The sequence below is a fragment of the Leptolyngbya iicbica LK genome, assembly GCF_004212215.1.
Taxonomy (GTDB): Bacteria; Cyanobacteriota; Cyanobacteriia; order Phormidesmidales; family Phormidesmidaceae; genus Halomicronema; species Halomicronema iicbica.
The window spans coordinates 775,087-831,707 of sequence record NZ_QVFV01000002.1; the positions used below are offsets into that span (position 1 = coordinate 775,087).

Annotated in this window: 53 protein-coding genes and 1 tRNA gene (1 of these 54 running past the window's edge); 33 read left to right on the forward strand and 21 right to left on the reverse strand. The window is 54.5% G+C overall.

Annotation, left to right across the window (positions count from 1 at the left end; all coding sequences use genetic code 11):
- Positions 1-453 carry the beginning of a serine/threonine-protein kinase gene (locus tag DYY88_RS10445; protein ID WP_130199393.1) on the reverse strand. Its footprint begins 1,428 nt before the window's first position, so 453 of the gene's 1,881 nt are visible here — the first part of the coding sequence; its start codon is at positions 451-453; the stop codon falls past the left edge of the window.
- Positions 450-1,460 (reverse strand): endonuclease/exonuclease/phosphatase family protein, encoded by a 1,011-nt coding sequence (locus DYY88_RS10450; RefSeq protein ID WP_039728087.1) that lies wholly within the window; start codon positions 1,458-1,460, stop codon positions 450-452. Before DYY88_RS10450 ends, DYY88_RS10445 begins: the two co-directional genes overlap by 4 nt.
- Before the next feature lie 104 nt (positions 1,461-1,564).
- On the opposite strand from DYY88_RS10450, the gene cax reads away from it, so the two are divergent.
- Positions 1,565-2,686 (forward strand): calcium/proton exchanger, encoded by a 1,122-nt coding sequence (cax, locus tag DYY88_RS10455; protein ID WP_039728085.1) that lies wholly within the window; start codon positions 1,565-1,567, stop codon positions 2,684-2,686.
- A gap of 60 nt (positions 2,687-2,746) precedes the next feature.
- On the opposite strand, the gene DYY88_RS10460 is transcribed toward cax, so the two are convergent.
- Positions 2,747-4,411 carry a hypothetical protein gene (locus DYY88_RS10460; RefSeq protein WP_052288532.1) on the reverse strand — a complete coding sequence of 555 codons (1,665 nt, stop codon included), beginning with the start codon at positions 4,409-4,411 and terminating at the stop codon, positions 2,747-2,749.
- Between the two features lie 112 nt (positions 4,412-4,523).
- Between DYY88_RS10460 and moaD the strand changes: the two genes are divergently transcribed.
- The gene (moaD, locus tag DYY88_RS10465) at positions 4,524-4,775 is read left to right on the forward strand and encodes a molybdopterin converting factor subunit 1 (protein WP_039728084.1); all 252 of its coding nucleotides are present in this window, start codon (positions 4,524-4,526) and stop codon (positions 4,773-4,775) included.
- Between the two features lie 153 nt (positions 4,776-4,928).
- Here the strand turns inward: moaD and rbp are convergent, their stop codons facing one another.
- Entirely contained in the window at positions 4,929-5,204 is a 276-nt protein-coding gene (rbp, locus tag DYY88_RS10470) for an RNA-binding regulator (protein ID WP_039728083.1), read from the reverse strand.
- Positions 5,205-5,569: 365 nt separating this feature from the next.
- Between rbp and DYY88_RS10475 the strand changes: the two genes are divergently transcribed.
- A complete protein-coding gene (locus tag DYY88_RS10475; RefSeq protein WP_039728082.1) occupies positions 5,570-6,214 on the forward strand; it encodes a TVP38/TMEM64 family protein in 645 nt (214 codons plus the stop codon).
- 151 nt (positions 6,215-6,365) lie between these two features.
- On the opposite strand, the gene DYY88_RS10480 is transcribed toward DYY88_RS10475, so the two are convergent.
- From DYY88_RS10480 to DYY88_RS10490, 3 genes are all read right to left on the reverse strand, one after another.
- Positions 6,366-7,124, reverse strand: a complete 759-nt coding sequence (locus DYY88_RS10480; RefSeq protein ID WP_039728081.1) for an ABC transporter ATP-binding protein — start codon at positions 7,122-7,124, stop codon at positions 6,366-6,368.
- Positions 7,125-7,127: 3 nt separating this feature from the next.
- Positions 7,128-7,721, reverse strand: coding sequence for a hypothetical protein (locus tag DYY88_RS10485; protein WP_044151325.1), 594 nt, complete (start codon positions 7,719-7,721; stop codon positions 7,128-7,130).
- 140 nt (positions 7,722-7,861) lie between these two features.
- The gene (locus DYY88_RS10490; RefSeq protein WP_052288531.1) at positions 7,862-8,875 is read right to left on the reverse strand and encodes an MBL fold metallo-hydrolase; all 1,014 of its coding nucleotides are present in this window, start codon (positions 8,873-8,875) and stop codon (positions 7,862-7,864) included.
- Positions 8,876-9,312: 437 nt separating this feature from the next.
- Here DYY88_RS10490 and DYY88_RS10495 point away from each other — a divergent pair, with 437 nt between their 5' ends.
- The 6 genes from DYY88_RS10495 to DYY88_RS10520 all read left to right on the forward strand — a co-directional run bounded on the left by DYY88_RS10495 (position 9,313) and on the right by DYY88_RS10520 (position 13,708).
- Positions 9,313-9,639, forward strand: coding sequence for a hypothetical protein (locus DYY88_RS10495; RefSeq protein WP_130199394.1), 327 nt, complete (start codon positions 9,313-9,315; stop codon positions 9,637-9,639).
- A 74-nt stretch (positions 9,640-9,713) separates the two neighbouring features.
- Positions 9,714-10,046 carry a YtxH domain-containing protein gene (locus tag DYY88_RS10500; protein ID WP_039728079.1) on the forward strand — a complete coding sequence of 111 codons (333 nt, stop codon included), beginning with the start codon at positions 9,714-9,716 and terminating at the stop codon, positions 10,044-10,046.
- Between the two features lie 25 nt (positions 10,047-10,071).
- On the forward strand, positions 10,072-10,683 hold the full coding sequence (locus DYY88_RS10505; protein ID WP_130199395.1) for a hypothetical protein: 612 nt from the start codon (positions 10,072-10,074) through the stop codon (positions 10,681-10,683).
- A 252-nt stretch (positions 10,684-10,935) separates the two neighbouring features.
- Positions 10,936-11,760 carry a TPM domain-containing protein gene (locus DYY88_RS10510; protein ID WP_039728078.1) on the forward strand — a complete coding sequence of 275 codons (825 nt, stop codon included), beginning with the start codon at positions 10,936-10,938 and terminating at the stop codon, positions 11,758-11,760.
- 73 nt (positions 11,761-11,833) lie between these two features.
- On the forward strand, positions 11,834-12,877 hold the full coding sequence (locus tag DYY88_RS10515) for a glutathione S-transferase family protein (protein ID WP_044151324.1): 1,044 nt from the start codon (positions 11,834-11,836) through the stop codon (positions 12,875-12,877).
- A 228-nt stretch (positions 12,878-13,105) separates the two neighbouring features.
- Positions 13,106-13,708: a hypothetical protein gene (locus DYY88_RS10520; RefSeq protein ID WP_130199396.1), complete on the forward strand. Its 603-nt coding sequence runs from the start codon at positions 13,106-13,108 to the stop codon at positions 13,706-13,708.
- Positions 13,709-13,834: 126 nt separating this feature from the next.
- Here the strand turns inward: DYY88_RS10520 and DYY88_RS10525 are convergent, their stop codons facing one another.
- Positions 13,835-14,626: an NYN domain-containing protein gene (locus DYY88_RS10525; RefSeq protein WP_039730154.1), complete on the reverse strand. Its 792-nt coding sequence runs from the start codon at positions 14,624-14,626 to the stop codon at positions 13,835-13,837.
- A 180-nt stretch (positions 14,627-14,806) separates the two neighbouring features.
- On the opposite strand from DYY88_RS10525, the gene DYY88_RS10530 reads away from it, so the two are divergent.
- Positions 14,807-17,794: a glycerol-3-phosphate acyltransferase gene (locus DYY88_RS10530; protein WP_039728077.1), complete on the forward strand. Its 2,988-nt coding sequence runs from the start codon at positions 14,807-14,809 to the stop codon at positions 17,792-17,794.
- Positions 17,795-17,862: 68 nt separating this feature from the next.
- Here the strand turns inward: DYY88_RS10530 and DYY88_RS10535 are convergent, their stop codons facing one another.
- Positions 17,863-18,588 (reverse strand): aspartate/glutamate racemase family protein, encoded by a 726-nt coding sequence (locus DYY88_RS10535; RefSeq protein WP_039730153.1) that lies wholly within the window; start codon positions 18,586-18,588, stop codon positions 17,863-17,865.
- 314 nt (positions 18,589-18,902) lie between these two features.
- On the opposite strand from DYY88_RS10535, the gene DYY88_RS10540 reads away from it, so the two are divergent.
- The 3 genes from DYY88_RS10540 (at position 18,903) to DYY88_RS10550 (ending at position 22,177) form a co-directional block, all read left to right on the forward strand.
- Complete coding sequence (locus DYY88_RS10540; protein WP_039728076.1) at positions 18,903-20,471, forward strand: adenylate/guanylate cyclase domain-containing protein; 1,569 nt, start codon at positions 18,903-18,905, stop codon at positions 20,469-20,471.
- Between the two features lie 55 nt (positions 20,472-20,526).
- Complete coding sequence (gene hisIE / locus DYY88_RS10545; RefSeq protein WP_039728075.1) at positions 20,527-21,162, forward strand: bifunctional phosphoribosyl-AMP cyclohydrolase/phosphoribosyl-ATP diphosphatase HisIE; 636 nt, start codon at positions 20,527-20,529, stop codon at positions 21,160-21,162.
- 226 nt (positions 21,163-21,388) lie between these two features.
- Complete coding sequence (locus DYY88_RS10550; protein ID WP_039728074.1) at positions 21,389-22,177, forward strand: MinD/ParA family ATP-binding protein; 789 nt, start codon at positions 21,389-21,391, stop codon at positions 22,175-22,177.
- Positions 22,178-22,627: 450 nt separating this feature from the next.
- On the opposite strand, the gene DYY88_RS10555 is transcribed toward DYY88_RS10550, so the two are convergent.
- The 3 genes from DYY88_RS10555 to DYY88_RS10565 form a co-directional block, all read right to left on the reverse strand.
- Entirely contained in the window at positions 22,628-23,308 is a 681-nt protein-coding gene (locus tag DYY88_RS10555) for a DUF2189 domain-containing protein (RefSeq protein WP_039728073.1), read from the reverse strand.
- 540 nt (positions 23,309-23,848) lie between these two features.
- Positions 23,849-24,268: a plastocyanin gene (gene petE, locus DYY88_RS10560; protein WP_039728071.1), complete on the reverse strand. Its 420-nt coding sequence runs from the start codon at positions 24,266-24,268 to the stop codon at positions 23,849-23,851.
- Positions 24,269-24,423: 155 nt separating this feature from the next.
- The gene (locus DYY88_RS10565) at positions 24,424-25,086 is read right to left on the reverse strand and encodes a hypothetical protein (protein WP_063776190.1); all 663 of its coding nucleotides are present in this window, start codon (positions 25,084-25,086) and stop codon (positions 24,424-24,426) included.
- Positions 25,087-25,306: 220 nt separating this feature from the next.
- Here DYY88_RS10565 and DYY88_RS10570 point away from each other — a divergent pair, with 220 nt between their 5' ends.
- Positions 25,307-25,666: a DUF6464 family protein gene (locus DYY88_RS10570; RefSeq protein WP_039728070.1), complete on the forward strand. Its 360-nt coding sequence runs from the start codon at positions 25,307-25,309 to the stop codon at positions 25,664-25,666.
- Between the two features lie 255 nt (positions 25,667-25,921).
- On the opposite strand, the gene DYY88_RS10575 is transcribed toward DYY88_RS10570, so the two are convergent.
- Positions 25,922-28,078 (reverse strand): pentapeptide repeat-containing protein, encoded by a 2,157-nt coding sequence (locus DYY88_RS10575; RefSeq protein ID WP_039728069.1) that lies wholly within the window; start codon positions 28,076-28,078, stop codon positions 25,922-25,924.
- Between the two features lie 222 nt (positions 28,079-28,300).
- Here DYY88_RS10575 and DYY88_RS10580 point away from each other — a divergent pair, with 222 nt between their 5' ends.
- Together DYY88_RS10580 and DYY88_RS10585 are read left to right on the forward strand one after the other, a co-directional pair.
- The gene (locus DYY88_RS10580) at positions 28,301-29,452 is read left to right on the forward strand and encodes a pyridoxal-phosphate-dependent aminotransferase family protein (RefSeq protein ID WP_039728067.1); all 1,152 of its coding nucleotides are present in this window, start codon (positions 28,301-28,303) and stop codon (positions 29,450-29,452) included.
- Between the two features lie 161 nt (positions 29,453-29,613).
- Positions 29,614-30,300: a PspA/IM30 family protein gene (locus DYY88_RS10585; protein WP_039728065.1), complete on the forward strand. Its 687-nt coding sequence runs from the start codon at positions 29,614-29,616 to the stop codon at positions 30,298-30,300.
- Between the two features lie 88 nt (positions 30,301-30,388).
- Here the strand turns inward: DYY88_RS10585 and DYY88_RS10590 are convergent, their stop codons facing one another.
- On the reverse strand, positions 30,389-31,297 hold the full coding sequence (locus tag DYY88_RS10590) for a M23 family metallopeptidase (protein ID WP_052288528.1): 909 nt from the start codon (positions 31,295-31,297) through the stop codon (positions 30,389-30,391).
- Between the two features lie 251 nt (positions 31,298-31,548).
- Here DYY88_RS10590 and DYY88_RS10595 point away from each other — a divergent pair, with 251 nt between their 5' ends.
- Together DYY88_RS10595 and DYY88_RS10600 are read left to right on the forward strand one after the other, a co-directional pair.
- A complete protein-coding gene (locus DYY88_RS10595; protein WP_039728064.1) occupies positions 31,549-32,757 on the forward strand; it encodes an HhoA/HhoB/HtrA family serine endopeptidase in 1,209 nt (402 codons plus the stop codon).
- Between the two features lie 21 nt (positions 32,758-32,778).
- Entirely contained in the window at positions 32,779-33,270 is a 492-nt protein-coding gene (locus tag DYY88_RS10600) for a GNAT family N-acetyltransferase (RefSeq protein WP_039728063.1), read from the forward strand.
- Between the two features lie 91 nt (positions 33,271-33,361).
- Here the strand turns inward: DYY88_RS10600 and DYY88_RS10605 are convergent, their stop codons facing one another.
- The 3 genes from DYY88_RS10605 to DYY88_RS10615 all read right to left on the reverse strand — a co-directional run bounded on the left by DYY88_RS10605 (position 33,362) and on the right by DYY88_RS10615 (position 37,038).
- Complete coding sequence (locus DYY88_RS10605) at positions 33,362-33,985, reverse strand: late competence development ComFB family protein (protein WP_084607120.1); 624 nt, start codon at positions 33,983-33,985, stop codon at positions 33,362-33,364.
- A 976-nt stretch (positions 33,986-34,961) separates the two neighbouring features.
- A complete protein-coding gene (locus tag DYY88_RS10610) occupies positions 34,962-35,651 on the reverse strand; it encodes a CPBP family intramembrane glutamic endopeptidase (protein WP_039730148.1) in 690 nt (229 codons plus the stop codon).
- Positions 35,652-35,715: 64 nt separating this feature from the next.
- Positions 35,716-37,038: an MFS transporter gene (locus tag DYY88_RS10615; RefSeq protein WP_130199397.1), complete on the reverse strand. Its 1,323-nt coding sequence runs from the start codon at positions 37,036-37,038 to the stop codon at positions 35,716-35,718.
- 612 nt (positions 37,039-37,650) lie between these two features.
- On the opposite strand from DYY88_RS10615, the gene DYY88_RS10620 reads away from it, so the two are divergent.
- The 5 genes from DYY88_RS10620 (at position 37,651) to DYY88_RS10640 (ending at position 40,783) form a co-directional block, all read left to right on the forward strand.
- Positions 37,651-37,723, forward strand: a tRNA-Ile gene (locus DYY88_RS10620).
- Between the two features lie 170 nt (positions 37,724-37,893).
- Positions 37,894-38,286 carry an SRPBCC family protein gene (locus tag DYY88_RS10625; protein WP_039728061.1) on the forward strand — a complete coding sequence of 131 codons (393 nt, stop codon included), beginning with the start codon at positions 37,894-37,896 and terminating at the stop codon, positions 38,284-38,286.
- A gap of 318 nt (positions 38,287-38,604) precedes the next feature.
- Positions 38,605-39,297, forward strand: a complete 693-nt coding sequence (locus DYY88_RS10630; RefSeq protein ID WP_039728060.1) for a cupin domain-containing protein — start codon at positions 38,605-38,607, stop codon at positions 39,295-39,297.
- A complete protein-coding gene (locus tag DYY88_RS10635) occupies positions 39,294-39,695 on the forward strand; it encodes an OsmC family protein (RefSeq protein WP_039728059.1) in 402 nt (133 codons plus the stop codon). Before DYY88_RS10630 ends, DYY88_RS10635 begins: the two co-directional genes overlap by 4 nt.
- Before the next feature lie 713 nt (positions 39,696-40,408).
- Positions 40,409-40,783 carry a DUF1823 family protein gene (locus tag DYY88_RS10640; protein ID WP_039730147.1) on the forward strand — a complete coding sequence of 125 codons (375 nt, stop codon included), beginning with the start codon at positions 40,409-40,411 and terminating at the stop codon, positions 40,781-40,783.
- Between the two features lie 125 nt (positions 40,784-40,908).
- Here DYY88_RS10640 and DYY88_RS10645 read toward each other — a convergent pair whose 3' ends face one another.
- Positions 40,909-42,168, reverse strand: a complete 1,260-nt coding sequence (locus DYY88_RS10645) for an FIST signal transduction protein (protein WP_302849236.1) — start codon at positions 42,166-42,168, stop codon at positions 40,909-40,911.
- A 25-nt stretch (positions 42,169-42,193) separates the two neighbouring features.
- On the opposite strand from DYY88_RS10645, the gene DYY88_RS24125 reads away from it, so the two are divergent.
- Positions 42,194-42,331 (forward strand): hypothetical protein, encoded by a 138-nt coding sequence (locus DYY88_RS24125; protein ID WP_163685968.1) that lies wholly within the window; start codon positions 42,194-42,196, stop codon positions 42,329-42,331.
- Between the two features lie 404 nt (positions 42,332-42,735).
- Complete coding sequence (locus DYY88_RS10650) at positions 42,736-42,963, forward strand: Calvin cycle protein CP12 (RefSeq protein ID WP_039728056.1); 228 nt, start codon at positions 42,736-42,738, stop codon at positions 42,961-42,963.
- Between the two features lie 90 nt (positions 42,964-43,053).
- On the opposite strand, the gene DYY88_RS10655 is transcribed toward DYY88_RS10650, so the two are convergent.
- The gene (locus tag DYY88_RS10655; protein ID WP_039728055.1) at positions 43,054-44,778 is read right to left on the reverse strand and encodes a diflavin flavoprotein; all 1,725 of its coding nucleotides are present in this window, start codon (positions 44,776-44,778) and stop codon (positions 43,054-43,056) included.
- A 128-nt stretch (positions 44,779-44,906) separates the two neighbouring features.
- Between DYY88_RS10655 and DYY88_RS10660 the strand changes: the two genes are divergently transcribed.
- Positions 44,907-45,809: a tRNA (5-methylaminomethyl-2-thiouridine)(34)-methyltransferase MnmD gene (locus tag DYY88_RS10660; protein ID WP_039728054.1), complete on the forward strand. Its 903-nt coding sequence runs from the start codon at positions 44,907-44,909 to the stop codon at positions 45,807-45,809.
- A 270-nt stretch (positions 45,810-46,079) separates the two neighbouring features.
- On the opposite strand, the gene DYY88_RS10665 is transcribed toward DYY88_RS10660, so the two are convergent.
- The gene (locus DYY88_RS10665; protein ID WP_130199398.1) at positions 46,080-46,610 is read right to left on the reverse strand and encodes a hypothetical protein; all 531 of its coding nucleotides are present in this window, start codon (positions 46,608-46,610) and stop codon (positions 46,080-46,082) included.
- 350 nt (positions 46,611-46,960) lie between these two features.
- Between DYY88_RS10665 and DYY88_RS10670 the strand changes: the two genes are divergently transcribed.
- The 5 genes from DYY88_RS10670 (at position 46,961) to pyrC (ending at position 52,533) form a co-directional block, all read left to right on the forward strand.
- Positions 46,961-49,072 carry a hydantoinase/oxoprolinase family protein gene (locus DYY88_RS10670; RefSeq protein ID WP_039728052.1) on the forward strand — a complete coding sequence of 704 codons (2,112 nt, stop codon included), beginning with the start codon at positions 46,961-46,963 and terminating at the stop codon, positions 49,070-49,072.
- 197 nt (positions 49,073-49,269) lie between these two features.
- On the forward strand, positions 49,270-49,464 hold the full coding sequence (locus DYY88_RS10675; RefSeq protein WP_039728051.1) for a DUF2949 domain-containing protein: 195 nt from the start codon (positions 49,270-49,272) through the stop codon (positions 49,462-49,464).
- 496 nt (positions 49,465-49,960) lie between these two features.
- Entirely contained in the window at positions 49,961-50,815 is an 855-nt protein-coding gene (gene fghA, locus DYY88_RS10680; RefSeq protein WP_044151323.1) for an S-formylglutathione hydrolase, read from the forward strand.
- Positions 50,816-51,112: 297 nt separating this feature from the next.
- Positions 51,113-51,313: a DUF2949 domain-containing protein gene (locus DYY88_RS10685; protein ID WP_039728050.1), complete on the forward strand. Its 201-nt coding sequence runs from the start codon at positions 51,113-51,115 to the stop codon at positions 51,311-51,313.
- Between the two features lie 191 nt (positions 51,314-51,504).
- On the forward strand, positions 51,505-52,533 hold the full coding sequence (pyrC, locus tag DYY88_RS10690; RefSeq protein WP_039728049.1) for a dihydroorotase: 1,029 nt from the start codon (positions 51,505-51,507) through the stop codon (positions 52,531-52,533).
- Positions 52,534-52,619: 86 nt separating this feature from the next.
- On the opposite strand, the gene DYY88_RS10695 is transcribed toward pyrC, so the two are convergent.
- Positions 52,620-54,119, reverse strand: coding sequence for an ArnT family glycosyltransferase (locus tag DYY88_RS10695; RefSeq protein WP_242517611.1), 1,500 nt, complete (start codon positions 54,117-54,119; stop codon positions 52,620-52,622).
- 13 nt (positions 54,120-54,132) lie between these two features.
- Here DYY88_RS10695 and DYY88_RS24875 point away from each other — a divergent pair, with 13 nt between their 5' ends.
- Both DYY88_RS24875 and DYY88_RS10700 read left to right on the forward strand, forming a co-directional pair.
- Positions 54,133-54,258 (forward strand): hypothetical protein, encoded by a 126-nt coding sequence (locus DYY88_RS24875; RefSeq protein WP_302849237.1) that lies wholly within the window; start codon positions 54,133-54,135, stop codon positions 54,256-54,258.
- Between the two features lie 591 nt (positions 54,259-54,849).
- Positions 54,850-55,635 (forward strand): RNA polymerase sigma factor SigF, encoded by a 786-nt coding sequence (locus DYY88_RS10700; RefSeq protein WP_039728046.1) that lies wholly within the window; start codon positions 54,850-54,852, stop codon positions 55,633-55,635.
- Positions 55,636-56,621: the final 986 nt, after the last annotated feature.

The following is a 56,621-nucleotide window of genomic DNA, read 5'->3' on the forward strand; positions in this document are numbered from 1 at the left end:
AATCGGCAGCACATTCCGCAAAAAAGCCCGCACTTCATCGCTATCGAATGGCCCCATTTTTGCCCGTAGCCGCTGCTCCAGGTGAGGGCCGACGAGGAACTGCTGCACGAGGAACTGCTGCTCGCCCCGTTCAAAATAGGCAAATAGAGCGGGAATTTGGGGATGATGGCTAGCGATCGCCAAATGCTCCACTTCACGACGAAACCGTTCCGCTGCCTTCGCTTTGGCCAACACAGTTTCGCCCTCGGGAGTGAACTGTTTGATTAAACACTGCGCCCCGACCAACGTGGCGAGATCGCGCCCCACAAACGTGTGACTATTGCGCCCCACCCCCAAACTAGAAACCGCCTCGTAGCGATCGCCCAACCGTAACCGCCAACCACAGCTCTGACAAAATCGATGACGATCCGGATTTTTCGGCGCGGCACATTGGGGATTCAAACAATGCATCATTTCAACCGCCAGCGCATCCACAGAGGCAAATGATCCGACGCTTGCCCCGCTGCGGTGATCACCCGGGCCTCCAGCAATTCCAAGCTGGCTGGCGTGTAAAAAATATAGTCCAGCTTAAATTCGGGACGATCTGAAGGATAGGTGGCCTGGGCGGCGTCACTGAGTTGGGCTAGGGGCACCGCTGGCTCAAACACAGTCGAGTCCAGCACCGTCTGAATGGATCGCGGCGAGCCCTCCGCATCCCGATTTAAGGCACTGTTAAAGTCTCCCAGCAAGATCACCGGATGTCGTGTGGCATAGTCTTCGGCCAGGGCTAATACGACCTCGGTCTGCGTCTGTCGCGTGGGGCGATCAAACGCCTCCAAATGAACATTAATCACTACTACGGCTTGCCCGTTTAGCTCGATTTGGGCCACTTGCGCCAGTCGATCTAAATACAGCGCGTTGTAATAAAACGGTTTGCTCGCGACCTTTGACAGCACGATACGCTCTTGCTCGACAATGGGCCAGCGGCTCAGAATGGCCTGCCCTGAGAGCATTTGTCCAAAGTGGACGGCGGGCGGCCAATAGGGAAACGGGACGTAGCGCTTGTCCCAGTTGATGGCGATCGCCCGTTGGGGATACGCCAACGCATCGCCCAACGCGGCCACCTGATCCACCTGATAAGAGCGGCGAGACTCCAGGTCGATTTCTTGCAGCGCCACAATGTCGGGATTCAAAGGAGCAAGGGCGGCGATCGCGGCTGCCAAATTCGTTTCATATAAGCTGGCCGCTGGCCGCACCGCCTGGTTATTGGTCAACCCCGACAGATAGCCAATGTTATAGGACACCACTGAAAACTCATCCGTCTCAGCACTGAGCGGATAGGCATCATTCACCACAATCTGGGCATACTCGGACTCCGACAAACGTCCCGCACTGGCCCAGGCAAAGAAGAGCGCCAAGCCCGCCAGGCTCCCACCCAAGACAATCAGTAGCCCCAATCCCAATCCGGTTAGCCGATTCATGCTGTGCCTTACTCACCTTGCCGAGAAACCGTTAGACGCTCACAATAAGCGGCAGCCAGCCAACGAACTTTGGTATTCTGACACCTTCATTCCCTTGACTCGCCATGTCGATCAAAAACCTTATCTTTTACGGCTTCCTCGTTTTCGTGCCCATTTCCTTCGCGGCCCGCTTTTTAGGCTGGGGCGAGCTCGTGGTCTTCATTACTGCCGGCTTGGCAATCATTCCCCTGGCGGGTTGGATGGGCACCTCAACCGAAGAGATTGCCGTAGTTTTAGGACCATCGTGGGGTGGCTTGCTAAACGCGACCTTTGGCAATGCGACTGAATTGATCATTGCCCTCATAGCCCTGAATGAAGGGCTGGTCAGCGTCGTGAAATCCAGCATTGTCGGCTCGATTATCAGTAACCTGCTGCTCGTGCTGGGTCTCTCCATGCTGTTGGGGGGCATCAAATATAAAGAGCAAGACTTTCAGCCCGTAATGGCCCGAGTCAACGCCTCGGCGATGAACTTGGCCGTGATTGCTATTCTGTTGCCGACTGCCGTGGGCTTTACCTCTGCCACCGTGCCAGAAATCACGCTACAAAAATTGTCAGACTCAGTGGCGGTCATTCTGATTGCGGTCTACGGGCTCACGCTGCTGTTTTCTATGAAGACCCATACCTATTTATACGATGTGGGCACGGCTGAATATGAGTCAGAGGCAGATGCACCCAACACCTTGGCCGAAGCGGACGAGTCTGACCATGCAGACCATGCCCCCAACCTCAAAATCTGGATTCCGGTGTTGGTTGGGGCCACTCTGATCGTGGCAGTGGAGTCGGAACTGTTGGTGAATGCCCTCGAACCCGCGACGGAGCAACTGGGCTTGTCACCCCTGTTTACCGGGGTGATTTTGTTGCCCATTATCGGCAATGCGGCGGAACATGCCACTGCCGTCACCGTGGCAATGAAAAACAAAATGGAACTCTCGGTGTCGGTGGCAGTCGGTTCTAGTATGCAAATTGCGCTGTTTGTTGCGCCGATTTTGGTGCTCGCAGGCTGGGTGCTCGGCGAACCGATGGATCTCAGTTTCGATGCGTTGGAATTAGTGGCGGTAGCGGTGGCGGTGTTAATTACCAACTCCATCAGCTCCGATGGCCGTTCAAACTGGCTCGAAGGGATTTTGCTCTTAGCGACCTACGCCATTCTCGGCTTTGCTTTTTACTTCCGCCCCATCGTGAGTTAACGCCAAGTTGGGGACTGCGGCAGTCACTCCAGTCCCCAGAAGATGCCTCATTGCGGCAGTTTAGCGTTGTGCCAACCAGCGCTGCGTCAGGGCAAAGATCGCGTGGCGGTTTTGCCGAACCGCAAAGTACAGATAGACCCCGAGCAAGACCCACAGACAGAGGTGACTCAGAGTGCTGTAAGTGTTGATGATTTGCTGATCGCTCCATCCCGCCGCGCTCAAGTTATTCATGTCGCCGCTGGATTCACCGCCCCAGAGCGAGCCCCAGGGAATCGATGCCTGGCCCCGATTAATCTGTTGCCAGAGACCAAATTGTCCCCAAAAGGTGAAGGCGGCACCCACCACGACGGGATAGCGGTAAAAGTCCCACCGAAAGTACTCTGGCAGCGGAAAGAAAAAACTGACCATAAGCAAGGTGCAGAGATAGAGTTCGCCGCCAATGCCGCCAAAGGACAGCAGCGTTTCGAATCGATAGGCCGGCAGGAGCCAGGTAAACCAAAACTGAATCACAGCCAATACGACCGCCAAGACCATCGGCCAGCGTTTGCCCTCGCGTCGCCCCACCCAAAAGAGTAGCCCTAGCAGAATCAGAATGCCGAAATAGACAAACAGCGATCGCTCCAAATCCACATTGGTCCAGCCGATGGGGAGGGGAATCGCTCGTCGCCCGGCCAACCAAGCAATGATGGCGTGCCCAAATTCGTGGAACCAAATTTTCACCCCAAACAGCATGGCATTCACCAGGGGCAGAGCATTCATGAAGATACCCAGCAGCATCAATGTGGGAAAAACGATGGCGCTGACGTGGCGATTGTTGAAGGACAACACATCGGTGTCGTCTTTGCTCGCGGGGGGCGGTAGGGGGACTTGGCGTTTCCAGCCGACTTTTTGCGCGCTGACCAAACCGTAAACTTCAACTTGGGTAATCTGCGTCAACCCCAGAGCTTTGAGATCCTGCTGGGCCAGCAGCGTATAAACGCTGGCAGCAGCTCGGTTCGGATTTTTGGCAGCTGCGGGTTTGAGCTGAATCTGCAAACGGTCGTCTTTAACGCGGGCGGTGCCATCTAGGCCGTGAGATCGCAGCAGTTGAACGAAAGCCCCCAGGTCAACGGCAGTCGATTCCGAAGCCGCTTCCTCAGAGGCCGCAGTGGGCGATGGCTGGAGGTGTCGTTTGAGCAGGGCATGGGCCGTTTTGAGTTGGGCGATCGTTCCGCGATCTCCCTGGCTCAGTAATTCGGCGCGGCGGTGAAAGTACGCCTCATCCACCTCTTGCGCGGTCGCGTCAGAAGTGATCCCCAAGGTCGCGAAAGCCTCGTCCACAAAAGTCGCCGGGATAGCAGTAGCGGCAGCCGGAGAATGTCGTGAAGGCTTAGCGGCAGATGGCTGCGGTGGCGAGTCAGCGGCGGTCACAGGCGGTTCATCCGACTCCGTGCCCAAGAGGGCGATCGTGTCTTGCCAGCCGATGCCAGGCTGATCGGTCAAGGTACAGTGAATTTGCACCACACCAATGGTGTCGATCTGCAAGCGCTGAATGCCGCGACGAATGGTGGCGACAACGCGAGATTGATCCGGCAAGGGCTTACCGACCAGGTGCAGCACCAGACGATAGCTTTGGCGTTCGGCAGTAACGGTGATGCCCTGTTTGGCAAAAGCCTGGGTCAAAAGTTGGGCGATCGCGTCTGCATCCCCAGCCTTAGCTTGTTCAATCAGTGCCGCTGTTGACATAAATCACCTTCCAACGCCTGGTTTTAGGGTGCCCAGATGGGTGTCAGGTGGTAGCGTACAACAAGCGTCTGACGCTTGGCCTGTCCTCATCCCGCTTCCTGTTTTACTTGCGATGTCTATCTCGATTACGGTCAAATTGTTTGCAGCATACCAAGATGCCTATGGTCAGCCTGAAGTCAGGCTGGAACTCCCGGCAGGAGCAACGGCAGCTGAGGTGCGCGATCGCCTGATCGCCGAACACCCGGAACTTGCACAGTGGCGCGACTTGACCCGCTTTGGGGTCAACCTGCAGTTTGTGGAGCCTGATACGCCCTTGCAATCAGGGGATGAAGTGGTCTTGATTCCCCCAGTAAGCGGCGGTTGATGGTTCGGCCAGCAGGGCTACCGTGTCCCGCGCTGGCAAAAAAGCTCATATACAAAAAGTACAAAAAGGTTCAACCCCAATGGAGCTGAACCTTTCAAAATCGAATTAGGCTGACCACGACCTTAGGCGCAGTCAACCAATGAGTGCAATCGCTTACCGACTAGCAAAGCTGCGGTTGTTATTACGCTCACGAGGACGGGCTTTGTTAACCCGCATGTCGCGCCCCATCCACTCAGCACCGTCCAGAGCCTCAATGGCTGCATCCTCTTCGGACTCAGCACCGAGCTCAACAAAACCAAAGCCACGCTTGCGACCGGTTTCGCGATCGGTAGGTAGCTGCACGCGCTTAACTGCACCGTATTCAGCGAAGACTGTGGTCAAGTCTTCTTCGGTGACGTCGTAAGACAAATTGCCTACATAAAGAGACATAGGTTTTCTCCAAAATTTAAGGAATATCGAGAGTGAAATTTCGGAGAGAACTTTGCCAACGGAAAACGTGAAAAAATCGTTCGTACCTGAAACAAAAACTGCAACCGAATCTACTAATCTCACCCAGAATACTAACACCTTCTTCCCGGAGGTCAGCAACCCCTTCCTGGTGTCGCGCCCCGAAAAGTGTGCAAAGCTTAATATTTTCCAACTTCCACGTCTTAGCATTTGGCACACTTGACGCGATCATCCTGATGCGGATGCCCCTGAGCGTACGCTGCCCAAGGAGACAGTATTACCCAATTGTCACCAGCTCATCCCTCACGATCGCGACGTTTAACAACGCGGTCTCAATATTTGAAGTCATGAAAACGCAACGTTTACTCAAGGTTCTACAGTTTGTCGCCGTTGTGGTGTTGATCGCTGCCGCCGTTATCCTGATTCAGCGGTTTGGGGTCGCCCAGTTGCGATCGCAGGTCGAGCAGTGGGGCGTCTGGGCACCGGTGGGCATCTTTCTGCTGCGCTTTACGAGTGTGGTGATTCCGGCTCTGCCCGGCACCGCCTATGCCATTTTGGCTGGGGGACTGTTGGGCTTTAGCAAAGGCATTGCGGTCATTTGCGTGGCGGATCTCTGCTCCTGTTCCCTCAGCTTTTGGCTGTCGCGCCGATACGGCCGCAATTTGGTCAAACGGCTGGTGGGGGACGGGTTTATGTATCGCATCGACAACTTTAGCCAGCGCCATCTGGAACGCAACTTTTTTCTGCTGACCGGATGCCTCATGACCGGCTTCTTTGACTTTGTTTGTTACGGAGTGGGGCTGACCAAGGCTCCCTGGGGGCGTTTTGTACCGGCTTTGGTGATCAGCATTGCGTTGTCTAACCCGCCATTTGTGGCACTGGGGGCGGGCATTTTAGAGGGCGGCGCTCGGTTGCTCGTCTTTGCGCTGCTCGGCGTATTTGGCTTAGCCGTCGTGACCTATCTTGTGCAACGGGGCGACGCGAAAGCTTGACCAAGCAGGGGTGAGGGGCCTCGAAAGCGTTTGTTCGCAGGATTATTAGTACTGCTCAGCGGAGGTTTGCATACTATTCGTGACGAGCAGAGGGGCTGGGGGGCAAGGGAGAACGCAACCGGAAGGACATCGTTATTGCGGCCATACAGAACTAGAAAGCTTCATCGGCGTCGCCCCATTCGTCTCGGGCTTGAGCATCGGCCTGGATAAAGGTTTGCTTGAGGGTGGCCCAGTTGATTTGTGGTGCCGGTTGATCGAGCTTGAGGCGACCCTGTTCAAGATAAAGGACGCGATCGCCAAAATCTTGGACTAAATCAAGCTGATGGTTGCTCATCATCACGGTCAGCGACTGCTCTCGGATCAAGGTCTGAATGACTTGTAAAATCCGGCTGGCGGCCCCGACATCCAGGGCTGAGGTGGGTTCATCTAATAACAGGAGTTGGGGTTGGGCGACCAAAGCGCGGGCGATCGCGACCTGCTGCTGCTGCCCCCCAGACAGCTGCAACTCGGTTTTCTCTAACCAGGCTTGGGGAATTTGCAGCCGTTCCATCACTTCGCCGACCCGGCGATCGCGATCGCGCGGTGCGATTTGCTGCAACTCTAACGGGTAATGCAGCGCTTCTTTGACCGTCATCCCCAACAATTGGCTGTGCTGCCCCACCAAAATGACCCGCTGCCGCAGTTGTCGTACGGCGATCGCCGTTAGCGGCTGCCCCGCCAAATACAGCACTCCGCTGGTGGGACTGACCAAACGATTCATCAGCTTAAACAGCGTCGTTTTTCCCGCACCCGCTGGCCCCACTAACGCCACAAAAGTTTGAGATTCAACACCGAATGAGACTGAGTCGATCAAGGGACTGCCATCACGACTCTGCAAGGTGACTTGGTCTAATTGGTAGAAAGAGGGCAAAGGTTAAATCCCCCCGGCCCAGTGGGCCGCCGTCCAGATCGTCCAGCTATCGATCAGCAGCAACAGCAAGCTAAAGACCAGCAAAATCAGATACATCCAAGGCTGCGCCAGCGATTTCACATCCCTGGTATCGATTGGGGTATGGGCTTCGACATAGCGCAGCAGTTCGGCAAAGCCCGCCACCCGCATGGGCAGCAAAAATGCCTGCTGCTGGCGATCGCTGGTGAAGTAATAAACCAGCCCTCCCTGCCCCGTCGACCGGGGTTTGAGGGCTGTGATTTCCTCCCAGGTCAGGTGCCACTGGCGGCGCAACAGCCAGCGAATCCAGCGGGGATAACGCACGGTGATCCCGTTCGCATCGACCTCTACTTGCTCGCTCAATCCGCCGTACAGCAAGATGCCACCGATGACGATACCCAGGCTCAGCACAGTAGAGGGCACCGGTGCCTGAGTGACATCGGCCAAAATCGGTAGCGGGATCGTTAACCCGACATAGAGCAACAGCAACGTAATGCGGATTAAAGGCGACACCCGAAACCGCCGCAAATCATTACTCGGCAAGGTGTCACTAACAGATATCGTCAGAGGTTCTGGCATAGACCAATGGGCAAAAGTAAGACTGCGTTTAACGTATTTTGACACTCATTACGAGGTAAAGGCTGCCTCCAATGCAGCTAGACGAGGCCACGGCTGAACGCAGCGTTTTTGACGGCATGACGCATCCATTGCCTAGAGCATCAATAGGCCCGGCAGCCAGCGGTGCAATGTCCGTCACCATCAAAGGCGATCGCCTCGCCGCTCAGAGGTATATAGACTGGAGTGTCTGTCGCCTCAATGAATTGCGCCGTTTTGGTCTCTGGTAATAGTTCGCCATTCCCAGTGGCGGCCTCGTTGGCATGAGAAGCAATGACTGCAGTAGGGTGAATCAGCTCGTCAATTACGTAGGCGGCTTCGCGGGGACCCGTGGTAAAGGTGTCGCCAATATTCATCACCACGAGTTCAGCACCGTACTGATTCTTCACAACGGTTTCTTGCTCCGCCGTGACGCCGGTATCGCCCGAGAGATAGACCACCAAGCCATTGGTAAAGGTAATGACGTAGCCTGTCGGCGGCCCCACATAGGCATTTAACCCGGCGGCGCTGAGCTGTTCTCCCAGTTCGCCCTCAATAAAGGCACCGCTCAGACCGTTGGAATGTACCGCTGGCACGGTGGTGATGCTGACGCCGTCGACCTGGCGCGAGGCACCAAAGCGCACCAATTGCACTGAGTCTGGATCGCCACCCAACTTGCCAATCTTATTCGCCAAAAATCCGGCGATTTCGCTACCAACAACGATGCGGGCGTCTTTGCCCATGGCAATGTCCACGCTGTTGGAGTTCGGGATGCTGGGAACATCCGTCTGCGGACTAGCACAAGTCCCGGCGTTGACCGTGGGAATGCGTTGATCGCCCAAATGATCACCATGCACGTGGCTGATCAACACCACATCAATGTCGCCCAGCCGGGGATCGTCGGCCCCAGCTACAGTTCTGCCAGCGTCATAGAGCAGGCGAACGCCAGTGGGATCTTCGAGCATGAGGGCGCGATCGCGGGCGCAAAACTCGCCATCATGACTGCCCAGCGGCGTAATCGTCACGGCCTCAGCGGCAACGGCGGGCCGAGTGCCGGGGCTGCTGACAGAAACCCCAAGCACTAGCGCCAGCACCAGCGCCACACCCACCACAAAGCTGGGCCAACGGAAAACTGACATAGCAAGAAACTCGTTAATTGATACGTTCCTTAAAGTACCGGATCTGATTAACCTCGCCAGCATCCCTCACTACCGCAGCACCGGGCCATCGCTGAAGTTTGACGCTGTATCTGTAGGACCCGCGTGGCCGCAAGCATTGACAATCGAACTGAACTGCCACCGGCTATGGACGATTTTGCTCTACATCGCCCTGGCAGCAGGGCAAGAGTATGACCTGATCACCGTCGAAGTTCGCGAACTGGCGGGGACAATCCCGAATGGGGTTTCGCTCAAACCAATCACAGACGGATCGACCAAAAAACTCAGACTCAGCGAAAAGCGATCGCCCTCGTCTTCAGCGCGATCGCGGCGACGTGAATTCAGCTCAACGCATCAGAAAATTCTCGGTAGGGGTTACACTGCAAACGACAGGCAAGCCCGTCTTTGAGGAAGTGACCATGATCCAACTGGTGATTGGACTAAATGTAGCGATCGCCCTCATGGGTTTTGTGCTCGCATGGCGATTGTGGCGACTCAAACAAACCCTAACCTCAGCCACAGTAGCGCTCGACAGTTTAGAGCAAGAGGCGCGGGGGGCGCTGAGTCCAGATCAGGCCCCGGCCCAACTAGCCGAAGGTCGAGACGCGATCGTATTGGCCCGCACTCGCTACCGTCGATTGCGGCAACAGCTACAGCAGCTACAGCAAATCTTTGGCACGGTTGTCGTGGTTCTACGATGGGTGCGACGCGTTCGTTTCCAACCTCGTCAGATTGAAAATCAGTGATTAAATAAAGGGCATTGCGCCATGATTTGACCGTCATCGTGCGAGCCAGCCATGGGTGAAAAGGAGGAAGTCGAGTGTCAGAGAATAAATCTGGAGCGTTTCTGGGAGGAGTCGTCATCGGGACGGCCATTGGTGCCGTTACCGGGCTGTTAGTGGCACCTCGCCCCGGCAAAGAAACCCGGCAATTTTTGCGAAAGTCTGCCGATGCCTTGCCCGAAATTGTGGAAGATTTAGCGACTTCTCTGCAACTACAAACTGGCCGCCTTTCCGAAGCGTCGCAGCGCCGCTGGGAAGATACACTCGGACGCTTGCGGGAAGCGATCGCCGCCGGGCAAGAAGCCTCACAACGCCAATATGATGACTTGGTGGCCCAGGAAGAAGCACCCACCAGCGATTACGACAACTAGCTGTGATGGCCGTTGATGGTGCGTTGTGAATAATCCGGTTCTGTGGTTGTGCCTCTCATTTTTGCTGCTGTCGGTCAGTTTGACGGCAGTCTTTGTGGTATTGGTACCCGCCGTTGTGGAGCTCAGCCGTGCCGCCCGCAGCTTTGAACGACTCTGCAATACCCTCGATCGCGATCTGCCGCCCACCCTGGAATCTTTGCGCCAAACCACCGATGAAATCGCTCGCCTCACTGACGATGTCAACAGTGGGGTAAAAAACGCGGGTCGCGTGGTGCAACAAGTTGATCAGAGCGTCACGACGGCGCGAATTCAGGCCAAACGCGCCCAGATCAATACCCGCAGCCTCATGGCCGGGTTGGGAGCCGCGTGGACCACATTTAATCAATCAACTGAATCGCGGAGCGATCACCCCCACCCGCCTCGAACTCCGAGGCCCCAATCGGCCTCAACTCACTCTTCAAAGGACACCACCCGAGCTTCGACAACTGCTGGAGATCGCATTCCCCCTGTCGATGACACAGTAGTCTCTGAATCCTCCCTCAGAGCTGAACGGGCCACTTCCGCAGTGGATGAAAAGACTCAGCATGAGCGCGATCGCCCCAACTCTGTAGCATCTGGTGACGATCCGACGGCCTAGGATGCTCCCTCTTCTGCCAACTGAGCTTGACCGCCGCCAAGGGCCGCAACTGTAGGATTTTGGCAGCGAATCAGAGATTCACAGATCAGCAATTGAGCCGCCGGCATCGACGAGATCTGGCGGCTTACCGTTTATGCCAGGTTTTCTGAGAATCAGGTGATTCATCCCTTAGAATAAGGTAAACATCTGTAAACAGATGAGGACTCGTGCTAAAAGAGTTCTCATGAAATTAAGGATTCGCGCATGAGAGTTATGGTCACGTCCACGGCTGCTTGGGTCAAGCAACATTCGCTCCGGTGGGTCTTGGCAATTTGGGTCGGGTTGATGGGCTGGAGTCTCGCGACACCAACAGCTTTGGCTTATGACAACCCTGACCTATTGCCCGAAGAGCCCACCTTCATTATTGACTTGGCCAACTCTCTCAGCTCGTTTGAAGAAGAACGCCTGAACGATCGCATACAGACCTTTGAAGATGAAAGCGGCTGGAAGCTGCGGGTGCTCACTCAGTACGATCGCACCCCTGGGCGTGCCGTCAAAGAATATTGGGGTTTAGACGATCACAGCGTTTTGCTCATCGCGGATCCTCGGGGCGGCAATTTGTTGAACTTCAGCGTGGGTGATGCGCTGTTTGACCTGCTACCGCGCACCTTTTGGATTGAACTGCAGACCCGCTACGGCAACCAGTTCTTTGTGCGTGACAACGGCGAAAACGGGGCCATTCTTGAAGCGCTCGGTTCCATCGAAACCTGCTTAAGACAAAACGGTTGTGCCGTCGTTCCCGGTTTGCCCCAAGAGCAATGGATTCTGACGCTAGTGACTTCGATTGTGGGGGGCGTGATTGGCGGATTTGCTGCCCATCCTCGCAAACCCGGCCAAGTCATCGCCTGGCAGTGGGTGCTGATTTTTTCGCCGCTGTGGGGCATCTTGTTCTTTGCGTTTGGGGTGGGCCCGGTCGTCACGCGCACCAGCGACTGGATTCCGCTTACGCGCAACGTGGCCGGCTTTGCCATTGGCTTTTTGGTGGCATACTTGACCTCCACCTTACGAGACGATTCTTCCTCGCCTTCCGAAACCTAGACTGTTAAGGCTTACAACAGGGCGGCAGCGTAGCAAAGTCAGCGCAGTAGATTGTGGAAAAAGGCTGCGTTCTATGGCTCGTCCCAAAATCAAAGCAAGTCTGCCGCCAGGGTTGATTGTGCAACTCGGCAAAACCGTCTGGCAGACGATGTGGCAAGTGATGATGTCGCGGCTGGCTCCCAGTGATGATCAGGGCGCATACACGCGGCCGTCCAGTGAGTTTCGCCACGTTGTCAGTGCAGACGGGGACTATCCACCCGAGTCGGGTCGCTATCGACTGATTGTGGGTATGGGCTGTCCCTGGGCGCATCGTACCCTGGTGACTCGCGCCTTGAAAGGGTTGGAAAATGTTATTCCCCTCTGGCGGGTGTCGCCATCTCCCAACGAGGGATTCTGGCTATTTGACAACCCGGGATCGGAGTGGCGATCGCTGCCAGAACTGTACCAAACTGCACAGGCAGGCTATTCGGGACGCAGCACCGTTCCCGTCCTGTGGGACACGCAAACCCGCACAGTAGTGAACAACGAAAGCGCAGAAATTATCAAGCTGCTCAACACGGCGTTTAATGAGTTCGCGACAAATCCGGACTTAGATCTCTATCCAGTCGATTTGCGAGAGGCCATCGATCGCTGGAACGATCGCATTTACCACGCGGTGAATAATGGCGTTTATCGCTGCGGCTTTGCCCGATCTCAGACAGCCTACGAGTCGGCCTGCCAGGAATTGTTTGACACCTTGGATGTGATCGACCAGCAGTTAGCCACGCAACGTTATCTCTGTGGCGATCGCCTGACCCTGGCCGATGTACGGTTATTCCCGACGCTGTTTCGGTTTGATGCGGTATATCACGGGCTGTTTAAGTGCGATCGGCAGCGACTGCGCGACTATGCCCACCTCTGGCCCTATGCCCGTGACCTTTATCAACAGCCCGGAGTCGCCGCCACCTGCGATCTCGATACCGTCCGCCGTGACTATTACGGCAACCTGTTTCCCCTCAATCCGGGGGGCATCATTCCGGTGGGGCCAAATCCTAAAGCGTGGAAAGCTCATCATCAGCGACACCTCATTTGGAACTCTAATTCCCAGGTTGATTCTTTCAGAAAACAAAATTCTTGAGAACTAGCCACACCTTCGAGATTGATTATTGGCCGGTAATCATAACGTTCAATTCCAGTAAAAAAGCTCGTGCGAATCAGAGGATCTCTACTCAAAAGGGACACAATCTATTTCCTTATCAATAAAAATAAAAAGTTTAATTTTGTTAACTTTTCGGTTTCAGCAGTCAGGATATTTGCTCTTTGATTAAAATTGCTGAAAATTCAGCTGTTAGTGTGGTGCTGTAGAATGATTCCACCTGGACATCATTTAAAGACGCGATTAGAAAAAGATGCCCCTTCAAAACCTAAGCCAGATTTAACTTTTATTACTGTCAGAACAACAATTATTAGTATCTCCATAGCGTTAACAATTTCCATTCCCATAACGATCAAGTTATTTGAAAGCCTTCTTGAAAACCTGGTCATTAATCTCGGGGAACAGTCATCTGATGAAATTCCAGACCCATTGCCTGAGGCAACTCCAGATACGCCACCTAAAGTAACTTTGGATTCATCGCCTAAAGTAACTTTAGACCCACTGCCTGAGGTGCCTCCAGAATCCTCTGAACGCTTCAGTCAGAATCGAGTTTGTATTCCAAACTCCTGCAATGGAAAATATGCAGGAAGCGCCAACTTTCGTGAAGCGCCTAGTTTATCGACTTTAGTTATAAAAGGAGTGATTCCAGTGGGCGAGTGCGTATTTTTGACCGGGAATACTGCTCATGGTGATAACGTAATTTGGCATGAAGCTATTAACGAAACTTTCTTGAGGCGCTCCCTGGAAACTGCAGCCAAAAATCAGTTAAGTGCAAACCAGCTAGGGTGGATTGCCGATTGTTTTATCGAGTAACACAGAGATAGCATTGGCTTACAGTTTTACTGCTGAGTCTATAAAGGTTCCATTTGTGTCATGAGTTCTTTTTTGCTCCTATCTAGTGGCAAATGTGGTTCTCGATTAGTCGAATAAAGATGTCCTCTATCCGTACTGTTCTGGCAGCAGACGCACCATAGTTTTGCCGTCCAGCTCTTGCACTTCAAACAGGGCGGGATATTTTTTGTAAAAGCTGGCCCAACGATTCACGTTGTAGGCGGCTTTCACGATTTTGCGCTGGCTCAGATAGGCCCCAATCGATTTCACATCGGCCCAGCCTGAAGCTTGCTGATTTTGCTTGATGGCATCGGAAAACACCTTGAGTGGCAACTCATCGATCGCCGGAGCTGACTCTACCACCGTCAAAGAAACTGGCGCACTCGTGCCCCCATTCGTCCCCATCGCGGGGGCAATGCGTTTGCCACCATTGCTAGTCAAGGGGCTGAGCACTGCCGCTTTGGGCGCATCATCTAGGGGAATAAATTCCGTGCAGGCTTCTTGAAAGGCGATGGAGGCAGTTTTGACGCGGCCAAAGCCAAACACTTTAGCCCCTGAGGCTATGAGTCGCACCACCAGCGGCGTGTAGTCACTATCCCCAGCCACGATGCCATAAATCTCTGGCCGCATGGTTTGCAGCAAATCCATCGCATCGATCGCGAGGGCAATATCCGTCGCGTTTTTGCCCGTCACATAGTCAAACTGCTGAATGGGGACGATCGCATGTTTATGCAAAATTTTGGCCCAGCCTTGCAGGTGATCCTTTTTCCAATTGCCGTAGGCGCGGCGCACTCGAATCGTCCCCAACCGACCGATGCGTTCAAACACCAGTTCAATCTTGGAAGCCGGAGCATTGTCCGCGTCGATCAATAGCGCAATTCGCGGGGTCGAAGAGTCCATCGCAGTCGCATCGCCAATCAGCACTCTCAATGTACCCGGGCATTCAGATTGTGAGTCATTAAAAAATGTTGTTATCGCCGTTATTGCCAGCGCGATCGCCCTTTTTGACCGATGGGCAGAGGCACCACCTGAAGATCGCGTTACTGTATCGGTGATGATCGACGCTCAAGCATTGGGAAAATGACATTGCCGACACCTGTAGCCGCTGGGGGACTATGTGCGATCGCCTTTGCGATTGGCGGGTTGCCGATCATCGCTTGGCTGGTGCAGGGCCTAACGAAGCAAAACTTGGCGACCCTCGGCACGGGCAACATCAGCGTCTCGGCGGCGTTTTACCACGGGGGCACGCGGATCGGCCTGTTGGCCGTGTTGTCGGAAGCGCTGAAAGGCATTGCTGTGGTGCTGCTGGCGCGATCGCTGTTCCCTGGGGTCGAGGCGTGGGAAATCATGGCGCTGATTGCGTTAGTGTTAGGTCGCTTTATCGTGGGGCGCGGGGCAGGCACCACTAATGTGGTGTGGGGCTATGTGGCCCATGACTGGGTAATTGCGGCCACCGTCTTCGTCTTGTCGGGCATTCTATTTTCCGTCGTGCGCCAGCGCCAGTTCGCGCGGCTAGGGGTGTTGGCCATGCTCCCCATTTTGGAGGCGGTGCGGCGACCCGAGCAGCCGGGAGCGATCGCGGCCGCGACCGTCCTGAGTCTGTTGATTGCGGGCATTTATCAGCTACTGCCCGACGACTTAGCCCTGGCTGCCCCCGCCCCTACTGACAACTCTCGTAAGATGTTCCAATACCTGAGAGGACGGGATGTGATTGGGTCACTCAACGACAAACCCCAGGTCGCGCAAATGGGCCACAAGGCCGCGACGCTGGCGCAGCTCAAACAGGCGGGCTACGCCGTGCCCAGGGGCTGGGTGTTGCCCATGGGGGCTGCCGCGCGATCGCTGATTCAGCATTTGGAAAAAGTCGAGCCGGAGCCCTGGCAGCAGCGGTGGATTGTGCGGTCGTCAGCGGTGGATGAAGACAGCTTGGAAGCCTCGGGGGCGGGGCAGTACGAGTCAATTGCGCAGATCACCGATGCGACTGGACTAGAAGCAGCGATCGAGCAATGCCGAGCCGCCTACCATCGGGAAGGAGCTGTGCAATATCGCCGCGATCGCGGCCTCGCCGATCAAGCAGGGCTGGCGCTGTTAGTGCAGCCGCAAATTCAAGGTCAATATTCTGGTGTGGCGTTTAGTCGCGACCCAGTAGAGCCCGGTGCTGCCGTTGTGGTCGAAGCCCTGGCGGGCGGAGCCGACCAAGTCGTGTCGGGGCAGGTCACCCCAGAGCAGTATCAAGTGACGGTGTCGGAGACCGAGGTAGAGGCGATCGCTCCCGGTGACCTCGCCACCCTGCCGACTCCCCCTGCTAACGATGCCGCCATCCCGTCGGCGCTCATTCAACAAGTCGCGTTGTTGGCTCGCCACCTAGAGCGGCACTATCACGGCATTCCCCAAGATATTGAATGGAGCTTTGACGGCGAGATGCTGTGGCTGCTGCAAGCCCGCCCCATCACGACCCTGCCCCCGATTTGGACGCGCAAAATCGCCGCCGAAGTGATTCCCGGCGTCATTCGGCCCCTGACGTGGTCGATCAATCGCCCGCTCACCTGTGGCGTCTGGGGAGAAATTTTCACTATCGTGTTGGGGTCACGGGCCACCGGGCTCAATTTTGAAGACACGGCAACGCTGCACTATTCCCGCGCCTACTTCAACGCCACGCTGCTGGGCGACATCTTTCGCCGCATGGGCTTGCCCCCCGAGAGTTTGGAATTTCTCACCATGGGGGCCAAATTCAGCAAACCGCCGATCGCCAGCACCCTGAAAAATGTGCCCGGTCTCCTGCGGCTGATCAAGCGAGAATGGACCTTACTGCAAGACTTCCAGCAGGACGATCGCATCAACTTTATCCCCACCCTGACCCAACTTGCAAAACAGCCCGCTTCGAGCCTCAGCGTTGAGGAATGCTTGAGCCGCATTGAGCTGATTTTGACCCAGTTGAATCGCGCGACCTATTACAACATTCTGGCTCCGTTAGGCTTTGCCCTGCGCCGCAGCCTGTTCAAAATTCCGGAAACGGCGCTGGATCAAAGTCAGCAGCCCGAAGTTGCCTCCATCCAAGCGGTGAAGGGATTGGCAAAGACCACCCGATCGCAGTCCCCAAAATTGGTGGAACAAATATCCGCGATCGCTGCTGATCAGTCCCCCGATCAAGTGTGGACGGCATTAACCCAACTACCCGACGGTGAAGCGGTGAGCCAGCAACTTGACGCGATCGCCCACCGCTACGGCTACCTGAGCGAAGTGGGTACCGACATTGCCGTGCCCACCTGGTACGAAGATCCGCAGCCGGTGCGCGACTTGTTTTTGCAATTCTTACTGTCGCCACCGACCACCAACAGAGAGCGCGACCCCGAGACTAGCGAGTCTTCTACCAACCAGACCGGGTGGCGATATCGCCAGGTGCAGCCGCGCCTTAATCTCAAAGGCAGGGTCGCGGAAGTCTATCTGCGATTGCTGGCCGAACTGCGATGGAGCCTGTTGGCCCTGGAACAAGCCGCGATCGCTCGTACCCTAATCGACCAGCCAGGGGATACCTTCTTCCTCACCTACCGCGACCTCAAAACCGGGTTAGAAACCCAGCAATCAATGCAGGCATTAGTCGCCGAGCGGCGATCGCAATTTGCCCAACACGAAGCATTTTCCTCGGTGCCGTTTGTGGTGTACGGCGACGACCCACCGCCCGATCCGTCCAACAGCGCGACGACTCAGCCGCTACAAGAAGGCGTCTTGCAGGGAATTGGGGCCAGTGCCGGACAGGTGCAAGGCCCCGTCAAAGTGCTGACCTCCCTCAAGCTGACCGAAAAGCTCGCACCGCAGACGATTCTCGTGGTGCCCTACACTGATGCGGGGTGGGCTCCGGTGCTGGCCCAGGCAGCAGGCTTGGTCGCCGAAGTGGGGGGGCGCTTATCTCACGGGGCGATCGTCGCGCGGGAATACGGCATCCCTGCCGTGATGAATATCGAGCAGGCCACCCAGCAGTTTCACGACGGGCAACTCATCCGTTTAGACGGTCGTACAGGAACGGTTGAAATCTTATCGCCCCCACCCCAAACCGATAACGGTGGTTGAATTTCCCCAGTTGACGGGCTCTGATTGATGCTCGCCAAACCGCTGGCGCTGGCGGGAGCCCAATATTCTCATAAGCCTGACGAGTCTGAAGTTAGGGGCGCATCCGCCAAGGCATATTCCACCGCCGCTGCTGCGTGGAGCGCGGTCGTGTCAAAGAGAGGGATACTCAGGTCGGCGGCGTTAATCAGCAAAGTGATTTCGGTGCAGCCCGCAATGATGGCTTGTGCCCCCTGCTGTTGCAGTTTATCGATGAAGGCGAGATAGGCATCACGAGAGGTCCGTTCGATCATGCCCTGGCAAAGTTCGTCGTAGATGATGCGGTGAATGACGGCGCGATCGCTCGCCTCAGGCACGAGCACGGTTAACCCATGTCGCTCAATCAGGCGATGTTTGTAAAAGGTCTGCTCCATGGTGAACTGGGTACCGAGCAAACCGACAGTCTGAATGCCCTGAGCCGTGATGGCAGCGGCAGTGGCATCAGCAATGTGCAAAATCGGGATGTCAATGGCGGCCGCGATCGCGGGCACGACCTTGTGCATAGTGTTGGTGCAAATGACGAGAAATTCCGCGCCCGCTAATTGGAGCGATCGCCCCGCCTGCGCCAGCACAGCCCCAGCCGCTTCCCAGTCGCCCTGACGTTGCAGCCCCTCAATCTCGTGAAAGTCCACGCTGTGCAGCACAATCTTGGCGGAATGCAGCCCCCCCAGTCGCGCTTTCACCCCTTCATTGATGAGTTGATAATACGTCACCGTACTTTCCCAACTCATGCCGCCCAGTAGCCCAATCGTTTTCAACTTGCTGCCTCCGCAAATCTTTTTACCTTTGCCCAATCTGACATACGCATCAGGTTTCTAAACTTACTGAATCAAGCAATGCCAGCCTCTAACACGCTGAACAGGCATTAATGTTTCCTGAGTAGTGGATTGGATCCGCTGACAAGGACGCGATCGCCTTCCCCATCGGCGCAATGTGACATTCTGTAGGCAATTTGTAAAATCTCGCGACTTTCTTGGGTACACAGGAAATTAACCAGGCTCGATCCTGCGGAAATCGCCGGATTAACCACGATTGGACTTGTAGAGTCTGTTAACTTTGAGGGAATCTCCGGATGAATGCTCAGGGGCCTTGTGCGGTGGCCGATACCCAGACTCACCCTTTGTCGACGTTAGAACGGCAGCTCCGATGGCTGTTGCCGACCGATTTATACGCTGCGGCCTGGGTCGATCCGTCGCCCGCCATGCTGACCAAAGTATTCGAACATTTGCGGACCCTACAGCACGTCTTAATCGACTACGTGCCCCGTGATGTGTGGGATACCCCCCCCGAGCCGGGGCAGCAGCGCTATGGCTGGCAAGAAGGCACCCTCCTCTTTACTGATCTCGCTGGCTTTACCCCCCTCCTCGAAGCCTGCTCGGCAGAGGGTATGGATGGTGCAGAGCTGTTGCTGCGGGTCTTGAATAATTATTTCTCCAGCATGATTGAGATCATCAGCAAGTCGAGCGGCAACTTGCTGGAATTTACAGGTGATGCCCTGCTGGTGCAGTTTAATACCGGCGATCCGCAGCGCGATATTGTCCAGGCGATCAACACGGGCTTGCGGATGCAGCGAGCCATGGATAGTTTTCAACAAATTGCCACCTTTCGGGGGGAGCTGTCGCTATACATGCGCGTGGGGATTCACTCGGGCCGATATATTACCGCTGATATTGGCACCCCCCAGCGGATGGCCCATGTCTTGTTAGGACAAGCGGTCACACTCGCCAAACAGGCCGAAGGCGCCGGCAGCATTCAGCAGGTGTCGCTGACTTCAGCGGTCAAAGCACAGTTAGGCGATCGCGTAGCCCTGCTCCCCAATGGGGATGATCTCCATTGGCTGGTGTTGGATGATCTCAGCGATGAAGAACTGGGTGAATACGAAATCACGGTGGCTCGCCGTCGCAGCACGTCCATGTTTTTTGACCGCACCGTTTCCGGCCTGCTGGAAGAAATTGACACGGTGCTGCACCGGGTGGAACCGCTGGCCAGCTACATGCCGCGATCGGTGTTGCAGCTCATTGTGGATACCGCGTCAGAGCGCCGCATTCCTCCGGCATTTCCCACCATTGCGGTAGCTTTCGTCAACTTGATGGGGTTGCCCGAGTCGGTCGATAAAGCGTTGCCCGAAGAAACGGCGGCGATCGTTGATTGCTTTTCCCAGGCGTTTTCCCTCATCAACGGCATTGTTGAACTGAAGGGCGGAATTTTGCAAAAGGTCACTTACCACTCGATTGGGTCAGAAATGTTGATCCATTTTGGGGTGCTAAATCCTGACGAGAGTGATCCTCATCGAGCGGCGGCTGCGATGCTGATGATTCGCGATGTGGTGAGCTCGATCAAGCCGCCCATCGTCCAAGGCCAACCCATTCAGCTGACCTGTCGCATTGGCCTTACATACGGCTCTGTATTTGCGGCCGAGATTGGCGAGCGGCGCGGTCGGCGAGAGTTCAACGTGCTAGGCGATACGGTGAATACAGCATCCCGGATTATGAGCCGCGCCGGAGAAAACGAAATTTGGATGAATCAGGTGATGGCAGAGCAGATTCAAGCCGATTTCACCACAGTGCCGCTGGGGGTGATGAGCCTCAAGGGCAAAACGCAAGCCCAACCCATTTTTGCCTTGGCCGCCAAGGGGAGTTAACGGCGGGGGGCGCAAAAGAGGATAATAGGGACGCTAATGTGTATTGCGATCGCCCATGTCTTTATCTGCCACGGCTATTCCCATCGACGCCATCCGTTACAACGACCAGGGGTTAGTGCCCGCCATCGTGCAAGACTATCTCGACGGCACCGTGCTAATGATGGCCTGGATGAATGCCACCTCACTACAGAAGACCTTGGAGACCGGCGAAACCTGGTTTTGGAGCCGCTCACGTCAAGAGCTGTGGCATAAAGGGGCGACTTCGGGCCATTTACAAAAAGTGCAGACGGTACGGTATGACTGCGACAGTGATGCGCTGCTCATAACGGTGGAACAGGAAGGCGATATTGCCTGCCACACGGGCGAGCGCAGTTGCTTTCACCAAATTGCGGGCACAGTGACGGCGCCCCCGGCTGACACGCTGTCTCAAGTCTTTGCAGTGATTTGCGATCGCCAGCAGCATCCCCAAGCCGAGTCTTACACCAATAAGCTGTTGCAGGGCGGCGATAACAAAATCCTCAAAAAGATCGGCGAAGAAGGGGCCGAAGTGGTCATGGCCTGCAAAGATGATGACCCCGAGGCGATCGCCGGAGAAGTCGCCGACCTGTTTTATCACACCCTCGTCGCGCTCGCTCATCACCAAGTCGATCTCAAGGCGGTTTACCAAAAGCTACAGGCTCGCCGCAGATAAGTTCCAAACAATGACTTAAGTGGAGAAATGATGATATGAAGCTACACTTGAGCCATTATCCAAGCTGTCCCGTAATATGTGCTGAGGATGATGCTGGTGGCCGATGATAAGCTTCACAAAGGGAGGCTCAATCGTCTGTTCTCAGGTTGCTCCCACATCCTCCATATTGATTTCCCCAGGTTCAGGGTTGTAACTGCCGTTGCGATGGGAACGGCAACTTAAGCTAATGGCCAGACTGATCGCCCTTCAAGCTTGCCGTCACGGTATTGGTTGCTCTCATTTAGTTGCCAATTTAGCCGTCATTCTGATGCATTGCGGCTATCGGGTCGGGCTGCTGGATACCGACCTGCAAGTAGGGGGCATGCGATCGCTATTTGGCTTAGAGACCGATACCTCGACCGATGCCGTCGCTTATTGGTGGCTACAGTCCGATGAGCGATCGCCAGAACGCCTCAAAGCAGAGCGCTACCTCCACGGCGATGCGCCCCCAGATACGACCGCCGGGATTTATATCAGCTCGCTCGCCCGCTACCTAGCTCAAGGCCACACCGCACAGCGAGCCATGCCGCAGCAGTATGACTTAGAAAAACCCTATGAACTGCTGCAACAACTGGGCGAGGAACTCGCCTTAGACTTTTGGCTGGTGGATAATCAACCGGAATTGAGCGACAAAAATTTAATGGGGCTTTCATTAGCAGACAGCGCCCTGATTTTGATGCAGCTTGATCCCTATGATTTACAACGGACCGCCGTCCTGATCGAAATCATCGAGCAATTGGAAATCTCGAAAACGTGGCTGGTGCCCTCACTGGTTTTACCCACCATTGAGACCAAAGTGGTGAAGCAAATGCTGGAAAATACTTACGATTATCCCGTTGCGGGGATTCTCTATCTCACCGAAGAATTAGCCGGACTCGCCAGCCGGGGCATTTTTTGTCTACATCATCCCAAGCATCCGCTGACCCAAACGATGATTGCGATCGCCCGCCAGCTAGAACAGGATGCTTTAACCTGATTTACTTCGCCACGAACGGGGGCGACTATAGCGTTGTGCAGATCGCGTCGAACATCTCTTGGGCAGAAAAACGAGGAGCTGAGGAAGCAGGATTTTATAAAATCCCAGTTTTATCGCGCAGGTAAGACGCCTGCGCCGGGACAGCCGAGGTATCTGATTAGCGTCAATCCACTCATTCAGTACTGAATCCCCTCTTGGGTGGGGCGAAGGGGGGGGTCGGCCCTGTAACTCAAAGGGGTAAACCCACCCCGCCCTGCGGACACCCCTCCAGTGGAGGGGATTCTGCGGAACGCTAAACAGATACGAGCCGAGACGGCTATCCACACTTAAGTTTCAATGCCCATGCCTTAAACTTTTGGGCTCTCGGCACCTGACTGCGGATTGCTATGCATGAAAAAGAGCAGAGACGTTAGTCCCTGCCCTGTATCCAATGGGTGATGGGTCGCGAAACTAAATCGTATCGGTAGGCTCGCTGTCAGCCACAGAGTTGAGCCCCACGATATCTTCGTAAGCAGCAATCTGAGCGCAAATGGTGAGCGGAAAAGTCACCAGTAAACCAACGCCAAGGCACAGTGCGCCGGCAATATTAATCAAGCCCAGCACCAGCGAAAACGCAAAAAATGAGAACCATTTTTTAGTAATGAGTTTGCGGCTAGTTTCCATTGCGGGCCAAAAGTCCAACTGTTTGTCCAACAGCAGGGGCAAAGCAAACATGTAAGCAACTGCCAAATAAATACCCGGCAGAATGAGACAAAGGAAAGCGACACCAATCAACAGGCCACTTAAGATCGCCAGCACTAAAATTGGCAAGGCGCGATTAAACCCTTTGAAGAAATCAGCGAATGCGGTGGGGCGATTGCGCGCAATTTGAAACGCCACAATATAGATTCCAGGGATCAGCAAATTCATCAGAATGCTGCTGACAATACCGATGCCTCCCTGGCCATCTTCGAAATCACCACTTCCGAGCGGGAAGGGAAGAATGGCTGAAAGCAGCCCCAACCCCACGAAAGTCAGTAACGTAAAGCCTACAAAAGGTAAGGCATTTGACTTGAAAATTTCCCAGCCGCGACTAACGTAATCACCGAGTTTGAAGGTGTAGTCGCGATCGCTAATATCAAATGAACTCATTTGTCTTATGGTTGATAAATTGTAGTTGATTTAACCATATCCAAAGTTTGTTAAGACGCGAACAAGCTTTAGAAAAGTTTTGGCAAGTGACTCTTCTTCGTATCTTTGTGTTGCTTTTCTTAGCAAATCTGTGAGGCGATCGCGGCGTTGACCGCGGAGCATAACCGATTAACTGGGGAGAGACTGTCGGATCCGAACGACAGCTGGGTTGATTACTTAAAGTCTCTCAAGTTGGCAAGTTTAGAACCGAACTTCTTCATTCTTGGCGAGATGTCCTGAAAATATTCCTAAAGCCATATTTTGAACGAGGCAACCCGTGTGGGATCTCCCCCCAGTAATCTGCAATTTTGGGGTGGCAACGGGCGATTTCAAACAGCAGGCTAAAACCAGACTGAGCGTCGCGATCGCGGCTCATTGGCAGCAAATACTAATGATAAAAAGCGTTTTGAGCGCAGCAAAAAGCCCCTCCTAAAAGGAGGGGCTCGCAATGAGTCTCAAGATTCAACAGACTCGATTAAAAAGGAAAAAAATTGCCAGAAGTTAGCCTTCGACAGTGATGGTACCGACCATTCCAGCACCCCGGTGAGGCGCACAGAAATAGCCATAGTCACCGGCGGGCATATCAGCAGTGAAAGTGGTGGAGTAGTTTTCACCGGGGGCAAAGGTCAATTGAGAGTGAGAAATCTTATCAGCTAAGTCTTTATCGCCACCGGGCACTTGGTTGCCATCAAAAATCACATTATGAGGCGCCATTTTATTGTTAACCCAAGTCACGGTGTCGCCGGGTTTAACGGTAAGCTTAGCGGGCTCAAACACCAACAAGCCAGAATCGGAACCCATTTTGACTTCGTAGTCAGTGGCCATTGCCGGAGATGCAGCAATCGCAAAAGTGGTGAATACCACCATCAAAGCCAAGCAGGCCAAGCCAAAACGGCGCATGGAGTGTGCAATCTGTTTCATATGAACCTCTAAACAGCTAACTTATCTCGACTGTTAGTAGAAGTTTACCGTGAAGCGTCACAAACTACACCTCCTGTAAGCGGGAGATTTAGAAGTTGCAAAAATTCTTGCAGCACCATCAAGACGTGGCCTTGCGGGCACTCACTCGATAGTTTTTACTCGGAAGTCATTTCTGAGTTGCCGATGTCGTCCAAGTCAGCAAAGTCGAAGGTTTGGGCTGCTTCAACATCGAGTTCTTCTTCATTTAGCGGGGTCGCAGGGGTTGTCTCCAGCGGCTCGTCAGTCACCGTATTCACATAAGTAATGGCTGGCAGGCCCGCGCCTTTCAGCCCCCTGGAAATGCGCTCGGGACTGTGGGGAAACACGATAAAAAGGGGACGAATGGTGTTGGCCTCGTCGCTGACCAGGTGCTGATAGCGGGCAGGCAATAACCACTCATAGCCGCGATCGAGCAATATCTGGGTCTGCCGCCAGCGCATTAATAAATCGGAAAAATCTTCGTTGGGGCGATGAATGAACAGCAGAATCTCGACCCCGGTTTTGATTTTCCATTCGGGGTCGCACATCAGCAGGGCGACGTCGCAGGGCAACAGCACCGACTCTCCCGCGTTCAGGTGCATGCCTGCGTGGCCGGTCGGCTCGACTGAGCTACGGACCTTGATCACGGGCAGCGGCATCGTGACCACACTTTCTTTGGGGCGGCGCATGCTGGGAATGACTTCCAAATACGGTCGGTGCTGCTTGAGCAGCGCGATCGCGCCATCATAGGCACTACTTGCCGCAAGAAGGTTCTCATAGTGAACCTGCTGGATAGTCATAGAAACTCCGGTCATTCGCCTTCGGTGCCATCTTAGCCAACCCCTTTGGGCTATCGCCAACCCTGCCATCGTTTACTGACACGGGATTACTCGCGAGCTTTGGGGTATGCGCTTATGATGAAGGGCGTCGTTTGATTCCAACAGGGAAGGATCGTCAAGCTCCGCTCCCCCTGGAAGGTTGCTGAAGCGGCGATCGCCCTCACTGTGTAGATCTAGAGTTATGGATCAGACTTTGCCTCCGACTGAGCTGATTTTGAATGCTCCGCCGCGATCGCTGGGCCAGGTGCCGCTGGATTGGCAACCCCAACCGGGCAATCAGCTCATTCACGATGGGCAGGTCTACACCGTGTTAGAACGGCGGCATCGATATCAGTTCACCGCCAGTCGTTACCAGCTGCACAAGATTGATTTGTATGTGCAATTGGCGGGGAATGCCGAGGAGAAAAGCTGGCTGGGCGATCGCTGGGTGCTGGGTGACATCAGTTGTGAATACAACGCTCGTTCCGAGCTGGTGCGCTGTGCGGTGAATCCCGATGGGCCTTGTCAGAACTGTGCGCATTATCAGCGCCGCGAATCATAGGCGCTGAGGAATCAGGATTTTTATCAAATTCAAGTCTTGTCGGGCAAGCATCTTGCTTACTCCTGAACAGCCGAGACGGCTGTCCACACTTCGTTAAATTCCCATTCCTGGGCACTTAAACAATCTCCCCAAGACCGAAAGGCTGCTGTCGGGGTTTAGTAGTGCCAAACCCCGACCATTGGAGAGGCTATTTGCAAGCCCCTCGCCAGGCGGTTCCACCAACAGGTTCGGAACTGGGAGCGATTGATGCGGCTGTTAGAAATACAGCAGCAAATTCAAACCAGGGATGGTGCGCGACAGCGTCCACAGCAGCAACGCCACATAGGCTAAGCCGATCGCCCACTGATACCACACCAGCGCGGTCACCAAACCGGGGACACATTCATCGCGCAGGCGCAGATCGTTAAAACCAAATTTGAACCAGTTATTCAGGCTGAAATCGTAGTAGTTGAGCCAGTTGCGGCGCTTTTGCCAATCGATGGGGTAGAAGCGATCGCGGAAAAAAGGATATTTGGGAATGACGGGCAGCCGCGCGATTAAAAATCGAAGTTGGCGAGCGCTGCCATCTTCGAGCAAGTAGCTGGTGTCGAGTTGGTCATGAAAGCGACCGCGCCGATACAAAATGCTGGTCAATAACAGCGGGATGGGCAGCACTAGCAGCGCGATCGCCCCGAGCGCCCACACCAGTGATTCTCCCAGGCGCAACACAATCAGATTGCCCAGCCCAAACACCCCGACAAAACTGCCCAGCATCCAGCCAATTTCGGAGCGGGGTGGGGCGATGGGGGTGGGCACCCGGCGACGATAGCGATCGACCCACCAAAACAGCAGGCTAGAGAGGGCGATCGCGACTAATCCCACGCCCAGGGTTAGTCCGACGCTGGTGCCGTATCGACTCAGCAGCAACAGCGTTGAGAGCAAGCCCCAACGCCAAGCCAGTTGCAAGCGCTGTCCCCAAGACCGGGGCGGTTGCGCAATGATGCGATCGCGCACCTTGACATAGGTCGACAGGTCAATGCCGTCCAGATCGAGCACATCGGCAGCATTCACCAATAGCGCTTCGGCCCGCTGACTCAGGATGGCGTCACTTTGGGCCGCGGAAAAGCCGACGTTTTGGAGCTGCGATCGCGAGGCGGTATTGAGGTTGAGGTTGACCAGGCGTTGTTGGAGCGATCGCAGCCGCAACCGCTCAGTCAGGTATTCAATGCGGTTGGCATCAGCCACCTGCTCCAGTTCGCGAAAGTTGCGCACAAGATTCCGCAACAAGGTTTCGTTCCCTGCCAGGCTGGGCACCGAGAGCACGCGCCCAATCTGTCCGGGGCTGCCCAATAGCTGACTTTGGTCACTACTAAAGTCGAGCCCGGCAACGTTGATGCGGGTATCGGGGCTAAAACTCGCATCACCAAAGTCCAGCTGATTTTGGATGACCGCACCACGAAAATTAGCCGCTTGCGTGAGCCGCACCTGCCGAAAACTCATGGCCGCGCTAAATCGCGCATTCGTAAAAAAGACATCGCCACTAAAGGTGCTTTGCGCAAAGTCACCGTTGGCTTGCCAAACCGTTTTGCCAAAGTCGGCATTGCCCTGAAAGGTGACTCGACTAAAATTGGCCGCTTGCTGAAAGGACGCCTGCGCAAAGCCTGCGCCGTTAGTCAGTTCGCTGCCTTGGAAGGTGACCGGCCCCTGAAAGCTCGCCTGCCCTAAACGAAGCCGATCAAAAAACAGGGTGCTACGAAACCGAACTGCCTGCTGAAATTGGCAACCGACTAATGAAACGGCATCGCTGAAGCGACTTTGGCTAAAGTTGACCGGCTGTAAAAATCGGGCACCGGGCGCATTGATCGGTTCTAAGAAGAAGATGTCGGAGGCGAGTACGGAGCCCTCAAACCGGGTCTGCGCCAGATTGAGGCCATGCCGGAACAAATAGAGCCGCAACGCGGTGGACTGAGGTTGCAGCAAGAGCGATCGCGAGAGTTGGCTCAGTTGCGACAGGCGACGGCGATCGCGCTGCAATTGGGTCTGTTCGCGTTCCGTGAGTAAAGGAAAAAACGCCTCGCCATACAAAGGCTCTCGCAAACTCAAGCGCTGGAAATCAAACGTACCGAGAATCACCGACTCGCTCAAGTCGAGGGTGAAAGTTTGGCTACCTTTTTGCAAACGGGTATTGAGCTCGGTGTAAAAGCGATCGCGAAACTCGCCATTGTCGTCCCGCAAATCAAGGGTAACTCGGCGCAAATCGAGGGTTGGTTTGCCTTCGCGCTGCACCGGAGTTTGGAGCCGCGCTTGCAGTTGGGTGATCGTCAACGGCTCAGGACTCAATGCGGCGGCCCAACTGACTGCCGGGTTCACCCAAGCCACCAGCCACACCACCGCCAACACCAATCCTGCCTGCAACCAACCGCGCACAGTCATCCCCCATTCATCAGGTCAAGGGTAGCCCGTTTCACCCCCATTCTCTGCTCCCTTCTGCCCCCGGCTCCCTTGCTCCCCTGCCCCTCTGCCCTGTTCACGCCGTCATCAATTGCTCACCATGCTAATAACAGTCCAAAGGAATGAAGCGATTTCCGTATCTTGTGCGATGCTGAAATACGCTCGTGTTCACCACAGAAACCGACAATTGGAAAGGGGGAGCCCATGGACGACAAATTCATGCTGATGATTCCGGGGCCAACGCCGGTGCCCGAAAGCGTTTTACTGGCGCAGGCCAAGCACCTCATCGGCCACCGCAGTGGCGAGTTTAGCGAAATTATGGCGGAGGTTACGGCGGGCCTGAAGTGGCTGCATCAGACGAAAAACGATGTGCTGATGCTAACCGCTAGCGGCACTGGCGCGATGGAAGCAGGCATTATCAATGTACTCAGCGTGGGCGATCGCGTGCTGGTGGGCAGCAATGGTAAGTTTGGCGATCGCTGGGTCAAGGTGTGCAAAGCCTTTGGACTCAACGTAGACGTGATTGAAGCTGAGTGGGGCAAACCGCTGAACCCGGACGACTTCAAAGCGAAGCTGGAAGCCGATACCGACAAGACTATCAAAGCCGTTTTGGTCACCCATAGCGAAACTTCGACTGGGGTGTTGAACGACCTCAAAACCATTGCCGACCATGCCCACGCCCACGGCGAAGCGCTGGTGCTGGTTGATGCCGTCACCAGCTTGGGCGCTTGCAGCGTGCCTGTGGATGGGTGGGGTTTGGATGTGGTGGCGTCGGGTTCTCAAAAGGGCTACATGATTCCGCCCGGACTGGGGTTTGTGGCGATGAGCGATCGTGCCTGGCAAGCTTACGAAACCTCGAATATTCCCAAGTTCTATTTTGACCTCGGCCCCTATCGCAAAAGCGGTGCGAAGAATACGACCCCCTTTACGCCCCCGGTGAGTCTGTTTTTTGCGCTGCAAGTGGCGCTCAAAATGATGCAAGACGAAGGGCTCGACAATATCTTTTCCCGTCATGCCAAATTGCAAACGGCCACCCGCGCCGCGATGAAAGGGCTGAACCTGCCGCTCTTTGCCGCCGATGAGGTGGCCAGCCCAGCGGTGACCGCCGTCATGCCCCAAGGTGTGGAAGCGGAAAAAATTCGCTCGATCATGCGGAAGCAATATGACATTGCCTTGGCGGGTGGCCAAGACCATCTGAAGGGGCAGATCTTCCGCGTGGGGCACCTGGGCTTTGTGGGCAATCGCGACATCCTGACCGCCGTCGCTTCCCTGGAAGCGACCTTGGCGCAACTCGGAGCCAATGGCTTTACGCCGGGTGCTGGTCTGGCCGCCGCCCAAGCCGTGCTCTCGGCTTAACAGCGCTGCCTACTCTCTCCCTAAGTCCCTCTCCCAGTTTTGGGAGAGGGACTGGATCCGGCTCCCGTTCGGCGATCTCGGGTCGCTCACCCCATCCACTCACAAGATTGGCTGCTATCTTGCTAACAGGACAGTCATTAGCGAAGGACGAGAACACAGCGATGGGCGTACTGGGTCGGTTGGGACAAGTGATTCGTTCTCAGGTCGGTGACTGGGTCAACGGTGCCGAAGACCCCGAAAAAATGCTCGACCAGGCCGTCGCTGACATGCAGCGCGATTTGATTCAACTGCGGCAGGCGGTGGCGCAGGCGATCGCCACTCAAAAGCGCACCGAACGCCAGCAACACCAAAATCAAACCCTCGCCCAAGAATGGTACAACCGGGCGCAACTGGCTTTGCAAAAGGGCCAAGAAGATCAGGCCCGAGACGCACTGACCCAGCGCCATGCCTACCAACGGCTGGGCACCCAACTCGCCAATCACATTAGTGAACAAAAAGTGGCGATCGCCCAACTCAAAACCAACATGCGCGACCTGGAAGTCAAGATTGCCGATGTGCGCACCCGGCGCGATATGTACATTGCCCGTGCCCGCTCTGCCGAAGCGTCGCAGCGCATTCAAGACCTGATTGGTCAGGTGGGCCATGAGCGATCGCTCGGCACCCTCAGCCAAATGGAAGACAAAGTGCTGGATCTCGAAGCGCAAGCCAGCGCTACCGCCGAACTCAACCAAGCGCTCACCGATCAATCCCTCGAAGGGCAATTTGCCGCTCTGGAACGGGACGAGGCGACTGCGATCGAGCAAGAACTATCGACCCTGAAAAACCGCCTGCCCCATCAATCCGGCTAATCCTGTCAGGGGATTTAGCGTTCTGGTTTGATAGCGATTCTGCGCCTTCGAATTCGAACCTTGGGGGGCGTCACAGGCTGAGCGCGACTTAGCGCACTGCCAACGCGGGAATGTAATTGCCCGGATCGCGGGCCACCCAACCGAGACTGGAGTTGGTGCGCACTTCAAAATACAAAATACTGCTGTCTTCGGTGGAAGGCGTCGCGATCGCCAGTGACTGCCCAGCCTGCACGCGATCGCCCGTCTGCACTTGCGGCTGCATCACCTGGGCATAGCGGGTTTGCAACCCCTGCTGATGATTCACCACAATCAGCGTGCCCAAGGTGGGATCACTGCCCACATAGGCCACCGTGCCACTACCCGCCGCCACAACCGCTGTCTCCGGCACCGTCCTGACCGTCACGCCACTGCTAAAGACCAACTCGCCCAGGGACGGATCAGTCTGCCAGCCGTAGTTCGCAATCACCTGTCCCTCAGCCGCTAGGGGATAGGTCGAGACCGGGGTATTGGTCGCATTTCCCGTCGAGGGCGTCGAGGTGCTCCCCTCAATCAACCAACTCACCCCCGGAATAAATGCCTGCGAGGGCATCTGCGCCGGACAACCATTGATTTCAAACAACACGTCCGCCCGCGCCCCATAGGTCGTCGCTAAATCTTGCCAGGTTTGCCCTGCGGGGACCGTTACGGCCGCCCCATTAAACGGCGGAATTTGGAGCGTCATCCCCGGCGACACTGCCCCCCCACTAATCCGAGGATTCACCGCCAACAGGGTGATGGGCAATAAACCATAATCGGCGGCAATGCTCTCCAACGTTTCCCCCGATTGCACCGTATGCGTCACTAAACGCTGGAGCACGGGCTCCGGACACAAAGATTCCGCACTGTAGACGCTCGGGCTGGCAACATTCCACACCGCCATGAGGCTCAGGCCACCGATCGCGATCGCAACCAGGGGTCGTCGCCATGCTGGGATTGAAAATGGCTGGTTTGCTGTCATCGTATTCTCATCCGCCTTGCGAGTCTTGGTTGGAAATTGGGCCGCAGTAGGACCTTGATTGTCCCTCCCGCCATTGCCCCGATCTTAGAGATGACGATAGTGGGAATGATGCTGGTTCCTGGCTGTGGCCATAACCACCGCGATCGCCCTTTATCTACCTTGGTTGTATCGCAATAAATTCCTGTCATCCTCTTCGTTATTTTCGCTAAAGTAGTAGCAATTTGTGTGTACCCAACCTCCGGAGAATTGCGATGGGCTTAGCGCCGAAGCAAATTGGTCTATCCGTCATTACCCTGCTAGTCGGCGGCGGCATCGGTTGGGTTGGCCATCAGCAGTTACAAGCACGGAGTCTAGAAGCCACAGCAGTCGAAACCGCGCCTCTGGTACAGACCACCTCTAATGTTGAGTTACCGCGCTCAACTGTAGCGCTAGCACCGCCAGCGACCAGCAACCCCAATTTCATTGCTGACGCCGTTAATCGCGTGGGTGCTGCCGTGGTCCGCATTGACGCTGACGGTGGCGATATTGAACTGCCCGAAGGGCTCGAAAATCCTTTCTTCCGCCGCTTTTTTGGCGATGAGATGCCCGTGCCGGAGCCCTTTCAGCAAGGCACTGGCTCAGGCTTTATCATCTCGTCCGACGGTCAAATCATCACCAACGCCCACGTCGTTGAAGGGGCTTCGCGGGTGACCGTAACCCTCACCGATGGCCGCACCTTTGAAGGCTCAGTGGTAGGCACCGACAAAGTCACTGACGTCGCTGCCGTTAAGATCGACGCCACGGATATGCCCACGGTGGTGTTTGGCCGCACCGATACCCTATCGCCGGGACAATGGGCGATCGCGATCGGCAATCCCCTCGGCTTGGACAACACCGTGACCGCTGGCATTATCAGCGCCTTGGGCCGCAGCAGCTCAGAAGTCGGCATTCCCGATAAGCGAGTGCAGTTCATTCAAACTGACGCGGCGATCAATCCCGGCAACTCTGGTGGTCCCCTTTTGAATGACCAGGGTGAGGTCATCGGCATGAACACCGCCATTCGCAAAGACGCGCAGGGATTAGGCTTTGCCATTCCGGTCGAAACCTTCAACCGCATTGCCCAACAGCTATTTGAAGATGGCGAGGTCCAACACCCTTACTTGGGAATTCAGATGGTGTTGCTGACCCCAGAAATTCGGGATGAAATTAATGCATCGGATGAACTGGGAGTCAAAGTCAATGCCGATGTCGGCGTTTTGATTATCCGCGTGTTGGAAGATACCCCGGCAGAAGCAGGCGGTCTCAAAGCGGGGGACATTATTCAACGGGTGAATGGCAACCCCGTCGAAACTCCCACCGATGTGCAAGCCGAAGTTGATGCAGGCGAAGTGGGACAACCCCTAGATGTAGAAATCCAGCGGGGCGACACATCTCAGACGTTGACGATCCGGCCGATGGCGTTGCCATCACAATTGCAGTAATTTGTTGGCCCTTGGTCTGTGATGATTCGACCTGCAACGACGGCAGATTTGCCCAGCATTCTGGACATTTATAACGACGCTATCCTCAATACCACAGCGGTTTATGATTACGCGCCGCACACTCTCGCCATGCGAGAAAGCTGGTTCGCCGCGAAATGTGAGGCGGGCTTTCCGGTGCTAGTTGCCGAAGAGCAGAACGAAGTTGCCGGCTTTGGGGCTTTGGGACACTTTCGAGCCTGGGAAGCCTATCGCTATACCGTTGAGAATTCTTTGTATGTCGCGCCTCAATATCGAGGACAGGGCATTGGCAAACAATTGTTAGCGCACTTAGTGCAAGCCGCTGGAGAGTTACAGCTGCATGCGATCGTGGCGGGCATTGATGCCGACAATATTGTCAGCTTAAAACTACATGAAAAGTTTGGCTTTCAAGAAGTCGCACACTTTCCCCAGGTCGGTTATAAGTTCGATCGCTGGCTCGATCTGAAATTTATGCAGCGTCTCATCGAGCCCTAATCGCTTATGCAGCCAATGCTGCCTTTACTCACACTGCGTCCACTCAGCTAGACCAGAGCAGGCCCGACAGTATGACCTGGGGTTGTTGGTGTTACCGAGCGTTATCACCAAAACCACTGTCAGAAGAAGAGTGATGGCGACGCGGTTTCCAACCAATGCGGCCACCATACGTCCCAGGCCGCCAAGCTGGGCTGTGTCGAAAATCGCGCTCTTCAACGTCTTCCACTTCGCGCTCTTTGGGTTGGGCTGGCGGCGCACTAGCGCGAGGCGGCGGCGAGGGTGCTGTGCCCCGCCCTTGGCGCTGCTGTTGAATCCGCTGTATTTCTCTCAAAGCCTCTTGCCAGGTCAAGTCTGGCTGGTGTAGCAGGTCTCGTAAAGCCTGCAACACCGCTTCCTCTTCCTGGTTTAAGTGCAAAGGTTGAGAGAGCCGAATCGGATCAACCTGTACCGCCGCAAAAGCTTGCCGTACGGCACTCTCAATCTGGGGCTTACATTCTCTGAGGGCGCGAACGTACTGATGCTCTAGACCTTTCTCACTAGATGCATACAGAGCGGGTAACCGATTAAGCGCGAATGTCTCAACTTCTAGCCGCTTAACATATTTAGCAACTCGCTCAGGCAACCCCGCAAGTTGGCGACTCACTTCTTCTGCCACCAACATTTCCATTACGTTGATGTACAGCTTTTGATGAGCAGTCCTAACCTCACCACCCATAGCTCTATACCCGTAGACGATTGATGCAAGAACTCACAGCCGCAGATGCGAATCAGGCTGTTGATTTTGACCCGTAAAAATACACCCCAGAAGCACTCAGGGGCCAGACGTCTGACGAACAAAGTCTAGAGTTTTCCCTTGCGTGCATTAATGCTCAGACCCGTTGTCTGAATTGATTTAGTATAGCAACACGCTGAAATTTTCTTTTCACGAGGTTTTGGAAAGATTACATTGTGACAATGGAAAACCAGGCATAGCTTGGAAATTAGCTGCATACTGGTGAATTTGAACGGTTCAGAGAGCAATTTGACGCCAACAGACCAGCTAGGCAAATAGTCATTGATATTGCCAGAAATTCTGCGCTGCAAAGCTTTAGAGGGTTTTTGAAAAGGTTGCTGCAGCATTCGTCAATATGAACTCTCAAAGTTCTATCAACTCATTATGCAAGCATCCTAACCTGGGAGAGTTTTTGGGAAAAATGGACGGCTACAGGCGTTGTAAAACATCACTTTGTGCCAAGCAGGATGCTGTCTACCGGGGATGGAGAAGGGAGTGCCCCTGTGCCCCTAATGGTAGAGCTTACGATGAAGCATCACCGGGGCTGCAAATCGCCACCTGCAGTAAGGTGCCGACAGTCAAGGGACTTGGGTGATCTCTGCAAAAGAAACTACCTGAAAAATGGGTCGCGTAGGTTGCGGTTGACGTCAGGAAACCCAACAGTACGAAAGATTAAAGCCGGTAAGCTCCTTGTCCCCATTCTGGAAACGTCCAAAGCTTTCTGCGCAACGCTAGACAAACTGTATATCCGATACTTCGCTTGGGGTGGGATGCAGCTCTTTGAACACCGATGCTGCCCCCGTGGACCCAATTGGATAAAGAATCTCGAATTAAAGTGATCGTGGCATATGCAGCTGATAGCTCGCAGAAATGACGCTTTCATAAAAGCTCAAACTTTGGCCAAGAGCGCACGCCAGTCCTAAGGGAAAAGGATTTGCCAGGCCACGATCGCGATCGCTAAATCAGCCCATGCATGACTGATGTAACACACCCAGAGCGATTGATAGCGTAGATAACATGCCGACCACACGGCCCCCGCCAAAAATACGCCGACCGCCCCCAAGATGGTGACGCCCCAATTTTCAGTAAAGCCAAACAGCGACACCACATGATGCAAGGTAAAACACAGCGCCGCTAAAGTCACTGCCCAACCACCCGACACCAGCACCTCACATTTGCGATAAACAAACCAGCGCCAGATGTATTCTTCGATCAGGGCATTGACCAACGTGAAATAGATCGCAAACGCCGCAAACATGGCAGGATTGAGCAAACCCACGGCTGCCGCTTGCGATCGCGTTCCTTCCCCATCAATCCACCGTTGTCCCCACAATGCAAAAGCACCATAAATCACCCCAAACATCGCCAGCCCCAGCCATCCGCCCGCGCGCCATTCCTGACGGGTGGGCCAAGTGAGCGATAGTGATTGACGATCAATCCGCCACACCCAAAGCAACGGCAGCGCCAAAATCCACACTCGGGTCGCAATAAAAATCGCTTGTCCGCCCACTGCTTGCCCATACAAACGCGCCACAATGCCCAAGTTGGCCGCCCCGACGACTAGCAATAACGCGATTACAGCAGCCCAACGCGGAGAAGACTTAAGCATCAGCCTTTCGGTCATTTTCTAATCAACAATTTATTCATCGGATGATTGAGGTGACCACGCGGTACTACTTGGCAACGACCTCAGTTTCTCGTGATGAGCCAAGGCTGGACTGCATCAGCGGCTGGGCCGAAGCCTCTTGCACTCTCAACGTAAACGGAATCGCAATAATAAAACAGACGCCCCCCAGAATGACCGCAAGCAGCCGGTTATTATCCAACAGATGAGCCATGATCCAGCCAAGGCCCAACGAGACAATGATTTCCGGCAGCACGATAAACATGTTAAAGATGCCCATGTAGATGCCGCCTTTTTTGGCGGGCAGTGAGCCCACCAGCATGGCATAGGGCAAAGACAAAATGCTGGACCAAGCGACTCCCAGACCGATCATTGGTAAAGGCACCCAGGCAGGAGACGGCACGAACCATAGGGAAATCAGCCCGACTCCACCACAGGCTAAACATAAAGCGTGAGCGATCGGGCGGCTGGTGGCGGCAGCCAGTTTGGGTAACAAAAATGAAGCGAAAAAGCAGACGGCATTGTAAGCCGCAATACACAACCCGGCCCACTCAATGCCCTGGCTATAGAGGGCCGAAGTTTCATCCGTGGCCCCAAACAAATTGTGGGCGATCGCCGGGGGAAAGTACAAAAACACACAGTACATACCCAGCCAGCTAAAGCCCTGCACCCAAGCCAATTGGCGCATGGTCGGCGGCATTTGTTTAAACGCCGTGTAAATCTCACGAACGGTGGCCCCAATACCTAGTCGGCGCTCTTGTTGTTCGCGAAAAGCCTCCATATCGCGTGGCGGTCGCTCTTCAGTGGTGAACACCGTCCACATCACCGTGCCTAAAAAAAACGCCGCCCCAATGTAGAAGGAAATTTTTACCGCTTGCGGGACTGAATTGTTGGTAGTTGAGTTCGCCGATAGCTCCAAAACATTGGAGAGCAGCCACGGCATCGCCGACGCCAGTACCGCGCCTAAGCCGATAAAGAGGCTCTGCATGGCAAAGCCTTTGGTGCGCTGTTTAGCTGGCAGCAGGTCACCGACGAAAGCCCGAAATGGCTCCATGCTGATATTGGCAGCCGTATCGAGGAGCCATAACAACCCCACCGCCATCCACAAACTGCCAGAGTTGGGTAACCAAATCAGTGCCAAAGAGGCCAAAATTGCCCCGACGAGAAAGTATGGACGTCGTCGCCCCAAAAAGCCCCAGGTGTTGTCGCTGAGGTTGCCAATGATGGGTTGCACCACCAGTCCAGTCAGAGGGGCCGCCAACCACAAAATCGGGATTTGGTCAGCGTGAGCGCCTAAATGCTCAAAAATGGCACTCGTATTGGCCATCTGCAATCCCCAGCCAAACTGGATGCCAAAAAAACCAAAACTCATGTTCCAGAGCTGCCAGAACGATAGTTTAGGTTTGACCTGCGGTGCTGAAGTCAAAAGAAGTCTCCAAGTTCATCAAAACAGCGATCGCGATCGCCAAATCGCATTGTTTACCCAACAACTAACCCCATTAATTTATGGCGCTTTATCACCATGGCTGTAGCAAACCACGGCGACAACCTGAGCTGAGTAACTACTGTCAGAACGCTAATTGCCAGATTGACTGTCACATTAGTGCAGCAACAAACGATGCCGGGCTTATTCATAATTTATTTAATAGTGTAAAAGGTCATCATTTTGTGAGCCGTCTACCAGGCGACCGAATTTTGGCCCAAAGCACACCCGGGGCTGGTTACCCCGTCTACAGACAGTTATTCAATTGGCTTGATCGAACCACGCCCTGATTGACCAGACCCTGGCACACATCGCCAACTCAGTCTGCTGCAAACAAGGTCATTTTCAGTCAGTCGCAGATCCCCGTGCCCAATCTGCTCTAGTAGGTCACACTCGGTGCCACTTCGCACGAGATGTTGAATGGCCAGTCCTTGCTCAATACAGCGAATTCTGAATGGCAACGTGACAAACAAAAGTTCTCGCCTAGAATAGGATTGCCTGCCAGGGTTGGCCGAGCGGATTAGGCAGCGAACTCATAATTCGCCTTAGACAGGTTCGACTCCTGTACCCTGGACTTTCACCTGATTTCCAAAAGCTGCAGAGTCGCCGACTAGGATTAAGCGCATCGGAAAGGGCAAATAAAGCCAAGTATTTCACTATGCGGTGGTCTCTGCTCGTGACCTGACAAAGCGTTAAGATCTCTCTGCTACGTCACAATAAGCCTGTATTAGCGCATAAATTTCTATGTTCGGCACTTTTCAACAATCGACGTTGCGGGTTGAGGTAGATGCGCCCGCTGAGGTGATTCGCGACAGCTTACTGCAACCCCGTCAATTCAAGGAATGGCTTTGGCCTCAGACATTTTCCGTGGGGCTACCTGACGTGCTGGAGCTGGGGGCAACATTCACTAGCTATCTAGGGCCGTTGCGGGTGCAGCATCAGGTAACAGATCTCACTCCCCACAACATTCGGTTTTTGCTGTGGGAAGGCGTGGATGGTTTTCATGAATGGTGCTGGGGTGATGGCTGGGTGCAATCGCGCATTGAAGGCATTTCTGTACTCCCCATTAACCTTGGTCAGAGCCTGACGTTGATGCGCCTTCAGCGATTTTTAGCCGAACAACGTGCGGTTGCCTAGGAATGGAAATTTCATATTCATATAGGTGTGGATAGCCGTCTCGGCTGTTCAAGCGCGCACAACAAACCTGGGAGTTTATAAAATCCTAATTTCTTAGGGGACTCCGTTGTGACTTGTGTGGCTGCCAGGACATTGGCGACATCGCAGGCATAATATTCCGATCATCGCGGCATTGGTCCCAGACTGCCCATCGTTTCCAAAATCGCCTCACCAAACCCTTGAAAGCAGCTTCATAGCACTTTGTTATTGTGTTTTCAGGGTGATCTCATGTTTTGCATTGAGACTACTTACATAACTATTAGAACCCTTTTCCGCGTTATGAAAATCCACGCTGACTTTAGCCAACGCGCCGTCGTAAACAGTCAAGAATTGCCCTGGGTCGAATCCCCGATGCCGGGTGTGCAGCGCCGGATGCTTGAGCGGGTCGGCGAAGAAGTTGCCCGTGCTACTTCTGTCGTGCGTTACGCGCCTGGCAGCTATTTTTCCGCGCATACTCACGGCGGTGGCGAAGAGTTCATCGTGCTGGAGGGAGTGTTTTCAGATGAGCACGGCGATTTTGGCCCTGGCACTTATGTTCGTAATCCAGTGGGGTCTAGTCATACGCCCTACAGCAAAGAGGGAGCCACAATTTTGGTGAAGTTGTGGCAAATGGATCCTGATGACCAAACTCAGGTCACGCTTGATACTCGTAGAGCTCAATGGTCTCCCGGTTTAGTGGATGGACTACAGGTATTGCCTTTGCATGCCTACGGCACTGAACAGGTCGCCCTGGTCAGATGGGCACCGGGCACACACTTTCAGGCCCATCGTCACTGGGGCGGCGAAGAAATTTTTGTGCTAGAAGGGACGTTTGCCGATGAGCATGGCACATATCCCCAAGGCTGCTGGTTGCGGAATCCTCACGGCAGCATCCACACTCCGTACAGTGACGAGGGTTGTCTGATTTATGTCAAGACTGGGCACCTTGCTGGGCAGCTTTTGACCCCAGTAGCGGTGGGAGGTGTCGCATGACTTCCGTACGGGTAACGTCTAATGATTCTCACTTTGGGCAGGATGTCACGATCCGCCAATTTCGGCTGGCGGCGGATGAACCGCCGACTCTGGGGGGCGATGATGCTGGCCCGACGCCTTGCGAGTGGATGCTGACTGCACTGGGGTCTTGTAAGGCGATCACCCTCAAAATGTATGCTGAGCGCAAAGGCTGGAAGCTCGATCGCGTGAGTGTCGATTTAACCTATGAAGCGCAAGCCGGAGAGGCAAAGATTGAGGCTAACTTGACTCTCGAAGGTGACTTGACGGAAGAACAACGACAACGACTGCGCGAAATTAGCGATCGCTGCCCGGTCCAAAAGCTGCTCAAACAACCGACTCAGATACAGACCCAGTTGCTCGCCCAGACGCCAGATTAATTATACTTTTCTGCCGACATTTACTCATTCAAAAAAGGAAATAAAACGGCCTTTGGAGACAGTGACGTCTCGAAGAATCATGTCGTTTAAGACTGATCAGACCGATCACCAGAGATAATAGAAGAAAAGGCATTATCGTGGATTCTGGATGCCTTCAATTTGGTTAAAGAGCGATTCCCAATGCTCTAGAAAAGCATTATTTTCCTAGCTTGTTTATTCGATCGCTGTCTGCTTTCTCATGGTTAGGGATAGCGTGTTGATGTCATCGGGCCTAACTCTACACTGCCGATAAAACCATGAACCCTGCACCACAACCATTGTCTTGGAGGTGTCAGTACCATGACCGAAACCCTGTTTTTTAACCCAACCCTGTACCTCATAGTCAAGTTTTTGACGCTGCTCATGGTGATCTCTGTTTATTGGTTGATCACCTCACATGGGGCAAAGCATCACCAGCCAGAGTCTTAGGAATAGGGATTTAATTAAGTGTGGACAGCCGTCTCGGCTGTTCAAGAGCAGGCAAGATATCTGCCTGGCAAAACTGGGATTTTATACAATCCTGATTCTTGAGCACATGGCTGAGAGTGCGGCAGTCAATCGAGTGTGAGCGGGGGGAATGTCGCCTGACAGCCCTGTTGTCTTTTGGGGGCGATCGCTAAGCGGTAGGATGCGAAAATGTGATTGCTTGAATGCCGTGATTTTGGCTGATGATGATGGATCAACTACCGCCCCTCACCACCGATACCCTCTGGGATATTTTGCATGAAAAGTTGGCCGACGACACGGTCAATCAGCTGGTTTGGCATTATTTGGGCTATCGCTACGATGCCACCCAAGAGACGTGGGACACCAGCGCCGTTGCCCCAACTTGGGTAGAAAAGTACCCCACCCCGCCCAACTTTATCGATAGCCGTCCGGCAACAGTGCAACTCACCCGCTCTATTCCGAAAGCCAATAAGCAGCTGCTAAAGGAATACCTGGGCTTTAAGGGCTACAGCGTCGATCAGCTGGTGCCCCGACTCACACGGCGGGCCACGATGACCAACTGGTTGCTGAGTTACATGCAAGAGCAAGGTCTATTGTCGTAAGCTGGCGCAGGTGGGCTTGACCAGAAGATCAGGCTCAAGCAGTCGTTGAGTGGATGAGATTTTCGGTGGGTGAAATGAAGCCCAGGACTGGGGCGGCAAACTCTTGGCTAAACCATTCTCTGGTTTTAGGATGCTTCTTGGTCGATGGGACGACAAATGCCAAAGACAGACGTGTAACCGTGCAAAAACGTGGTGCCGCCCACCGGGCCGATTTCGCCCCCGCAAAAGAAACCGCCCAGAGGTAAATCGCCCACAAACTCCTGAAATAGCTGAGCATCAAAATTGGGCTTTTGATACAGGCCCTCGCCTCGGCCCAGGCAAGCAAACATCAACGCGCCCAAGGGGGTGTCAGCGTCCAACTTATGCTCGCTGCGATATCGAATCAGCAACGTTTCGAGGTCGTCGGCTGAGGTGCGGGCATCGCGCAAATGAAACTGCAAGCGCTGACCAACGCGCACGCGATCGCCGATGGCCAGGGCTCCCAAACGCGGATCAACGCCGAGTAAGTTACGAATGAGAAAATCGCCGGGCTGCAGATCTTGCTTAAAGCCGTCTTGGACGATGCCGACATGCAAGGAATCTTGGGCGAGTTCGCGATCGGCCTCGCTAAGGTTTTTCAGAATGTCTTGCAGGGCGGCCAGAGGGGTTTGGGTGTCGCCCCCAAAGTCGTCGCATTCTTCGAGTTCGAGCACGATGTTGCGATCGCCCGCCGCAATGCGAAAGGGGCGACCGATAGGACGGCAGCCCTGGGCCACGATCGCGTCCAAAGTGACGTTGCCCGATAATGCGACACCGACGACGCCCTCGGTTTGTCGCGTGCCATTCCAAAAGAGGCTGCTTTCTCGTTGCAGGGGGCTGCCAGTAGCTAAGCCCCCCACTTTAACCGCCCCTGGATAAGCAAAATCAAGTCCTTGCAACAGCTCAGTGATGCTCGCGGTAAAGGGATCAGCCAACAAAATGAAACTCGGCTGATCGGCGGGTGAGACGCCAATTTTTTGCACCCAGGCATCAGGAGGACTGTCTAAATCGGGCAAATCCTCGGCTGTTAGGGCAAAGGGTTGAATCTTGGCACCCGGCAAGGACGCGACACAAAGGCTAATGCCGGGACAGTGTTCAACTTCTTGGGCCGTGCTGTTGGGGGGCGTGCCCACTACACCGCCACCACTACAGCCAATCAAGCAGGGCAGCGGCAGCGCTTCTTCTAACAGCGGCAGCAACCGAGCAAACTCACTGCCATAGGCATCGGAAATAAAAACCAGGCCCAAATCAGGAGCCGTATGCAGCTGCGCCTGAATTTGTTCGGCCAGGTCGCGCACGGCCAGCTCTAAAGAGACTTGGGTCGATAGGGCACTCACCCACTGCATGGATTGAAGGGTTTCGGGCACGGTTCTCTCCTGAGGGATGTGGCATATGAGCCATGCGGTCAGCGATCGCTCCCTCCATAGGCGCAATCGTGAGCCGTCAGGTCGCGATGGTAAGGAGCCAGCAACGCGGCGGTCAGTATTGCAACCGCAATGGCCGTTTAGCGATCGCTGTTTATCAGCCTAAGCGAAATGCCTGACCTTGTTCCAGTCTGGCGACAAAACTGAACCTGTGATAGATCGTTCAGTGACCCTCGGGTCGATGCCCATCGTCACATCGTTCAGTAGCGTTATTTCTAAGTTGGGAGCATCGGAGAAAAACCGAACAATCAGTAAGGTTTTTGGCCCTACAGCAAGATTGAATCTCGCTGTAACTTACATAAATAAGGGTGTTAAATCTTCATTCCTCGATGAAGGAATATTACAAGATTTGGGCTAGAGCATTGCTCTGTAAACGTTTGCCACGATTTACACTGTTCTGACCAAAGGCGAAGGTTACACTAACCGAGAACATCTGCTGCGTCACTAAATTCTGTTTACGTCTAGCTGACCGCAGCACCTATCGACTAAGGACGTTTTAATAGGGTTCCTATGAGCAACAACATTCAAGAGAAAATTCAAGAAGAGCTGCAAGCGGCTCGAAATGCTTGCGACACCTCTGGCGCCAGTTCGTCGGAATGCGCTGCCGCTTGGGATGCCGTTGAAGAACTACAAGCAGAAGCCTCTCACCAGCGAGTCGGTGGCCCCAAAAAGACTTCCCTGGAAGCCTACTGCGACGCCAACCCGGAAGCTGACGAGTGCCGGGTTTACGAAGATTAATCGGCGTTGCTGATTAATTCTCTAATGCTCAAAAAGGCCACCCTGATATCAGGGTGGCCTTTTTATTAGCAATGGCGCGGAGTCGTGGCGTTAGTAATAGGTGCCCACTTTGCGATGGTGAACGGCAGTGACGCCATCTGGGTCAGAGACTTTGCCCTCGTCCACCGTGCAGTAGACGATCCAGTGGTCGCTGACTTCCATGCGGCTGGTGACGGTACATTCCAGATAAGCGAGAGCATCGCCGAGGATGGGCGAGCCGTTTTCTGCCGGTCGGGTGCGGATACCTGCAAAGCGATCGCCCCCGGGTGGAAAGCGCTTCAAGAAATGCTTCATCAGCGCCGCGTAGTTGCCCTCTTCCAAAATGTTGAGCACAAAGGTATCGCCCACCTGCATTAAGGACTCGATCGCCCGGTCTTTCGCCACCGCCACGGTGAAGCCTAAGGGTTGGAAGCTGGCTTGAGACACCCACGACGCCAGCATGGCACTGGAAACATCGCCTTTTTGCGCGGTGATAATGTACAACCCGCTGCTAATGCGGCCCAGGGCTTTTTCCATCTCCGCGTTGAGGGACTTCAGCTTTTTCAGCTTTTTGGCTTGGGCCAGCAGTTGGCCAAAGTCAGTACCCGCTTCATCACAGAGCTGGTAGATGCCCTCGTCGGGGGTGTCTTTGATCCGAATCGGGTCGAAGCCGACCCGCAATTCCAAATCTTGGAGCCGCGTCGCCAGGGTGTCGATGGGTTCGTCGTCGCCGCCGTAAGACTCAAACAGTCCCACTGCTTGCTTGTCACTGACGGCGGCCAAAATCGTGCCGAGGGCAGCTTGGGCCACGGTGGCACCAGAGGCAGGCGGCATACCGATAACGAGGCCCCGAGCCCGACCCACCAATTCGTTTACCTCTTGAGGATCAGCGGATCGCAGATCCATCATTTCGACGGCGACGCCGGTTTTGGTGATGCCGCGGGCGATCGCTTGGGAGATGCGATCGCTATAGCCATAGTCCGACATGTAGAAGACGGCGACCATCGTTTCGGCCTGACTCTTTTCCTGGCTCCAGCTACGATAGCGCTCGGTCAATTCGGTCAGGTGATGGCGCAGCAGCGGCCCGTGCCCCGTCGCAACGGTGGTGATTTCTGGCAGCTTGTCCATGCGCTTCATGGCCGAGAGCACCGACCGCGCATTGGGCGCCATCAGACATTCGTAATAGAAGCGAAAATCGGGGGAGATGGCGGCCAGGTCGGCGTCATACACGTCGTCGCTGCAATAGTGCAGACCAAAGGCATCGCAGGTAAAGAGCACCTGGCTGTGATGGTCATACGTAAAAATGGTGTCGGGCCAGTGCAGGTTCGGCGCGTTGACGAATTCCAGCACGTGGCCGTTGCCCAAATCGAGCTGGTCGCCATTTTTGACCTGCATTTTTTCGAAGGGCTGATGCACCAGGTCTTCGAGGAACTGGAGCGCAACTTTAGCGCCCACCACCGTGGCGTTAGGGGCCAGGGCCAGCACATCGCGCACGAGGCCGCTATGGTCAGGTTCGGTGTGGCTGATGATGAGGTAGTCGATTTCGGCAGGATCAATCTGGCCTTTCAACGTCTCCAAATAGAGTTCGCGGAACTTTGCGTGGGAGGTATCCACCAGCGCCGTCTTTTCGCCGCGAATCAGAAACGAGTTGTAAGTGGTGCCATTTTGTAGGCCAAACTCGATGTCGAAGCGATCGCGATCCCAGTCGAGCGATCGCATTGCCGTGGTATCGGCGGCGATATTCGGCTCCACCTGCATCGTGAGGCGTTTTTGGGTTTGGGGTGCGGCTACGACCATCGAGCGCTCCTTATCATTAACGGATTTAACAACAGCAATGTTTCTTAACTTCTTCCATTGTGCCGTATTCCTCTAGATTAGGCAGTTAGGATCTTTTATCAATGTTTTGAGTTTCGCTAAAGCGGGCTATGGCCACCAACCCATTCACCATTGAACCGACGGCAGACGGTAGCGCCACGTTCTATTCCGACACGTTTGGGGAATGGTTTCACAGTCGCAGCGGGGCTTACGACGAGGCTCGCCACACCTATGTGCAGGCGACGCGGTTAGTCGAACGCGCCCAAAACCAGGGCCAAATCACCATTCTGGACGTGTGCTACGGCTTGGGCTACAACACGGCGGCGGCGCTGGAGGCGATTTGGGCGGTGCAGCCCGATCTGCCCATTCGCCTGGTGGGGCTGGAGTTAGATATGACGGTGCCCCAAGCCGCGATCGCCCAAGGACTACTCAAAGATTGGCCCGAGGCGGTACAAGCGGCTCTGGGGGCGATCGCTCGCCCTCACCCCAAATCCCTCTCCCAAAATTGGGGGAGGGACTTTCTGGAATTGCCTCATTTAAATGCAGAACTCCTCATCGGCGATGCGCGGCAGCAGATTCAAACGTTGGTGGCGCAAAATTTTCAGGCGGATGTCGTGTTTCTCGATCCGTTTTCGCCGCCCCGGTGTCCGCAGTTGTGGACGGTGGAATTTCTCGGTTTGGTGGCCCAATGTCTGCACCCGCAAGGGATATTGGCGACTTACTCCTGCGCGGCGGCGGTGCGGGCAGCACTGCAACTGGCGGGATTGCACATCGGTTCGCTGGCGGCTCCTGGTCGGCGCTGGCCAAGCACTCTGGCCAGTTATGGCGAGGGCAATTTGCCGCCGCTCTCGCAGCAAGAGCTAGAACATTTGCAGACCCGGGCGGCGGTGCCCTATCGCGACCCAACACTGAAGGATGACGCGGCGACAATTCAACAACGGCGATCGCAAGAGCAGGCCCAATCCACACTTCAATCCACAGGAGAGTGGCGGCGACGGTGGCTAAGTTCTTAGCAGCGGTTCACTAGAGGGACGTGGCAGGCGCGATCGCGGATTAATTATCGTGAGTCAATGCGATTTGCCTTGGTTCTTGAACGTTGCACGGGGCTACAGATGAGCGGCGATCGCTGCTGTCGTTCAGCGGTGTCCGAATCAAACGAGAAACCGACCCTTGATCGCAGCAAAAAAGCGCCATCTTAATACAGATGACGCCGGTACTTGGCGGGTCTAGTTAGCACGTACACAGGCAGCAGCGATCGCTGCCTATGCACAACTTTGCTGGTATTACTCACTGGGAGATTCCTGGGCGTACTTGATTTCATCGGCCAGCAGAAAGGTCGATTCAGCAAAGGTCGCTTCGATTTCTTCTACGACCGTGTTATCCAGAGCGATTTCATAATCCTTCTCTAGATCAGTGACCACAAACTGCTGGACTTCACCCGACAGCTCCACATATTCACCAGGACTTGGCAGCGGCGCGGTCTCGTCTCGCAGGACGATCAACACCCCTTCGTCAGCGGCAAAATATTCTTCCTCGCGCAAAATGAATGCCCGCGAGTCATAGGTTTCCACCACTTCACCCACCACAGTCAGGGTTTGACCCAAGTAAAGTTCGGGATTGTCGGTCAAAATTTCTAAGCTTTCAGGCTTTTCCGCTACCTCTTCTGAGTAGGTGCTGGCATCTTCTTCGGTCGCTTGGGGCTCTGGATTAGAACAAGCACCCAGACCGACTAACGTGGCCATCACGACTGGCAAACCCACCAAAGTTTTGACCTTACGAGGTGCGGAATTGCGATGAGTAGATTGAGGTCGCATAAGTACCTCCTGTGTAACAACGAAAAGTCACCCTCACGATCAGAACCAGGGCATCTCTAAAACAAGCCACTGATGCCTTAACGCTAGGTGCACGTGGCAAACGCATCATCAGACTGTCGATTTGCCGGCAACTCGATCGCGAGCGAAAGAGCTACCTGAGTCTAAGAAGGTTGCCATTACTTCTTACACACTAGGAAAAAACAGGTGCTTGATGGCTCCCACGTTAGCCAGAATCCAGCCTGGGTGGAAAGTTAGAAATCCTCAGGCAGAGAAACGTACAGTCTGAACATTTTGCCGCCACCGTCCCTCCCTAGAATCCGAGGCAGCATAGGTACGTTTGGAGAGCGGATATGAAACTCATCGGTGTGGATATCGGCGGCACGTTTACCGACCTGATTTTGGCGGATGTCGCCCAGCAGCAGACCTGGATTCACAAAGTCCCTACCACCGTTGAAGACCCCTCCATTGGCATGATTCAGGGCATTCAAACCCTGTGTGAAATGGCCGAGGCAGACTATGGCGACATCGAGCATGTGCTCCACGGCACGACGATCGCCACCAACACCCTGCTCACCCACGACGGCGCCCGCACGGGGATGATCACCACCGAGGGCTATCGCGACATCGTGCACATTGGGCGGCACCAGCGCCCCCAGCACTACTCAATCATGCAGGATATTCCCTGGCAGGCACGGCCCCTGGTGAAACGGCGCGATCGCAAAGTCGTGCCCGAACGCCTCGACCCGCGCGGCGAAGTACTGACCCCGCTAGATGAAGATGCTGCCCGCACCGCCATCCAGGAGTTGAAAGAAGCGGGCGTAGAATCCGTTGCCATCTGCTTCCTCAACTCCTACTTCGACTCTCGCCACGAAGACCGGGTGGCCGAACTCGCCCAGGAACTGTTCCCCGAGGCGTTCATCACTACCAGCGCTAGCATCTTTCCCCAGTTCCGCGAGTTTGAGCGGTTCACCACCACCTGCATCAACGCCTTCGTCGGCCCCAAGGTAAAGCGCTACATCCAGAACCTCAGCCGCAGTTTGAAGGAACAGTCCGTGCGGGGCGAATTGCACATCATGCGCTCCAACGGCGGCGTGGCGACGGCAGAGGTCGCAGGTGAGCAACCCGTCACGTTGCTACTGTCGGGACTCGCAGCGGGTGTATTAGGAGGCGCGGCGGCGGGGGAAAGATCGCAGCGCGATCGCCTCATCACCTTTGACATGGGCGGCACCAGCACCGACATCGGCATCGTTACCGAGCGGGGCTTTGCCGAAGCCACCGCCCGCGACACCTGGATTGCGGGCTATCCCGTCATGGTGCCGATGATCGACGTGCATACTATTGGCGCGGGGGGCGGCAGCATCGCCTATGTGGATGAGGGCGGCGCGTTCCGGGTAGGGCCGCGCAGTGCTGGAGCCGAACCGGGTCCCGTTTGCTACGACAAAGGCGGCACCGAAGTCACCGTCACCGACGCTAACGTGGTGCTGAATCGTCTCGATCCCGACCATTTCCTCGGTGGCGAAATGGCGATCTATCCCGACAAAGCCTTCGCTGCCGTCCAAGCCCTCGTCGATCGCGTCGGCCTCGACCTTTACGAAACCGCCGCAGGCATTCTCACCATCGTTAACAACAACATGGCGAATGCCATCCGCTCTCGCACCATTCAAAAAGGGCAAGATCCCCGGCAGTTCGCGCTCGTGGCCCAGGGAGGCGCAGGACCACTCCACGCGGCGGAAGTGGCGCGATCGCTGGGCATTCCCGAAGTGATTGTGCCGCGCTATCCCGGCATCACCTCAGCGATGGGGCTGCTCACCACCGACCTCAAGCACGACCTGATTCAGAACGAGTTCACCCTCAGCACTGACCCGCATTTGGATAAGCTCAACGCCGATCTGCAAGCGTTGGAAGATCAGGTCATCGAACAGCTGCGAGCCGATGGCTTTAGTGCCGATCAGATGACGTTGCAGCGATTTGCCGACTGTCGCTATGTGGGGCAGGGGTACGAGTTGCGGGCGATCGTCCCGAATGGGGAACTGGATGAAGCGGCGCTCCAAAGCGTGTGGCAACAGTTCCACGACCTACATACCGCCGAATACGGTCACTCCTTCCCCGAAAATCCGGTGGAGCTAGTCACTCTGCGCGTCACGGGCACTGGCCCCATGCCGAAACTTGCAGGGCTACCCGTCCCGGCTGAAGGCCAGGTGGAAGATGCATGGCTCAAAACTGCGGTCACCTACTTCCGGGTTGATGGTCAATTGGAGAAGTATTCGACGAACTTTTTTGAACGCGATCGCCTTCCCATCGGTGGTGAAATTGAAGGCCCAGCGGTCATCTTCCAAAAAGATTCCACCATTCTGCTGCCCCCCCACAGCCATACCACCGTGGAGGCGAATGGTAATTTGCTGATTCGTTTGGCAGCGGCGTCAGCGACTGACCCCAGTATGGCTATGGCCGCCGCCGTGTAAACCACGCGGACTCGCCAACGACGCAAAGCCTCAGCCCGTGGCGGTTATGCCATGGGCGGGAGACATCAATTGTGGCTCGCAATTCTTTTCAAACCATAAAGATTCTGTTGCGTCTCAATAAGCAAGTCATCCAGACTTTAAATTCATGGGTATGCTGTTGCAAACGGTCACGAAGATCTACACAACGGCCCCTCATCATGAGTCAGCAAAGCCAGTTGATTGAGTTTCTCCAACATGAATTGGCGGTTCCGACTGAGGCGATCGCCCTGGGGCTGAGGCGGTCGGCGTCATCGCCTAACCTGTTGCCCATCGTGCTCTGGCAATATGGCTTGGTGACGACCCATCAACTCGACCAAATCTACGATTGGCTAGAAGCCAGCATCATGACTTGAGGCGTTCGCTGCCCAACCCACTAATCCTTACTGGGCAATTTTTGCCCTATGCGCGCCCTTCCATCAACGGCTAACCGCGATAAGAGTATTGCCAAAACTTCGTCCCCATCTCAACAGCTTGACGAGCGGTCAAATCAATTTAGCCAAAATTGCCCAAAATTTTGAACAGCAAAGCTGCTGGCAGCATTGCCCTTCGTCGACATAGCGCAAAAATCGCTCGACGCATCCGGTCTTCAAAATACCCAACCGTTCTCTCCTTCGGCAAGGCAAGCTGCGCTGATGGGAGAGAGTAAATTTAGGGAGTTGGATGGCAGATGCAACCAATGACACTCAATTACTCAAACCACCATATTGCGTGAAATAAAGCATCGTCAGCAGGCTGCGTATTAGGATGAGGGCGGTACTTGGTTTATGAGTGACTGATGCTGGTAGCTCCAAGGCTAGCAGCTGGTAATAACGCGCCCCCGTTGATGAATTCTGGGTCTAGCTCCAATCAATGACTTCTCCCCATACTCTGACGCAAACCTCTCGCCAGCGTAGCTTTGGCGGTTGGCAAGATGTATATCAGCACCACTCTGACGTGCTGGCTTGTGACATGAACTTTGCAGTTTACCTGCCGCCCCAAGCTGAGGCCCAGTCCTGTCCGGTGGTGTATTGGCTAAGTGGACTGACCTGTACCGAGCAAAATTTCATCACCAAGGCCGGAGCCCAGCAATATGCAGCGCAGCACGGGCTGATTATCGTTGCGCCCGATACGAGTCCTCGGGGTTGTAAGCTGCCGGGGGAAGATGACAGCTACGACTTTGGCAGCAGTGCCGGATTTTATCTGAATGCCACGCAGGAGCCCTGGGCGCAGCATTACCGGATGTATGACTACGTGGTGACAGAATTGCCGGGAGCGATCGCGGCCAACTTTCCAATTCGCGAGACCCATCAAGGCATCATGGGCCACTCCATGGGTGGCTATGGCGCGCTGATGATTGCCCTCCGCAATCCGGGACGCTTCAAAAGTGTGTCGGCGTTTGCGCCAATCGTGGCTCCGCCGCAGGTGCCCTGGGGCAAAAAAGCCTTTAGCAATTACCTGGGCAGTACCCTATCCGATTGGCTAGCTTACGACCCGACTCACTTGGTCAAGACGGCCCCCGAACGGCTGCCCATTTTGATCGACCAGGGCGATGCTGACTCATTTCTCAAAGAGCAGCTGCAACCGGAGTTATTTGCCGCAGCGTGTCAGGCGGTCAACCATCCCCTAACCCTCCGAATGCAGCCCGGTTATGACCACAGCTATTACTTCATCGCCAGCTTCATGGGCGATCACTTAGCACACCATGCTGCGACGTTAGTTCCGTAAGTGCGCAACTAGCAACCCATCAAAGCGACGACACGCCATGTTTCGTCAAATCGGCTGGAGTGCAGAATCCCGGTTCCTTTCAGAAACCGGGATTCTGGACGATCGCGTCGCGTATGGGTCAATATCGCGTTGAGTGGGATTTTGAGGGCGATCGCTCAATCAGAATTACCGGTGGTTTCAGTCCTGCTATCTACTCAATCGGTTATCCGAACTAGATCGTGTGTTCAGGTGCGGTGAGTTTAGCTACAATCTGGCCCAGTAACCCCGATACCGTTTTGATTGAGGAGCCCCATCAAGGTGCAGAGCGTCGCCACCAGCCGAAATGCTCATTTGATTCAGTTTTTGCAGAATGAGCTCGATATTCCACCCGCTGCCATTAACGTGGCTATGCGCCATTACGAACAAGATCCTGGCCCGTTGCCAATGGTGCTCTGGCAATATGGTTTAGTCTCACTCGACCAGCTTGAGCAAATCTACGACTGGCTAGAAGTGGCTTAATGAGTCTGATCCGCGCCAGGCAGCGGGCGATCGCTTACCTCGATCAAGCATCAGCCCCAAGAGAACAGACGAGAACCGATTAGCCACGCTCTGCCAAACCTCTTTTGCCCCAGCGCTGCCCCTCAAAGGCGGAATTTGGAGCTTCATGAAGACCCTGAGATGTCCGCCATCGCCCGCCGTATGATTGGCCTATGACAGACCTGACAATTACTCGGCCCGACGACTGGCATCTCCATTTACGCGATGGCGCAACCCTCAAGGCAGTGCTGCCGCACACTGTGCGCCAATTTGCCCGCGCCATCGTCATGCCCAATCTCAAACCACCCGTGCGTTCCGTCGCTGACGCTACGGCTTATCGCGATCGCATTCTTGCCGTGATTCCCCCTGGGCAAACTTTCGAACCGTTGATGACGCTGTATCTGACGGACAATACTAGCCCCGACGAAATTATGGCCGCCCAGGCCACCTCGTTTATCAAAGCGGTGAAGTACTATCCGGCTGGGGCGACGACCAATTCAGACTCCGGCGTGACGGATATGCGTAACTGCGATCGCGTCTTTGAAGCGATGCAGCAGGTCGACATGCCACTACTGCTGCACGGCGAAGTCACCGATGCCGGGGTGGATATGTTCGATCGCGAAAAGGTGTTCATCCACCAGCACCTTATCCCGTTAAAAGAGCGCTATCCACAACTGCGAGTCGTATTGGAACATGTCACCACTGCCGATGCCGTCGAGTTTGTAAACGCCACGGATCGGATGGCCGCCACCATCACCCCCCAACATTTGCTGTTTAGCCGCAACATTTTGTTTCAGGGTGGCCTGCGCCCGCATTACTATTGCCTACCCATTTTGAAACGCGAAACCCATCGCCAAGCCCTGCTGCAAGCAGCGACTTCCGGCAACCCCAAATTCTTCTTAGGCACCGACAGCGCCCCCCATGCACGAGGTGATAAAGAGAGTGCCTGTGGCTGTGCGGGCTGCTTTTCAGCTTTGCATGCGATCGAACTCTATGCCGAGGCGTTTGAAAGCGTGGACGCCTTAGATAAGTTAGAAGGCTTCGCTAGCTTCTACGGGCCAGACTTTTACCAGCTGCCCCGCAATACGGAACAAATTACCTTAACTAAAACACCTTGGCAGATTCCTGATGCCGTGCCATTGGGAACAACGGAATTGGTGCCGCTCAGAGCTGGAGAAAAGCTGTCGTGGCAAATGGCCTAAAGCGCACTAACCGTAGACCATACGCAATCCCCTCAAGATAGGCGATTAAAAAATCAGGATGGCTAGATGCTGCCCGTCCCGAACCGTTACTGATTCACCACCAAATGCCAATCGGCAGCCATCCCCAGGGTCGTAGTCTTGGCAGCCCCGCTTTGGTAAGGCCCTAGATTTTGCGTCAGGACATACATCGGCGTCTCTTGGGGCCAGCGCTCTAACAAAGCTGCAGAGGGTTGGGCAACGACGCGGCGATCGCAATAAAAGTCCAGCGATGGGCGATTATAAAAATCCGCCATATATATAGATGCATCTCGTGGCACCTGCCCATTGATGAGATTTGCCACGGGCAATACCGGAAACGCCTCCCCTAGCTCCCACAACCAATGATCAGACAGCATCAAAGCAAGGAAACTCGCATAAAGGCCCGCCATCAAAATGGGGATAAAGCGTGTTTGTTGCCGAACCGCCCAGTAGGCGGCGAGCCCAGTCGTCAGCATCACCCCCAACCCCGTAGCAGCCAAAGCTAACGAAGGTTCTGGCCCCCAGGAGCTGGCATACACCATGCCTCCGGCTCCGCCCACACTGAGTAGAGCGAGTAATATCGCCCAGCCTAGGGGAATCCGTTTGAGGGTTAACTCGCGCCCACTCCAGTGACGATGGCGATTCCATGTAGCGGCGAGAGCCACCCCCACCGTCATCGCCATCGCCGGATACAGCGGATAGATGTACCAAGGTAGTTTGGTGCTCATCACGGAAATCGTTAGCAGATACCCGACCGTCCACACCAAGATGAGTTTGGCCCAGGCAGTATGACGCGATCGCCAGGTCAGCCATAAGCCCGTAGGCCAAAATATCAACCAAGGCCAGCTGTATTTCAAGAGCTCCAGCAGGTAATACCATGGCGGGCCTTGATGATCTTCGACCGTATCCCAAACCCGACTGAGATTTTGGTTCAACAGCGTGACATCAACAAATTGATCACCGTAGTATTGCCACTGCAACGCATACCAACCGATTACCGGGAGGCTACCCAGCCCCACACCGCCCCATAGATAGGGCGATCGCCATTCCTTGGGCGCATCCCACAGCACCCACAGAAGCGCGATCGCTAGAAGTAACCCACCCAAAATTCCTTTGGTCAGACACATCGCGGCAAAACAAGCCCCCACCCCCAGATAGGCCCACGGCTGACGCTGCGATCGCCGCAACAACCAGAGCAGCGTAATAAAAAAGCACACCACGGCCCCATCCAGCATCGCTAAACGACCATGCCGCACCACTGGCAACCAGGTCAAATAAACGCCTGCTCCCATCAAGGCATAAAGCCGGGTGGGCAAGACCTCACGCCCCAAAAGAAACAGCATTGGCACCGAAGTCGCCGTCAAAATCGCCCCAGGGAGTCGCGCCACCCAAGTCTGCACGCCAAAGGTTTGAAAACAGACAGCAATCAAGCTGTGCAGCAGCGGCGGTTTGTTGAGATAAGGTTGACCCCACAGTTGAGGATGCAACCACGCTGCCCAGGTCTCCCCTCGACTCATCTCTCGAGCCACTTGCGCCACGGTCCCTTCATCCCAGTCCCGCAACGGCACGCCAGCCAAATCAATGCAGCAAATTAACAGTGCCGCTCCCCATAGCAGCAACCAGCAAGTCCAGTTATTTCGTCGGGTTGTCGAATTTGAGATCATGCAGATGGTGAAAGGCATTCGTAAGAAGATTCTCACCCGTTGATGGCGATTTCGCACCTAGGCCTAACCCGGCGATCGCTCGATAGTCGCCCAGTCTAAGCGGCACAACCGCATAATGAGCAGCTCAAATCCGTATTACTAGGCCATCAGACAACACCAGACTTATAAAAAGTTCACACAATCAGCCGTCGTCTAGAAAATGTAAAGATAGCTACCTGATTGAGTAAAACTTCTTAAAGCTTCAGGCAAGTTACTAAGAGTAAGTCACTCGCTAATTAGCAGTTTTAGATCGAATGACGTCAACATTTTTTTTGAGCTCTTACAAAAAAAACTTTTTGTGGAAATTCTCATAAAGATTCCGTGATTTAAACCACTTTATCCCGGATTTTTTTTGCTATCGAAACCAGAGTTCGCATAATTACTGACGGCATTTAGCAGTCGAAGGAGCCTCTGAAACCCTCTGATATCAGGCTTGAACATGCTTACCTGTATATGTATTCCGCAGATATACGGATACTTTTTTTGCCGTGTACTGAGAGTCCCGTATAACAACGATGGTGTTATATGAGCCAGATGTTGAAAATGAATCTAGTTTCCTAAAACTGTCGCTCTAAACGCAAGGAAATCCATCGAAATGGCTAACCAGACTTCTTCTCTTCGCTCTCGCGGTATGGAAATGCTGATTGCTTACAAAAATCAGCCTTCTGTTGAATTGCGTAATCGCTTGGTTCGCTTGAATGCGGGCCTTGTGAGAAAGATTGCCCACCGTGTCAGCCATCAGTGTTCTGAACCCTACGAAGACCTTGAGCAAATTGGTTACTTAGGCCTCATTCGCGCCATTGAGCGCTTTAACCCTGTTCAAGGATGCGCCTTTAGCTCTTTCGCTGTGCCTTACATCCGTGGTGAAATGCTCCATTTCTTACGCGATCGCGGCACTACTGTTAAGATTCCCCGTCGTTGGCAAGACCTGCAAAAGGAAGCGCAAAAATGCCAGGGCGAAATGATTCGCCAGCTGGGTCGCCAACCCAACGATCATGAAATGGCCCAAGCGCTCTGCGTCTCAGTCGAAGAATGGCGCGAAGTCAAAATGGCCAACAAGAACCGGATGCCCCTGAGCCTCGATGCAACGGTTTGCCACCAGATTGATTCCAGCATCACACTGGGTGATACCCTGCCCGACACCTATTACCAGCGCATGCAACTGCTCGAGGAAGATCGTCAGCAACTCCAGCGAGCCATGGCTCAACTTGAAGACAAAACTCGCTCCGCAATTGAGTATGTGTTTTTCAATGGCTTGTCCCGCAAAGAGGTCGCGGAACGGATTGGCGTCAGCCCCATGACAGTGACCCGCCGCATTCAACGCGGCATCGATCAGATGGTGGCTTTTTTGCAGCCGCAAGCTTTGCAAACTGAGCCATAAGTTCAGGTCACTATCAGTTATTCAAAGTCTTGTCTTGACTGGGTTGGAAACAACCAAACTTGCGTATAGGGTGTATTCGAGGAGCATGGTGTATTCGCTGTGCTCCTTTTTGTGTAACAACTGACCGAGAAGGTGTTTTCACAACTGGGTAAGCTCCGAGCAGAGAAAAATAGCGTCGGCGCTCAGGAATTTTGAGCAGGCATGAACACCGCCATAATCTAAGCGATCAAACTGGCCTTGAGCTATGACGCCATGCATTGTTGCCAGCAGTTACTGCAGCGCATTTCTTCCCAAACGTGAGTTCGACGAGCAGCAATACAGTCGAGGCTGCATTGGATAAATTCTATGCTCAGCGATGAACACCAAAGGAAATGGTTCAGCGCGGCCAAGCTGATGGACAGCCCAATGACGGTGTCATGCATCCGCATTGATTGGGAGGAGCAAATAGTTTCGCTAGCTGGATGCTGTTAAGGGGCGAGTTGTCGTGAGTAAGCCCCCAGTTGTCGGTATAGAACTGCTCGATACCAAAGGGTGCCACAAACTCCATGGAGGCCGTGAGAGCATGGTCTCCATGAGGAGGGAAGAGGCCAGAACTTCACCGATCGCATGATCGCTGGCATGCCAGAGCCAACATTCCTAGCGTTTCCGACTGGACGTGGCTCGACATTTCGTCCTTTTCAGCTGCCTCAACCCGCGTTAGGATGCCAACTGTTGGTAAAGTTTGAGGTTGTTCTAAAGCGCCCCGATGAACCGATCCCTGGAGGCGATATTTTTCGAGTTTCCCACTTGCGATCGCCAGGCGCATCCTCAGAACCCGTGCGGTATAGCGGATGCCAGGACCATTCCTTGCCATCTAGCTGACTGGCTCTATTACCCCAAGGACATGTTTTCGATAGGGATAGTCGAAAATGATAGGAAACCTGAGCACAGTCAGGGTTGCGACAGCGATAACGCTGCTACTTAATTATGCCGTTTTGGCTACATTA

What these genes read in the sequence shown, in the direction of transcription:
- DYY88_RS10515 (WP_044151324.1), top strand. Translation starts at nt 11,834, where the DNA reads ATGGCTCGTCCCAAAATCAAAGCAAGTCTGCCGCCAGGGTTGATTGTG.
- pyrC (WP_039728049.1), top strand. Translation starts at nt 51,505, where the DNA reads ATGACAGACCTGACAATTACTCGGCCCGACGACTGGCATCTCCATTTA.
- DYY88_RS10585 (WP_039728065.1), top strand. Translation starts at nt 29,614, where the DNA reads ATGGGCGTACTGGGTCGGTTGGGACAAGTGATTCGTTCTCAGGTCGGT.
- fghA (WP_044151323.1), top strand. Translation starts at nt 49,961, where the DNA reads ATGACTTCTCCCCATACTCTGACGCAAACCTCTCGCCAGCGTAGCTTT.
- DYY88_RS10520 (WP_130199396.1), top strand. Translation starts at nt 13,106, where the DNA reads ATGATTCCACCTGGACATCATTTAAAGACGCGATTAGAAAAAGATGCC.
- DYY88_RS10655 (WP_039728055.1), bottom strand. Translation starts at nt 44,778, where the DNA reads ATGGTCGTAGCCGCACCCCAAACCCAAAAACGCCTCACGATGCAGGTG.
- DYY88_RS10495 (WP_130199394.1), top strand. Translation starts at nt 9,313, where the DNA reads ATGATCCAACTGGTGATTGGACTAAATGTAGCGATCGCCCTCATGGGT.
- DYY88_RS10595 (WP_039728064.1), top strand. Translation starts at nt 31,549, where the DNA reads ATGGGCTTAGCGCCGAAGCAAATTGGTCTATCCGTCATTACCCTGCTA.
- DYY88_RS10580 (WP_039728067.1), top strand. Translation starts at nt 28,301, where the DNA reads ATGGACGACAAATTCATGCTGATGATTCCGGGGCCAACGCCGGTGCCC.
- DYY88_RS24875 (WP_302849237.1), top strand. Translation starts at nt 54,133, where the DNA reads ATGCAGCAAATTAACAGTGCCGCTCCCCATAGCAGCAACCAGCAAGTC.
- DYY88_RS10615 (WP_130199397.1), bottom strand. Translation starts at nt 37,038, where the DNA reads ATGAGTTTTGGTTTTTTTGGCATCCAGTTTGGCTGGGGATTGCAGATG.
- DYY88_RS10700 (WP_039728046.1), top strand. Translation starts at nt 54,850, where the DNA reads ATGGCTAACCAGACTTCTTCTCTTCGCTCTCGCGGTATGGAAATGCTG.
- DYY88_RS10675 (WP_039728051.1), top strand. Translation starts at nt 49,270, where the DNA reads ATGAGTCAGCAAAGCCAGTTGATTGAGTTTCTCCAACATGAATTGGCG.
- DYY88_RS24125 (WP_163685968.1), top strand. Translation starts at nt 42,194, where the DNA reads ATGAGCCATGCGGTCAGCGATCGCTCCCTCCATAGGCGCAATCGTGAG.
- DYY88_RS10605 (WP_084607120.1), bottom strand. Translation starts at nt 33,985, where the DNA reads ATGGGTGGTGAGGTTAGGACTGCTCATCAAAAGCTGTACATCAACGTA.
- DYY88_RS10565 (WP_063776190.1), bottom strand. Translation starts at nt 25,086, where the DNA reads ATGACTATCCAGCAGGTTCACTATGAGAACCTTCTTGCGGCAAGTAGT.
- DYY88_RS10610 (WP_039730148.1), bottom strand. Translation starts at nt 35,651, where the DNA reads ATGCTTAAGTCTTCTCCGCGTTGGGCTGCTGTAATCGCGTTATTGCTA.
- rbp (WP_039728083.1), bottom strand. Translation starts at nt 5,204, where the DNA reads ATGTCTCTTTATGTAGGCAATTTGTCTTACGACGTCACCGAAGAAGAC.
- petE (WP_039728071.1), bottom strand. Translation starts at nt 24,268, where the DNA reads ATGAAACAGATTGCACACTCCATGCGCCGTTTTGGCTTGGCCTGCTTG.
- DYY88_RS10650 (WP_039728056.1), top strand. Translation starts at nt 42,736, where the DNA reads ATGAGCAACAACATTCAAGAGAAAATTCAAGAAGAGCTGCAAGCGGCT.
- DYY88_RS10600 (WP_039728063.1), top strand. Translation starts at nt 32,779, where the DNA reads ATGATTCGACCTGCAACGACGGCAGATTTGCCCAGCATTCTGGACATT.
- DYY88_RS10485 (WP_044151325.1), bottom strand. Translation starts at nt 7,721, where the DNA reads ATGCCAGAACCTCTGACGATATCTGTTAGTGACACCTTGCCGAGTAAT.
- DYY88_RS10670 (WP_039728052.1), top strand. Translation starts at nt 46,961, where the DNA reads ATGAAACTCATCGGTGTGGATATCGGCGGCACGTTTACCGACCTGATT.
- DYY88_RS10510 (WP_039728078.1), top strand. Translation starts at nt 10,936, where the DNA reads ATGGTCACGTCCACGGCTGCTTGGGTCAAGCAACATTCGCTCCGGTGG.
- DYY88_RS10460 (WP_052288532.1), bottom strand. Translation starts at nt 4,411, where the DNA reads ATGTCAACAGCGGCACTGATTGAACAAGCTAAGGCTGGGGATGCAGAC.
- DYY88_RS10630 (WP_039728060.1), top strand. Translation starts at nt 38,605, where the DNA reads ATGAAAATCCACGCTGACTTTAGCCAACGCGCCGTCGTAAACAGTCAA.
- DYY88_RS10570 (WP_039728070.1), top strand. Translation starts at nt 25,307, where the DNA reads ATGGATCAGACTTTGCCTCCGACTGAGCTGATTTTGAATGCTCCGCCG.
- moaD (WP_039728084.1), top strand. Translation starts at nt 4,524, where the DNA reads ATGTCTATCTCGATTACGGTCAAATTGTTTGCAGCATACCAAGATGCC.
- DYY88_RS10550 (WP_039728074.1), top strand. Translation starts at nt 21,389, where the DNA reads ATGGCCAGACTGATCGCCCTTCAAGCTTGCCGTCACGGTATTGGTTGC.
- DYY88_RS10475 (WP_039728082.1), top strand. Translation starts at nt 5,570, where the DNA reads ATGAAAACGCAACGTTTACTCAAGGTTCTACAGTTTGTCGCCGTTGTG.
- DYY88_RS10555 (WP_039728073.1), bottom strand. Translation starts at nt 23,308, where the DNA reads ATGAGTTCATTTGATATTAGCGATCGCGACTACACCTTCAAACTCGGT.
- DYY88_RS10530 (WP_039728077.1), top strand. Translation starts at nt 14,807, where the DNA reads ATGACATTGCCGACACCTGTAGCCGCTGGGGGACTATGTGCGATCGCC.
- DYY88_RS10635 (WP_039728059.1), top strand. Translation starts at nt 39,294, where the DNA reads ATGACTTCCGTACGGGTAACGTCTAATGATTCTCACTTTGGGCAGGAT.
- DYY88_RS10660 (WP_039728054.1), top strand. Translation starts at nt 44,907, where the DNA reads ATGGCCACCAACCCATTCACCATTGAACCGACGGCAGACGGTAGCGCC.
- DYY88_RS10590 (WP_052288528.1), bottom strand. Translation starts at nt 31,297, where the DNA reads ATGACAGCAAACCAGCCATTTTCAATCCCAGCATGGCGACGACCCCTG.
- DYY88_RS10665 (WP_130199398.1), bottom strand. Translation starts at nt 46,610, where the DNA reads ATGCGACCTCAATCTACTCATCGCAATTCCGCACCTCGTAAGGTCAAA.
- DYY88_RS10575 (WP_039728069.1), bottom strand. Translation starts at nt 28,078, where the DNA reads ATGACTGTGCGCGGTTGGTTGCAGGCAGGATTGGTGTTGGCGGTGGTG.
- DYY88_RS10540 (WP_039728076.1), top strand. Translation starts at nt 18,903, where the DNA reads ATGAATGCTCAGGGGCCTTGTGCGGTGGCCGATACCCAGACTCACCCT.
- DYY88_RS10525 (WP_039730154.1), bottom strand. Translation starts at nt 14,626, where the DNA reads ATGGACTCTTCGACCCCGCGAATTGCGCTATTGATCGACGCGGACAAT.
- DYY88_RS10450 (WP_039728087.1), bottom strand. Translation starts at nt 1,460, where the DNA reads ATGAATCGGCTAACCGGATTGGGATTGGGGCTACTGATTGTCTTGGGT.
- cax (WP_039728085.1), top strand. Translation starts at nt 1,565, where the DNA reads ATGTCGATCAAAAACCTTATCTTTTACGGCTTCCTCGTTTTCGTGCCC.
- DYY88_RS10490 (WP_052288531.1), bottom strand. Translation starts at nt 8,875, where the DNA reads ATGTCAGTTTTCCGTTGGCCCAGCTTTGTGGTGGGTGTGGCGCTGGTG.
- hisIE (WP_039728075.1), top strand. Translation starts at nt 20,527, where the DNA reads ATGTCTTTATCTGCCACGGCTATTCCCATCGACGCCATCCGTTACAAC.
- DYY88_RS10640 (WP_039730147.1), top strand. Translation starts at nt 40,409, where the DNA reads ATGGATCAACTACCGCCCCTCACCACCGATACCCTCTGGGATATTTTG.
- DYY88_RS10625 (WP_039728061.1), top strand. Translation starts at nt 37,894, where the DNA reads ATGTTCGGCACTTTTCAACAATCGACGTTGCGGGTTGAGGTAGATGCG.